Origin of the sequence: Herbidospora cretacea (assembly GCF_001570605.1) — a bacterium.
Lineage (GTDB): Bacteria > Actinomycetota > Actinomycetes > Streptosporangiales > Streptosporangiaceae > Herbidospora > Herbidospora cretacea.
On sequence record NZ_BBXG01000006.1, the window covers coordinates 1 to 57,671 of the forward strand.

Annotated in this window: 46 protein-coding genes (1 of these 46 running past the window's edge); 20 read left to right on the top strand and 26 right to left on the bottom strand. The window is 71.6% G+C overall.

From position 1 onward, the window contains the following. Positions 1-60 precede the first annotated feature (60 nt). Both AW270_RS12740 and AW270_RS12745 read right to left on the bottom strand, forming a co-directional pair. Complete coding sequence (locus tag AW270_RS12740; protein WP_061294249.1) at positions 61-1,617, bottom strand: MFS transporter; 1,557 nt, start codon at positions 1,615-1,617, stop codon at positions 61-63. Positions 1,618-1,704: 87 nt separating this feature from the next. Next, the gene (locus AW270_RS12745; RefSeq protein ID WP_061294252.1) at positions 1,705-4,878 is read right to left on the bottom strand and encodes an ATP-binding protein; all 3,174 of its coding nucleotides are present in this window, start codon (positions 4,876-4,878) and stop codon (positions 1,705-1,707) included. A gap of 40 nt (positions 4,879-4,918) precedes the next feature. On the opposite strand from AW270_RS12745, the gene AW270_RS12750 reads away from it, so the two are divergent. Continuing rightward, on the top strand, positions 4,919-5,431 hold the full coding sequence (locus AW270_RS12750) for a DUF402 domain-containing protein (RefSeq protein ID WP_061294255.1): 513 nt from the start codon (positions 4,919-4,921) through the stop codon (positions 5,429-5,431). Here AW270_RS12750 and AW270_RS12755 read toward each other — a convergent pair whose 3' ends face one another. Genes AW270_RS12755 through AW270_RS12765 form a run of 3 tightly spaced genes read right to left on the bottom strand, consistent with a single transcriptional unit; the run spans position 5,432 to position 8,568 of the window. Next, positions 5,432-6,931 (bottom strand): MFS transporter, encoded by a 1,500-nt coding sequence (locus tag AW270_RS12755; protein ID WP_061294258.1) that lies wholly within the window; start codon positions 6,929-6,931, stop codon positions 5,432-5,434. 42 nt (positions 6,932-6,973) lie between these two features. Next, positions 6,974-8,230, bottom strand: coding sequence for an RNA polymerase sigma factor (locus AW270_RS12760; RefSeq protein ID WP_082801518.1), 1,257 nt, complete (start codon positions 8,228-8,230; stop codon positions 6,974-6,976). Continuing rightward, positions 8,227-8,568 carry a YciI family protein gene (locus AW270_RS12765; RefSeq protein WP_061294260.1) on the bottom strand — a complete coding sequence of 114 codons (342 nt, stop codon included), beginning with the start codon at positions 8,566-8,568 and terminating at the stop codon, positions 8,227-8,229. The genes AW270_RS12760 and AW270_RS12765 overlap by 4 nt, the downstream gene beginning before the upstream one ends. On the opposite strand from AW270_RS12765, the gene AW270_RS12770 reads away from it, so the two are divergent. Then, positions 8,549-10,093, top strand: coding sequence for an aldehyde dehydrogenase (NADP(+)) (locus AW270_RS12770; RefSeq protein WP_082801519.1), 1,545 nt, complete (start codon positions 8,549-8,551; stop codon positions 10,091-10,093). The two genes, AW270_RS12765 and AW270_RS12770, sit on opposite strands and share 20 nt — an antisense overlap. A gap of 42 nt (positions 10,094-10,135) precedes the next feature. On the opposite strand, the gene AW270_RS12775 is transcribed toward AW270_RS12770, so the two are convergent. The 8 genes from AW270_RS12775 to AW270_RS12810 form a co-directional block, all read right to left on the bottom strand. Beyond that, the gene (locus AW270_RS12775) at positions 10,136-11,326 is read right to left on the bottom strand and encodes a pectate lyase family protein (protein ID WP_061294266.1); all 1,191 of its coding nucleotides are present in this window, start codon (positions 11,324-11,326) and stop codon (positions 10,136-10,138) included. A gap of 71 nt (positions 11,327-11,397) precedes the next feature. Continuing rightward, the gene (locus AW270_RS12780) at positions 11,398-12,687 is read right to left on the bottom strand and encodes an ABC transporter substrate-binding protein (RefSeq protein WP_061294269.1); all 1,290 of its coding nucleotides are present in this window, start codon (positions 12,685-12,687) and stop codon (positions 11,398-11,400) included. 5 nt (positions 12,688-12,692) lie between these two features. After that, the gene (locus AW270_RS42110; protein WP_061294271.1) at positions 12,693-14,642 is read right to left on the bottom strand and encodes a DUF6807 family protein; all 1,950 of its coding nucleotides are present in this window, start codon (positions 14,640-14,642) and stop codon (positions 12,693-12,695) included. Next, a complete protein-coding gene (locus AW270_RS12790; RefSeq protein ID WP_061294275.1) occupies positions 14,639-15,694 on the bottom strand; it encodes a mandelate racemase/muconate lactonizing enzyme family protein in 1,056 nt (351 codons plus the stop codon). Before AW270_RS12790 ends, AW270_RS42110 begins: the two co-directional genes overlap by 4 nt. After that, positions 15,691-16,545, bottom strand: coding sequence for a 5-dehydro-4-deoxyglucarate dehydratase (locus AW270_RS12795; protein WP_061294278.1), 855 nt, complete (start codon positions 16,543-16,545; stop codon positions 15,691-15,693). The genes AW270_RS12790 and AW270_RS12795 overlap by 4 nt, the downstream gene beginning before the upstream one ends. A 1-nt stretch (position 16,546) precedes the next feature. Further along, positions 16,547-17,428 (bottom strand): NAD-dependent epimerase/dehydratase family protein, encoded by an 882-nt coding sequence (locus AW270_RS12800; RefSeq protein ID WP_061294281.1) that lies wholly within the window; start codon positions 17,426-17,428, stop codon positions 16,547-16,549. Next, complete coding sequence (locus AW270_RS12805; RefSeq protein ID WP_061294284.1) at positions 17,428-18,237, bottom strand: carbohydrate ABC transporter permease; 810 nt, start codon at positions 18,235-18,237, stop codon at positions 17,428-17,430. Before AW270_RS12805 ends, AW270_RS12800 begins: the two co-directional genes overlap by 1 nt. Then, positions 18,234-19,115 carry a carbohydrate ABC transporter permease gene (locus tag AW270_RS12810; protein ID WP_061294287.1) on the bottom strand — a complete coding sequence of 294 codons (882 nt, stop codon included), beginning with the start codon at positions 19,113-19,115 and terminating at the stop codon, positions 18,234-18,236. Before AW270_RS12810 ends, AW270_RS12805 begins: the two co-directional genes overlap by 4 nt. A gap of 136 nt (positions 19,116-19,251) precedes the next feature. Here AW270_RS12810 and AW270_RS12815 point away from each other — a divergent pair, with 136 nt between their 5' ends. The 3 genes from AW270_RS12815 to AW270_RS12825 are packed head-to-tail and all read left to right on the top strand — an operon-like array spanning position 19,252 to position 21,931. Next, on the top strand, positions 19,252-20,241 hold the full coding sequence (locus AW270_RS12815) for a LacI family DNA-binding transcriptional regulator (RefSeq protein WP_061294290.1): 990 nt from the start codon (positions 19,252-19,254) through the stop codon (positions 20,239-20,241). Continuing rightward, complete coding sequence (locus AW270_RS12820) at positions 20,219-21,154, top strand: aldose epimerase family protein (protein ID WP_061294295.1); 936 nt, start codon at positions 20,219-20,221, stop codon at positions 21,152-21,154. Before AW270_RS12815 ends, AW270_RS12820 begins: the two co-directional genes overlap by 23 nt. A 12-nt stretch (positions 21,155-21,166) precedes the next feature. Beyond that, positions 21,167-21,931 carry an IclR family transcriptional regulator gene (locus AW270_RS12825; protein ID WP_082801520.1) on the top strand — a complete coding sequence of 255 codons (765 nt, stop codon included), beginning with the start codon at positions 21,167-21,169 and terminating at the stop codon, positions 21,929-21,931. A 19-nt stretch (positions 21,932-21,950) separates the two neighbouring features. Here AW270_RS12825 and AW270_RS12830 read toward each other — a convergent pair whose 3' ends face one another. After that, positions 21,951-22,862, bottom strand: a complete 912-nt coding sequence (locus AW270_RS12830; RefSeq protein ID WP_061294300.1) for a sugar kinase — start codon at positions 22,860-22,862, stop codon at positions 21,951-21,953. A gap of 197 nt (positions 22,863-23,059) precedes the next feature. Here AW270_RS12830 and AW270_RS12835 point away from each other — a divergent pair, with 197 nt between their 5' ends. The 7 genes from AW270_RS12835 (at position 23,060) to AW270_RS12865 (ending at position 31,236) form a co-directional block, all read left to right on the top strand. Further along, positions 23,060-24,499, top strand: a complete 1,440-nt coding sequence (locus AW270_RS12835) for a pectate lyase family protein (RefSeq protein WP_245674688.1) — start codon at positions 23,060-23,062, stop codon at positions 24,497-24,499. 248 nt (positions 24,500-24,747) lie between these two features. Continuing rightward, the gene (locus tag AW270_RS12840) at positions 24,748-27,267 is read left to right on the top strand and encodes an FtsK/SpoIIIE family DNA translocase (protein WP_061294814.1); all 2,520 of its coding nucleotides are present in this window, start codon (positions 24,748-24,750) and stop codon (positions 27,265-27,267) included. Between the two features lie 59 nt (positions 27,268-27,326). Further along, positions 27,327-28,061, top strand: a complete 735-nt coding sequence (locus AW270_RS12845) for a helix-turn-helix domain-containing protein (protein ID WP_169807310.1) — start codon at positions 27,327-27,329, stop codon at positions 28,059-28,061. A gap of 26 nt (positions 28,062-28,087) precedes the next feature. Further along, positions 28,088-29,494, top strand: coding sequence for a 30S ribosomal protein S12 methylthiotransferase RimO (rimO, locus tag AW270_RS12850; RefSeq protein WP_061294305.1), 1,407 nt, complete (start codon positions 28,088-28,090; stop codon positions 29,492-29,494). Between the two features lie 29 nt (positions 29,495-29,523). After that, on the top strand, positions 29,524-30,132 hold the full coding sequence (pgsA, locus tag AW270_RS12855) for a CDP-diacylglycerol--glycerol-3-phosphate 3-phosphatidyltransferase (protein WP_061294815.1): 609 nt from the start codon (positions 29,524-29,526) through the stop codon (positions 30,130-30,132). Then, positions 30,129-30,626 (top strand): CinA family protein, encoded by a 498-nt coding sequence (locus tag AW270_RS12860; RefSeq protein ID WP_061294307.1) that lies wholly within the window; start codon positions 30,129-30,131, stop codon positions 30,624-30,626. Before pgsA ends, AW270_RS12860 begins: the two co-directional genes overlap by 4 nt. Positions 30,627-30,879: 253 nt before the next feature. Then, a complete protein-coding gene (locus AW270_RS12865) occupies positions 30,880-31,236 on the top strand; it encodes a helix-turn-helix domain-containing protein (protein ID WP_030450836.1) in 357 nt (118 codons plus the stop codon). Here the strand turns inward: AW270_RS12865 and AW270_RS12870 are convergent. Genes AW270_RS12870 through AW270_RS12880 form a run of 3 tightly spaced genes read right to left on the bottom strand, consistent with a single transcriptional unit; the run spans position 31,233 to position 34,328 of the window. Continuing rightward, a complete protein-coding gene (locus tag AW270_RS12870; protein ID WP_061294309.1) occupies positions 31,233-32,012 on the bottom strand; it encodes a DNA-formamidopyrimidine glycosylase family protein in 780 nt (259 codons plus the stop codon). The genes AW270_RS12865 and AW270_RS12870 overlap by 4 nt on opposite strands. A 45-nt stretch (positions 32,013-32,057) precedes the next feature. Continuing rightward, on the bottom strand, positions 32,058-32,525 hold the full coding sequence (locus tag AW270_RS12875; RefSeq protein WP_061294310.1) for an RrF2 family transcriptional regulator: 468 nt from the start codon (positions 32,523-32,525) through the stop codon (positions 32,058-32,060). A 51-nt stretch (positions 32,526-32,576) separates the two neighbouring features. Then, complete coding sequence (locus tag AW270_RS12880) at positions 32,577-34,328, bottom strand: endonuclease/exonuclease/phosphatase family protein (protein ID WP_063819196.1); 1,752 nt, start codon at positions 34,326-34,328, stop codon at positions 32,577-32,579. Between the two features lie 129 nt (positions 34,329-34,457). Here AW270_RS12880 and AW270_RS12885 point away from each other — a divergent pair, with 129 nt between their 5' ends. Next, positions 34,458-35,636, top strand: coding sequence for an ROK family transcriptional regulator (locus tag AW270_RS12885; RefSeq protein WP_061294314.1), 1,179 nt, complete (start codon positions 34,458-34,460; stop codon positions 35,634-35,636). Between the two features lie 52 nt (positions 35,637-35,688). Here AW270_RS12885 and AW270_RS12890 read toward each other — a convergent pair whose 3' ends face one another. The 4 genes from AW270_RS12890 to AW270_RS12905 form a co-directional block, all read right to left on the bottom strand. After that, positions 35,689-37,143 (bottom strand): glycoside hydrolase family 3 protein, encoded by a 1,455-nt coding sequence (locus tag AW270_RS12890; RefSeq protein ID WP_061294316.1) that lies wholly within the window; start codon positions 37,141-37,143, stop codon positions 35,689-35,691. 147 nt (positions 37,144-37,290) lie between these two features. Then, positions 37,291-38,148 carry a carbohydrate ABC transporter permease gene (locus AW270_RS12895; RefSeq protein WP_061294816.1) on the bottom strand — a complete coding sequence of 286 codons (858 nt, stop codon included), beginning with the start codon at positions 38,146-38,148 and terminating at the stop codon, positions 37,291-37,293. Between the two features lie 56 nt (positions 38,149-38,204). After that, a complete protein-coding gene (locus AW270_RS12900; RefSeq protein WP_061294318.1) occupies positions 38,205-39,230 on the bottom strand; it encodes a carbohydrate ABC transporter permease in 1,026 nt (341 codons plus the stop codon). A gap of 5 nt (positions 39,231-39,235) precedes the next feature. Beyond that, positions 39,236-40,564, bottom strand: coding sequence for an extracellular solute-binding protein (locus tag AW270_RS12905; RefSeq protein WP_061294320.1), 1,329 nt, complete (start codon positions 40,562-40,564; stop codon positions 39,236-39,238). Positions 40,565-40,768: 204 nt separating this feature from the next. Here AW270_RS12905 and AW270_RS12910 point away from each other — a divergent pair, with 204 nt between their 5' ends. Together AW270_RS12910 and AW270_RS12915 are read left to right on the top strand one after the other, a co-directional pair. Then, on the top strand, positions 40,769-41,935 hold the full coding sequence (locus AW270_RS12910) for an ROK family transcriptional regulator (protein ID WP_061294322.1): 1,167 nt from the start codon (positions 40,769-40,771) through the stop codon (positions 41,933-41,935). A 4-nt stretch (positions 41,936-41,939) separates the two neighbouring features. Beyond that, positions 41,940-42,578 carry a M15 family metallopeptidase gene (locus tag AW270_RS12915; RefSeq protein WP_061294324.1) on the top strand — a complete coding sequence of 213 codons (639 nt, stop codon included), beginning with the start codon at positions 41,940-41,942 and terminating at the stop codon, positions 42,576-42,578. Between the two features lie 45 nt (positions 42,579-42,623). Here AW270_RS12915 and AW270_RS12920 read toward each other — a convergent pair whose 3' ends face one another. The 4 genes from AW270_RS12920 to AW270_RS12935 are packed head-to-tail and all read right to left on the bottom strand — an operon-like array spanning position 42,624 to position 50,959. Beyond that, the gene (locus AW270_RS12920) at positions 42,624-44,459 is read right to left on the bottom strand and encodes a N,N-dimethylformamidase beta subunit family domain-containing protein (protein WP_061294326.1); all 1,836 of its coding nucleotides are present in this window, start codon (positions 44,457-44,459) and stop codon (positions 42,624-42,626) included. Continuing rightward, positions 44,456-45,724, bottom strand: coding sequence for a condensation domain-containing protein (locus AW270_RS12925; RefSeq protein ID WP_061294328.1), 1,269 nt, complete (start codon positions 45,722-45,724; stop codon positions 44,456-44,458). The genes AW270_RS12920 and AW270_RS12925 overlap by 4 nt, the downstream gene beginning before the upstream one ends. Then, positions 45,721-45,963, bottom strand: a complete 243-nt coding sequence (locus AW270_RS12930; protein ID WP_061294331.1) for an acyl carrier protein — start codon at positions 45,961-45,963, stop codon at positions 45,721-45,723. The genes AW270_RS12925 and AW270_RS12930 overlap by 4 nt, the downstream gene beginning before the upstream one ends. Further along, on the bottom strand, positions 45,923-50,959 hold the full coding sequence (locus AW270_RS12935) for a non-ribosomal peptide synthetase/MFS transporter (protein WP_061294333.1): 5,037 nt from the start codon (positions 50,957-50,959) through the stop codon (positions 45,923-45,925). Before AW270_RS12935 ends, AW270_RS12930 begins: the two co-directional genes overlap by 41 nt. Before the next feature lie 282 nt (positions 50,960-51,241). Between AW270_RS12935 and AW270_RS12940 the strand changes: the two genes are divergently transcribed. The 5 genes from AW270_RS12940 (at position 51,242) to AW270_RS39850 (ending at position 57,119) form a co-directional block, all read left to right on the top strand. Then, positions 51,242-52,618, top strand: coding sequence for a class I adenylate-forming enzyme family protein (locus tag AW270_RS12940; protein ID WP_061294335.1), 1,377 nt, complete (start codon positions 51,242-51,244; stop codon positions 52,616-52,618). Then, positions 52,615-54,039 carry a condensation domain-containing protein gene (locus AW270_RS12945; protein ID WP_061294337.1) on the top strand — a complete coding sequence of 475 codons (1,425 nt, stop codon included), beginning with the start codon at positions 52,615-52,617 and terminating at the stop codon, positions 54,037-54,039. Before AW270_RS12940 ends, AW270_RS12945 begins: the two co-directional genes overlap by 4 nt. Then, positions 54,036-54,890, top strand: a complete 855-nt coding sequence (locus tag AW270_RS12950; RefSeq protein WP_061294339.1) for a thiamine pyrophosphate-dependent dehydrogenase E1 component subunit alpha — start codon at positions 54,036-54,038, stop codon at positions 54,888-54,890. Before AW270_RS12945 ends, AW270_RS12950 begins: the two co-directional genes overlap by 4 nt. 94 nt (positions 54,891-54,984) lie before the next feature. Further along, positions 54,985-55,962, top strand: coding sequence for an alpha-ketoacid dehydrogenase subunit beta (locus tag AW270_RS39845; protein ID WP_061294342.1), 978 nt, complete (start codon positions 54,985-54,987; stop codon positions 55,960-55,962). Further along, positions 55,959-57,119: a 2-oxo acid dehydrogenase subunit E2 gene (locus tag AW270_RS39850; RefSeq protein ID WP_061294343.1), complete on the top strand. Its 1,161-nt coding sequence runs from the start codon at positions 55,959-55,961 to the stop codon at positions 57,117-57,119. Before AW270_RS39845 ends, AW270_RS39850 begins: the two co-directional genes overlap by 4 nt. A 138-nt stretch (positions 57,120-57,257) precedes the next feature. Here AW270_RS39850 and AW270_RS12965 read toward each other — a convergent pair whose 3' ends face one another. Next, positions 57,258-57,671 carry the final stretch of an ATP-dependent helicase gene (locus AW270_RS12965; RefSeq protein WP_061294817.1) on the bottom strand. It continues 4,206 nt past the right edge of the window, so only the last 414 of its 4,620 coding nucleotides appear in the window; its start codon lies off the right edge, out of view; it ends in the stop codon at positions 57,258-57,260.

Consider the following 57,671-nt stretch of genomic DNA (forward strand, 5'->3'; position numbering starts at 1 on the left):
CCCCCGGCCCCCGCCGCATCCGGCGCCGACCGGCCGCGCCCCATCCCGCCGCGACGACGCTCAGTGGGCGGGTTCCTCGACCTTGCCGGTGTCGTCGAGGATGACCTCGGGGATCTCCTTCGGGGTGCCGCGCAGCGCCCAGAGGCAGGCCGCGGCCAGGACGATCATGGAGACGGCGCCGACGGCGAGGGTCGTGTGCATCGAGTCGACGAAGGTGCGCCGCGCGGCTTCGAGGAGCTGCGTTCCGAGCGTGCCGGGGAGCTGGGACGCCACGTGGACGGCCCCGCCCAGCGACGTGCCCGCCACGTCGGCCGCCTCGGCGGGCACGCCCGGCGGCACGACCAGGTTGCCGGTGTAGAGGCCGCCCAGCACGCTGCCCAGGACGGCGATGCCGAGCGCGCCGCCGACCTCGGTGGCCGTCTCGGAGATGGCGGACGCCGCTCCGGCCCGCTCGCGGGGGACCGAGGCGATGATGGTGTCGTTGGTGACGGCGAAGGTGAAGCCCATGCCCATCCCGGCGACGATCATCGGCAGGAGCATGAAGACGTAGGTGGTGTCGACGTCGATCAGGCCGTAGAGGAAGAAGCCGACCGAGGTCAGGAACAGGCCCAGCGTGACGGTCCTGGCCCGGCCCATGGCCATGATCAGGGTGCCGGCCAGGCCGCCGGCGATCGCGGCGCCGACGCCGCCGGGGAGCCCAGCCAGGCCCGAGATCAGCGGCGACCAGCCCCGGACGAGCTGGAAGTACTGGGCGAAGGCCACCGAGATCGACAGGGTGCCGAAGATGACCGCCACGTTGGCGCCGACGGCGCCGGAGAAGGCCCGGAGCCGGAACAGGCGCACGTCGATCAGGGGCTCGGCGAGCCTGGTCTGACGGCGGACGAAGACGACGAGGGTGATCAGGCCGAGCGCGGCGGAGATCCAGACCACCGGTTCGGCGACGCCGTCGTGGGCGGCGATCTTGAAGGCGTACACGAAGGCGACGACGCCGACGATCGACAGGGGGACGCTGACGACGTCGAGGCGGCCGGGATGGGGGTTGCGGGACTCCGGCAGGACGATCGCGCCGCCGACGACCAGGAGGACCGTGATGGGGACGTTGATCAGGAAGACCGAACCCCACCAGAAGTGGTCGAGCAGCGCGCCGCCGACGACCGGGCCGATGGCGAACCCGAGGGCCGAGACGCTGCTCCAGATGCCGACGGCGGTGGTGCGCTCCTTCGGGTCGGTGAAGACGTTCCGGATGATCGACAGGGTGGACGGCATGATGGTCGCCCCCGCGACGCCCAGCAGGGCGCGGGCGGCGATCAGCAACTCGGGGGTGGGGGCGTAGGCGGTCAGGGCCGACGCGGCGCCGAAGGCGACGGTGCCGATCAGCAGGAGCCTCTTGCGGCCGACGCGGTCGCCGATGTTGCCGAACGTGATCAGCAGACCGGCCAGGGCGAAGCCGTAGACGTCCAGGATCCAGAGCAGTTGGGTCGCGGACGGGGTCATGTCCTCGACCAGCTTGGGAGTGGCCAGGTGGAGGACGGTCACGTCAAGGGCGAGCAGCAGCATCGCGAGGCACGAGATGACCAGCGTGCCCCACTTCTTCCCGGCGGGAGTGGTGGAAGTCATGGCCTCAGCCTTGGGCAGGCCGCTGACCTGCGGCTGACCACGCGCTGACGCCGCTGACGGATCGCTGACGGGACTCTGACGGCCCGATCAGGCCGGTGGGGTGAGCTCCAGGACGACGGGGATGAGACGGTCCCTGGGCATGTCCAGGCCTCTCGCGTGGGCGGTGTCGTAGCCCGCCTCGCCCAGGGCGGCGCGGCAGCGGGAGGCCAGCCGGAGGAAGTCCGGTTCGTCGCTGGGCACGCCCTCGCGCAGGGCCGTGCTGATGCCGAGGAGGGCCGCCGCGCCCGCCGGGTCGCCGCGGAGCAGCACGGCGCCGGCCAGGCCCTCGGTCACGCGGGCGGCGTGGAGGCGGTTGCGCTGGACGTACACCGACGAGAGGGCCTGGCGGTGGTGGTGTTCGGCGCGGTCGGGGTCGCCTTCGGCGTAGGCGGTCCAGCCCAGGGTCAGGTTGGCGGCCACCCGGATCTCGTCGAGGCCGAACCAGTCGCCGCTCTGGGCCAGGTCGGTCAGGACCTGTTCGATCAGCTTCCTGGCCTCGGCGAGGGAGCCGTGGAGGCGGGCCAGGTCGGCCAGGCCGGTGCGGGCGCGGCCGACCAGTTCGAGCGCGCCCGCGTGGCGGGCCAGGTCGGCGGCGCGGGTCAGGTCGGCGTGGACGCGCTCGCGCATGGCGGGGGCCGCCGCGCCTGACCGTTCCGACAGGATGAGGGTGTTCTGGGCCCGGCGGCAGAGCAGCTCGGCGATGTCGACGGTGGTGCCCAGGGTCTGGACGAGTTCCAGGGCCTGGTCGATGAGGTCGAGCGCCTCCTCGCGGCGGCAGGTCCACTCGGCGATGTCGGCCAGGCCGGTGAGGCCCATCGCCATGCCCCAGCGGTCGCCGATCTTGGTGAATCCGGCCAGCGACGGCAGGAGGTGCTCCTCGGCCCGCGCGGGCCTGCCCTCGAACAGGGCCAGCAGGCCCCAGCCGAACTGGGACAGGGCGCGGAGCCACGGATCGAGGTCGTAAGTGGCCTGGACGGCGATCAGCTCGTCGGCCAGGGCCGGGTCGGGCGGGCCGATGGCCTGGGACCAGAGCACCCACAGGAGCGGCTGGCGGTTGGGGGCCCGGAACCGGTTCATCCAGGTCGTGACGCGCTCGATCTGCGGGCGCAGCTCGGGGGTGGGGCCGCCGCCCACGATCACGCTCAGCACGCAGAGCGCGTACTCCTCGGACAGCTCCGGCTCGGGGCCGAGGCGGGCCAGCAGTTCGCGGGCGCAGACGTCGGCCTCGCTGCGCAGGCCGCGCAGCCACCAGAACCCGGTCATGCCGGAGAACAGCAGCAGCGCGTCGCCGGTGCCCGCGTGGCGGAAGGCGGCCAGCAGGTTCTCGTGGTCGGCGTCCAGGCGGCGCAGCCAGTCGAGCTGGTCGCCGGTGCGCAGCCACGGGTCGGCGAGGGTGGCGAAGTCGCGGAAGTAGGCCACGTGGGCCTGGCGCAGGCGCTCCTCCTCGCCCGCCTCGGCGAGCTGCTCGGCGCAGAACGCCCGGATGGTGTCGAGCATCCGGTAGTGGGTGCCGGCGACCTCGACGAGCGACTTGTCGGCCAGCCCCGCGAGCAGGTCGAGGACATCGTGGGCGGGCAGGCCGCAGACCTCCTGCGCCGCTTTCAGCGTCGCGCCGCCGCGGAAGACGGTCAGGCGGCGGGCGAGGGTCCGCTCGTCGTCGTCGAGCAGGTCCCAGCTCCAGGCGATCACGGCGCGCAGGGTGCGGTGTCTCGGTTCGGCGGTACGGCTCCCGCGCGCGAGCACGGCGAACGGGTCGGTCGCGTCGGCGATGTCGGTCACCGGGAGCGTGCGGACCCTGGCCGCGGCGAGCTCGATGGCCAGCGGCAGCCCGTCGAGGGCGCGGCAGATCCGGACCACGGCGTCGAGTTCGCCCGGCTGGGCCGACTCCCAGAATCCCGGTCTCACGGCGGCGGCGCGGTCGGCGAACAGGCGTACGGAAGGGTAGGAGAGGGCGTCGGCGGGGTCGGCGCCCGACGGCGGGAGGGCCAGCGGCGGGATCGGGCGCAGGCGTTCGCCGGTGATGCCGAGGGGCTCGCGGCTGGTGGCCAGGATCCGCAGCCCCGGGCAGGCGGCCAGCAGACGGCCGGCGAAGGCGGCGGCGGCCTCGACGAGGTGTTCGCAGTTGTCCAGCACGACGAGCATCCGGCGGTCGCCGATGCCGGCCACGATCCGGTCGAACGGATCGGTGATCGGCTGCCCGCCCTGCTTGAGCAGGCGGCCCTCCCGGAGCCCGAGCGTGCTGAGAACGGCCTGCGGCACCTCGGCGCCGTCGGCCAGCGGGGACAGCTCGACGAAGTAGACGGGGGCGTCGACGTGGGCGCAGGCCTCGGCGGACAGCCGCGTCTTGCCGGTGCCGCCGGGGCCGGTCAGGGTGACCAGGCGGGTGGTGGAGATCAGCTCCCGGACGGCGGCCAGCTCGGCGTCCCGGCCGACCAGGTCGGTGAGCTGGGTGGGCACGCCGACCCGCTCGGGCCGGTCGGGGGCCGGGTCGTGGACCGCGGGGTGGGGCGGCGCAGGGGCGCTCTCCCCGCGCAGCACCGCCAGGTGGGCGGCGGTCAGCTCGGCCGACGGCCGGGCGCCGAGCTCCTCGTCGAGGAGACGGCGGGCCTCCTCGTAGGCGGCCAGCGCCTCCGCCGGGCGGCCGAGGGCGGCCAGGACCCTGATGTGACGGGCCCGCAGGCCCTCGTTGAGGGGATGGCGGTCGATCATCCCGGGCAGTCCGGGGACCGCGCCGTCGCCGGTCAGGAGCGGGGCGACCGGCCCCTGACCGGCCAGGACCTCGTCGGCCATCGCGAGGAAGGTCGTCAGGTGGAGCTCGGTCAGGCGGGCGGCGGCGGGCGCCAGGGTGGCGGGCAGGCCGTCGAGCGCCGGGCCGCGCCACAGCGACAGCGCCTCGGTGAGGCGGCCCGCGGCGGCCAGGCGCTCGAAGCGGTGGGCGTCGACGTCGGCGGGATCGGCGTCGAGGCGGTAGCCCGCCGGGGTGTGGGTGATGTGGCCGCCCAGCGCGGTCCGCAGGCGGCTGACCTGGGCCTGGAGGGCGTTGGCTGCCCCCGCCGGTGGGGCGGCGCCGTAGAGGACGTCGATCAGGCGGCTGGTGGGGACGACCTGGCCGGCGTCGAGGGCGAGGGCGGCCAGGAGGGTGCGTCCGCGGGGGCCGCCGAGCTCGACGGCGGTGCCGTCGTCGCGGCGCACGTCGAGGGGGCCCAGAATGGCGAAACGCATACCTCCGATTCTGTCCCACCTTCGGTTAAGGTCGGATGACGTGACGGACCTGGCGATCGTTTACCGTAAATACGACGGCTCCCTCCACTGGAACTTCCCCGGTGTCCTCCTCGGCGAGGACGAGCACGGCGTCTGGACCGGCCACCGGAAGGGCATCGTGGGCGTCAAGGGTTACGAACCCAAGTTCGTCTACGAGTTCCCGTTCGTGATGCTGTTCCCCCGCGACGCCTGGTGGGCCGCCTCGTTCAACGCCCACCCCCACGAGACGGCCGTCTACGTCGACGTCACCACGGTCCCCGTCGTCTCCGACACCGAGATCACCATGATCGACCTCGATCTCGACGTGATCCGCAAGACCGACGGGCGGATCTTCCTCGACGACGCCGACGAGTTCGAGGAGCACCGCGAGCTCTACGGCTATCCCCAGGAGGTCATCGAGCAGTCGGTCGGGGCCGCGAAATGGCTGATGGACGCGGTGACCGAGCGGCGGGAGCCGTTCGGGCGCGTCCATCAGGGGTGGCTCGACAAACTGGAGGGCCTCGTCGCGAGCTGATCAGGCCGGGATCAGGTCGGACTCCTCGGCGGCTTCTTCCCGGATGACGGGGACGTCCCGGAACGCCACCCACACCAGCAGGGCGAGCGCGGCGAAGACGACGGTCCCGACCGAGGCCACCACGACCAGGCCCGAGGTGAAGGCCGTCCTGGCCGCCTCCATGAGCTGCTCACCGGCCGTGCCGCCGATCCGCCGGGCGGCGGCCGCCGCCTCGGTGATGCCCTGGCGGGCCGTCTCGTCGGCGCCCGTGAACGACGAGCGGTAGACGTAGGTGGCCAGGCTGCCCAGGGTGGCGATGCCCATCGCGATGCCGAACTCGCCGCCGGTCTCCGACAGGGAGGCCGCCGAACCGGCCTTCTCCGGCGGGGTCGCGGCCATGATCAGGTTCATCGTCAGGGCCATCGTGGGGGCGATGCCGATCCCGGCCAGGGTCAGGCCGGCGACCACGGTCGCCACGCTGGTCTGGGTCTGCACGAACATCCCGGCCGCCGCGACGACCAGCCCGGCGGTCATCAGAAGGGCGGGCTGGATCCTGGCCGCCAGGCGCGGGGCGGTCATCAGGCCGGCGGCCATCGCGACGGCCTGCGGGATCATCCACAGCCCGGCCTCCAGCGGCGAGAGCCCGGCCACGCTCTGCAGGTAGAGGCTGGTGACCAGGGTGATCCCGGCCATCACCACGCCCAGTGCCAGCGAGGTGCCCAGGGCGCTGCTGAACGAGCGGTTCCGGAAGAGGTTCAGGTCGAGCAGCGGGCTGGTGAGGCGGCCCTGACGGCGGACGAAACCGAACCCGGCGAGGAGCCCCGCGGCGATCGCCGCGACGGCGACCAGGCCGGCGGCGCCGCGGGCGATCTCCTTCAGGCCGTAGATGACCGGCAGGATCGCGGCCAGCGACAGGGCGACGCTGGTCAGGTCGAGGCGGCCCGCCTGGGCGTCGCGGTACTCGGGCAGCAGCACCGGGCCGACGACCAGCAGCACGACCATGACCGGCACACCGAGCAGGAAGGCCGAACCCCACCAGAAGTGGTCGAGCAGGGCGCCGCCGACCAGCGGGCCGAGGGTCATGCCGCCCATGAAGCAGGAGAACCAGAGGCCGATCGCCCCGGCCATCTCCTTCGGGTCGCGGAACATGTTCCTGATCAGCGCCAGCGTCGACGGCATCAGCGTCGCCCCGGCCACGCCGAGCAGCGCGCGGGCGGCGATCAGCATCCCGGGGCTGGTCGCGTAGGCGGCCGCCACCGAGCAGACCCCGAAGGCCGCCGCGCCGATCAGCAGGAGCCTGCGGCGGCCGATCCGGTCGCCCAGGGTGCCCATGGTGACCAGGAACCCGGCCAGCATGAACGAGTAGATGTCCAGGATCCACAGCTGCTCGGTGCCGGTGACCCCGAGGTCGCGGCTGAGGTGGGGGAGGGCCAGGTAGAGCACGCTGACGTCCAGGGACAGCAGCAGGGTGGGCAGGGCCAGGACCGTCAGTCCCAGCCATTCGCGGCGCGTTGCCTTCATCGGGAGGTCTCCTTCGTTCGTCTGACCTTCCGACGAGCGGCCTCAGGGCGAATCGACAACTTCGGCGAGACGACTTTCGAGGAATTTCCGCTCCGCCTCGTTGTCGGCCAGCGCGATGGCGGCGCGGTAGGCACCGGCGGCCTCCTCGTGGCGCTTCAGGCGGCGCAGCAGGTCGGCCCGGACCGCCGGGAGGTAGTGGTATCCGGCCAGCCGTTCGTCGGTGGCCAGCAGGTCGACCTCCTCCAGCGCCGCCGCCGGGCCGTCGACCATGGCGACCGCCACCGCGCGGTTGAGGGCCACGACGGGGGAGGGCCAGATCTTCAGCAGGAGGCCGTACAGCGCGACGATCTGTCTCCAGTCGGTCGTGGCGGGGCTGTCGGCGACGGCGTGCAGCGAGGCGATGGCCGCCTGGAGGGCGTAGCGCCCGGCCCGGCCGGTCCGGAACGCGGCCACGGCCAGGTCGCGGCCCTCGGCGATGGCCCGGCGGTCCCAGAGCGAGCGGTCCTGGTCTTCGAGGACCACCAGCCGCCCCCGCGCGTCCGTGCGGGAGGCGCGGCGGGCGTCGGTGAGGAGCAGCAGCGCCAGCAGCCCGCGCACCTCCGGCTCGTCGGGCATGAGGGCCAGCAGCATGCGGGTCAGCGCGACCGCGCGGTCGACCAGGTCGGTGCGGACCAGGCCGGCGCCCGACGGGGCGGTGTGGCCGGTGGTGTAGAGCAGGTGGATGACCGACAGCACCGCGTCGAGGCGTTCGGGCAGGTCGGCGGCTACCGGCACCCGGTAGGGGATCCGGGCGGCGGTGATCTTCTTCTTGGCCCGGGTGATGCGGGCGGCCATGGTCGGCTCGGACACCAGGAAGGCGCGCGCGATGTCGGGTGTGGTCACGCCGCAGACCAGGCGCAGGGTCAGCGCCACCTGCGCCTCGCGGGCGAGCGCCGGGTGGCAGCAGGTGAAGACCAGCCGGAGCCGGTCGTCGGGGATCTCGTCGGGGATGTCGTCGGGGTCGGTCAGGTTCACGTCGGCACCGCCGGGGTCCGGTTCGACGAGCAGGGGCATCTTGGCGCGGAAGACCTTGTCCCTGCGCAGCAGGTCCAGCGCCTTGCGCCGGGCCGTCTGGGTCAGCCAGGCGCCCGGTTTGCGGGGTACGCCGTCGCGGGCCCAGGCGTCCAGGGCGGCGATGTAGGCGTCCTGGACGCACTCCTCGGCGAGGTCGAAGTCGCCGGTGACGCGCGCCGTCGCGGCGAGCACGAAGGCCCACTCGTGACGGTGCGCGTCGGCGACGGCCCGCTCGGTCTCGTTCATCCAGCGGGCGGGGTGAACAGCGGCCGGACCTCGACCCCGCCGTCGATCGTGGCCGGGTTGAGCTTGGCGATGGCGAGGGCGACGTCCAGGTCGGGGGCCTCCAGGACGAAGAACCCGGCGACGACCTCCTTGGCCTCGGTGAACGGGCCGTCGGTGACGACGTCGCCGCGGATCGAGGTGGCGGTGGTGCTGGGCTCCAGGGCGAAGCCGGTGACGATGGTCCCGCCGAGCTCGGCGACCTTCGCGCCGTAACCTTCGAGGAGGGCGAGGTAGTCGGGCGTCAGGTCCATCGGGTCGGCCGGGGCGGGCGAGTGGATGATGACGGCGTACTGGGGCATTTTCCTGCTCCTCGGTTCGGTTGTCGGTGCTTCCGTCTACCCGACGACCAGGGTCCAGCGGAATCGACAACCGGCCGGGAAGATCTATCTAAAAATGTCATATATTACCAAATGGGAGGTCTCGATGATCAATGAAGCTGCCCGCGCCGGAGAGGTCTGGCGCACCCGCCCCGCCGCCGAACGCGCCGAGGTGCTCGACCGCGTCGCCGACGCGCTGCTGATGGCCGAAGAGGAGTTGTGGCCGGTCGCGCGCGAGGAGACGGCACTGCCGGAGGCCCGGCTGCGTGGTGAGATCACCCGTTCGGCGGTCCAGTTCCGGCTGTTCGCCGACGTGCTGCGCGACGGCGGCCACGTCGAGGCGGTCATCGACCACGCCGACGCGTCGGCGGCCCCGCCCAAGCCCGACGTGCGGCGGATGTTCCAGCCGGTGCCGGGCGTGGTCGGGGTGTTCGCGGCCTCCAACTTCCCGTTCGCGTTCTCGGTCGCGGGCGGCGACGTGGCCTCCGCCCTGGCCGCCGGGTGCGCGGTCGTGGTGAAGGCCCACCCGGGACACCCGGTCCTGTCGCGGCGGGTGGCCGAGGTGATCAAGGCCGCGCTGCCCGACCCCGACCTCCTGGGCCTGGTCGAGGGGCTGGAGGCGGGGCGTGAGCTGGTTCAGCATCCGCTCGTCTCCGCCGTGGGGTTCACCGGGTCGCTGCGCGGCGGCAAGGCGATCCAGGCGCTCATCGACGAGCGGCCCGACCCGATCCCGTTCTACGGCGAGCTCGGCAGCGTCAACCCGGTCGTCGTGCTGCCCTCGGCGCTGGCCGACCCGGCGCGGCTCGCCGAGGGGTTCGCCGCCTCCCTCACGCTGGGGGTCGGGCAGTTCTGCACCAATCCCGGGCTGCTGTTCGTGCCCGACGACGCCGAACTGCTCAAGGCCATCACGGCCGCGGTGGCCGCCACGACCGGCGGGGCGATGCTGACGCCCGCGATCCGGGAGGGCTTCGAGACCGGCGCCGCCTCGCTCGACGGGAAGCTGACCGAGCTGGCCCGGGGGCTGGCCGGGCCGATCGAGGGGGCCGTCGCGCCGCGCGTCTACACCGCCGACCTGACCACGTTCTCGATGGGGCTGCCGGAGCTGGCCGAGGAGTGCTTCGGGCCGTCGGCGATCGTGGTGACCTACCAGGAGATCTCCGATCTGCCCGAGGTGCTCCGCAACCTGCCCGGGTCGCTGACCGCGACCGTCCACTCGGCCGACCCGGTCGAGGCGGCGCCGCTGGTGCCCGAGCTGGCGCGGCTGGCCGGGCGCGTGATCTGGAACGGCTGGCCGACCGGCGTCGCGGTGACGTGGGCGATGCACCACGGCGGGCCGTGGCCGGCCAGCACCACCCCGATGCACACGTCGGTGGGCGCGACCGCGATCCGCCGCTGGCAGACCCCGGTCGCCTACCAGGACCTGCCCGACCAGCTGCTCCCGGCCGAGCTGCGGGAGGACAACCCGCTGGGCGTCCCGCGCCGGGTCGACGGGGTCTTCTCCCAGTGAGGAGAGCGACGGCGGCTCCGGGACGCGGAGCCGCCGGTCTCCTCAGCCGATCTCGCCCGCCCCGGCGTGCCGGGACACCTTCTCGTGGACGTCGGCCGCCGGGTCGACCCCCGAGTGGAGGGTGGGGGTCCAGCCCGCGTCGGTGCCGAAGTCGGGGTCGTTGACCGCGTTGTAGGCGGCGATCGGGTCGAAGGGCGTGACCTTGCCGCCCACCCGGAGCAGGTCGCCCCGGGCGGTCAGGGCGGTGCCGCCCCAGTTGTAGAGGATCTTCGCCGGGTCGATGCCCCGGCCCAGGCGGTAGAGGTTGTTCTCGCTGTAGATCTGCGACTGCACGCCGACCCCCAGGGCGTAGACGAAGGCCGCGGGGTCGTACACCTCGTAGTAGTTGTTGTAGACGTGCACCTGGCCGAAGCGCACCCTCGGCAGCCGCTGGAGGGTGTTCTCGAAGTGGTTGTGGTGCACGGTCACCCGGAGCTTGCCCAGGTCCTGGGACGGGTTGTTGGTCGAGCCGATCAGCATCGTCTTGTCGTGGCCGGTGAAGCGGTTCCACGACGCGGTCACGTAGTCGCTGCCGTTGGTGATGTCGAGCTGGCCGTCGTGCACCTGCCAGGGGCGGCCGAAGTAGACCGGCTGCGCGCTGTCGGGGTTGCCGCCGTCGGTGAAGGTGTTGTGGTCGGCCCACACGTGGGTCGAGCCGGTCACCGAGATGTTGTCGTAGAGGGAGTTCCAGTTCCCGGTCGCGCCGTCGAGCGGGTCCCACTGCGGGAAGCAGTCGTGGGCGTCCTCGAAGGTGATGTTGCGGATGATGACGTTGTCGGCCTTGTCGACGTGCAGGTTGACGCCCTTCAGCCGGGCGGTCTTCCCGACGCCGACGATCGTGGTGTTCGAGCCGACCTTGAGCTTGATCCGGGCGGTCTGCCGCGCGGCCGACGCCGCGCGGGCGTCCTCCTGCGGGCCCGCGGGGTCGACGCGGCCCCACGTGGCGGGGTCGTAGGCGGTCAGGTAGGCGTCGAGGGAGTAGCCGCCGGTCACGTACGCCGAGCAGGGCAGGTTGCCGTCGATGGAGCCCGTGACCTTGATGATCTTCGGGCCGGGGGCCTGGAGCGCCGTCACGAGCTGGTCGCGGGTCGCGACCGTGTGCACCGTGCCGCCGGCCCCTCCGGTGGTGCCGGTGCCGTGGGAGGCCCAGCCGTCGGCCGACAGCAGGGTCGCCACCAGGGCGAGAGCGAGCATGCGTGTCTCCTCAGGAGAGCCCGTACGGCTCCCGCCAGGTCAGGGGGCGGGAGACGTACGGGAGTTCGGGGTCAGCCGCCGTTGCGCTGCTTGTACTTGGCCTGCGCCTCGGTCAGCGCGGCCGCCATGCCGTCGAGGAAGTCCTTGGCCGGGAGCTCCCCGAGGAGGACCTTCTGGAAGTTCGGCTCGGCGTCGGTCTTGGTGATGGCGTTGAACTCGGGCAGGTGGTAGGGCATCTGGACCACGGCGGTGGCCGGGTCGTTCAGCACGTCCAGGGCGGCCGAGACGTGCTGCCGTTCCTTGATCCACGGTTCGGAGTTCACCTCGGTGTTGGCCGGCAGCACGCCGGTCTTGTCGGCCCAGTAGCTGTTCATCGCCTTGCTCGCGGCGAACTTCGCGAACGCCAGCGCCGCGTCCTTCTTCTCGCCGCTCGCGAACAGGCCGATCCCGGCGATCGGGTTCGACAGCACCGCGCGCGGCGCGCCGTCGGCCGGGCGGAAGACGGGCAGCGCGGCCACCTTGCCGGCGCCGAGCGTCTTGACGTGGTCGTTGTAGGACCCGAGGTTGTGCTGCATGACCGCGATCGAGCCGCCGTCGAACTGGGCGACCATCTTGGCGTAGTCGTTGGTGGCGTCGGCCTCGGGCGTGGCCGTCTTGAACAGCCCGGCCAGCCTCTCCAGGGCCTTGACGTTGAGCGGGTCGTTCACCGTCGAGACTCCGGCGCCGGTGAACATCTCCTTGATGCCCGACTGGCCGTAGACGACCTCCAGAGCCTGGGCGATCGAGCCCGCGCCGCCGCGGATGGTGAAGCCGTAGCGGTTCTGCCCCTTGTCGGTGAGCGCGGCGACCGCGTCGAAGAACTGGTCCCAGGTCTCCGGCGGGGTGACGCCCTTCTCCTTGAACCAGTCGGTCCGATACCAGAAGACGCCCATGTTGGTGGACATCGGGACCATGTACGTCTTCCCGTCGGGCACCACCGACGTGACCGAGTTCACCACCTGCTCGTTCAGGGGAAGGCCCGTCAGGTCGACCGGGTCGAGCGCCTTCTGGGCGACGAGGTTGGCGAGCATCGCCGTCGACACGCCGCCCACGTCGGGCAGGCCGCCGCCGGCGATGGCGGTGTCGTACTTCTGCTGGACCTGGGCGATGGGGATGCCCACGTACTGGACCTTGATCTTCGGGTTGGCCTTCTGGAACTCGGCGATGATGTGCTGCCACACCGGCGTGCGGGCGGGGCCGCCGTTGTCGTCCCAGAAGGTGATGGTGGTCGTGCCGTCGGCGGCGGGGGCGGACTCGCCGCCGCATCCGGTCAGGGTCAGACCGGCGCCTATCAACAGGGCACACAGCAGGCGTCTGGCCATCGTGTCTACCTTTCTCGTTGGATGTCCCCGATGTCTGCGGCCAGGGCGGCGGCCTCACCGGGGGTGAGACGGCCGTCGGCGATCACGGTGACGACCCGGCGGGTCAGCTCGCGCTCGACGACGAGCGGGGCGTCCCAGGCCAGGGCCGGTCCGGCGCCCGGATATTCGTCCACCCGGACGAACCACGGGTCGTCGTTCTGGATGAAGATCAGTGTCCAGAGGTCGCTGGACAGGGCGAGCCAGGGCGCGCGGCTGCCGTGCGGCTCGTCGCCGAGGGCGGTGAACGCGGTCCGGTCGGCCGACTCGCCGGGGGCCCGCCAGAAGAAGCCGCCGTACCCGGCGCCGGCGCGGCCCTTGGTGGCCGAGCTCTCGATCGTGAGCGGTTCGCCGGTGAGGTTCCGCAGCGTGAACTCCACGTCGAGGGCCCAGCCCCGGCCCAGCGGGCGGGCCTCGACCGTGCGGCGCTCCTCGATCAGGTCGAGGCCGTCGACGCCGGTCCAGCGCAGCGTCTCGGTGAAGCCGCGGTCGTCGCGGCGGGTGAAGGCGACGTGGTTCTGCACGCCGTGGTTGTCCAGCCACGTCGGGCCGGTGTCCCGGACGTAGGTCCGGCCGCCCCAGAAGTTGCGCCCCGAGACGTCGGAGACCGCGATCGAGGCGCCCAGGTGGTGGACGTGGTCGGGCGGGTTGACCTCGGTCACCGTGACCCCGCCGAGCGTCCGCACCGGGTGGAGGTAGGGCCGGGGCGACAGGGTGGTCGCCAGCTCGGGCCGCCAGTTGTACTCGGCGACCGGCCGGCCCGCGACGTCGAGGACCGCCCGCGCGGGCGCCCACGGCACGTCCAGCTCGGAGAACAGCGCCAGGTGCTCGGCGCTGCGCGCGGTCAGGTTGGCGACGCCGGGGATCGTCCGGCGGTCGTCGGCGATCTCCTGGTACTCGTCCGGGATCGGCAGCGGGTCGGGGGCCAGCCGGATCTCCTCCAGCACCCGCATGAACGCGCCCGTCCGCGCCAGCGGCACCAGCAGCGGGACGTCGTCGCGGACGTGGGAGACGAGGTTCTCCAGCAGGTCGGCGCGGGTGTGGGAGGTGGTGGACACGCCGCGCGCCCGGCTCTCCACCCGCACCCTGTCCAGCGTGTACGTCAGCGTGATCCGCCCCTCGGTGCCGTGGAGGGTCACGTAGGGCTCGTGCCTGCGGTCGGCCGTCAGGGTGACCGCTACCGTGATGGGCGGCCCGTCAGCTAATCGGATGCGCAGGCAGGAGGTGTCGTCGGCCTCGATGGGGTTGGCGTGGAAGAGCTCGGCGTCGATCCCGGCCACGTCCTCGGCCAGCCCCTTGCCCGCCACGGCCAGGGCGGTCGCGACGGCGTGCGCGAAGGGGTTGGTGAGCGCGCCGTCCATGACGTCGATCCGCCCGGCTCGGCGTTTGCCCGCCCACGCCGAGCGGGTGAAATAGGCCGAGGGGCGCTCCCAGGCGCCGGCGACGCCGATGCCGCGCACCTCTCCGATGACGCCCTCGGCGACCAGCCGGCGGATCGCGGGGATCGCCGCCGAGCCGAGGCTCTGGAACCCCACCTGGCAGGCCAGGCCGGTGGTCCGGACGGCCGCCTCGATCTCCCGGAACCCGGCCATGGTCGCGGCGGGCGGCTTCTCCAGCAGCACGTGCGACCCCGCCTCCAGCGCCCGGATCGCCAGGTCGCGATGGGTGTGGATGGGGGTGACCAGGATCGTCACCTCGGCGCCGGTCCGTTCGATCAGCTCACCGAGGTCGGCCGACCGCTCGGGGCGGCCGAGCCCGCGCAGCAGGCCGGGATCGATCTCCCGCACGTCGCAGACGCCCGCCAGCCGGACCAGCCCGCCCTCGGACAGCCGCCGCAGGTTCTCCAGGTGCCACCAGCCGTGGCCGTACGCCCCGGCCAGGACGACCGGGACGGTGCGCGTGGTGGTGCCGTTCGTCATCGGCCCTCCAAGGTGGGGAAACGGAGGCCGTGACCCAGGTGGGCGCCCACGCGGACGCCGTCCGGGCCCGGCTCGACCGGCGGCGGCCCGTCGAGGAGGCCGAGCGCGGCCAGGGACGCGTCCTCGACGTCCTCGACCATGCACGGCAGCGGGAGCGCCAGCGCGAGCTGCGCGGACAGGTCCGGCAGCAGATGGGGGTAGGTGGGCACGCCGTGGAGCCGGGCCAGCTCGGCGATCCGCATCAGCGGCGTGATCCCGCCGACCCGCACCACATTCGGCTGGACGACGTCGACGGCGTCCAGCAGGGCCCGGAACTCGTGGATCGTGGCGAGGCTCTCACCCGCGGCGATCGGCACGCCGACCGACTCGCGCAGGCGGCGCAGCCCCGCGATGTCGTCGGCGGGGAGCGGCTCCTCGACCCAGTGCAGGCCGAAGGGCTCCAGCTCCCGGATGGCGGCACGCGCCCGGAACAGGTCCCACCGCTGGTTCGCGTCGACCATCAGCAGGGTGTCCGGCCCGATGACCTCCCGGACCGCGGCCACCCGTTCGACGTCGTCGTCCCGGCCGACCTTCATCTTCACCGCCGGGTAGCCGATCCACCGGCGCGCCTGGTCGGTGAGCTCGCCGAGCGAGTAGTGCCGGTTCACCCCGCTCGCGTAGACCGGGACGGTGTCCCGCCGCCGCCCGAGCGCGTCGGCCAGCCCGAGCCCCAGCTCGTGGGCGCGCAGGTCCCAGAGCGCGATGTCGACGGCCGCCATCGCCATGGTCGTGACGCCGCCGCCCCCGGCCTCGCGCAGATGCCGCCACAGGCGGTCCCAGACCACCTCCGGATGCGGCGGCAGCCCTTTCACGAACGCGGCGATGTCGTGGTCGAGCAGGCCGGTCACCGCCGCCGCCCCGATCGAGGGGGTCCAGGAGAAGCCGGTGCCGGTCCGCCCGTCGTCCAGGACGAGCGTGCAGGCGATCACGTGGTGGTGCGGCACGCCGGGCCCCCACGGCCGGGGCAGGTCCGCCCGCAGCGGGAGCGTGTGCAGGCCCGCGATCCGCGTCATGTCAGATCCAGCCCTGTCTTGACGAGACGGTCGAGCTCGGCCAGGTCGCCGGGGGACAGGTCGGCCAGCGGCGGCCGCACCGGCCCTGCGTCCAGCCCCCGCAGCCGGACCCCGGCCTTGACCAGCGAGACCGCGTATCCGGGCACCTTCGACCTGAGCTCCACCAGCGGCGCGTAGAACTCCCGGAGCAGCCGCTCGTTCCCTCTGCTGTACGCCACCGCGATCTCCGGCGCGAACGCGAACACCGCCGAGCTGTACAGGCCGACCCCGATCGCCCGGTAGGCCGGCATCGTCAGCTCGGCCGTCGGCAGCCCGTTGAAGAAGGTGAAGTCCCGCCCGTCCATCGCCCGCACGATCCGCTGCGTCCGGTCGATGTCGCCGATGCCGTCCTTCAGCCCGATCACCCCGGGGATGTCGGCCAGCGCCACGACCTCCCGCGGTGAGAGGACCAGGTGGTCGCGGGCGTAGAGGATGACCGGCAGCCCCTCGGCCGCGACCGCTGCGACGTAGTCGGCGTACCGGGGGCCCCTGGCGAGGGGCGGCAGCAGGAGCAGTCCGTCGGCGCCGGCCTCCCGGGCGTTCCGGGCGTGCGCGAGGGCGGCTCCGAGCGGCCCGCCCGCCCCGGCGAACACCGGCACCCGCCCCGCCGCCGTCCGCGCGGCGACGGTGACGACCCGGGCGTGCTCCGACTCGGACAGGGAGGTGAACTCGCCGGTCCCGCAGGCGGCGAACACCCCGCCCGGCCCGTGGGCCAGGCCGCGGGACAGGTGCTCGGCCAGCACGTCCTCGGCCACCCGCCCCTCGGAGTCGAAGGGCGTGACGGGGAAGAAGAGAACCCCGCTGAGGTTCATGTCAGATGTCTCCCATCTCGGTGCGCCAGCTGCGTTTGGCCTGCCAGCCGAGCAGCCGCCCGGCCCTGGCGGCGGAGAAGGCGGGGGAGGCGCCCGTCAGGCAGGCCGCGAACGGGGCCGTCGACGGGATCACCTGCGGCAGCAGCTCGGCCAGCGGCTCCCGGGCCAGCGCGTCGGGCGCGCAGGCGAAGAACACCTCGCCGCTGGGCACCTCCTGCATCCGCTCGACGAGAGTCAGCACCAGGTCGGCGGCGTCGCGCGCGTCGACGTAGTTGAACAGCGACACCCCGGCGACGTCCGGCCGGTCGAGCCGCTCCCGGATGGTGTGGCCCGACTGCGTCGGCGCGCCCTCCCACTCCTCGGGGGCGACCACGAAACACGGCCTGATCGCCGCGAAATGCGTGTCCGAGGCGCGGGCGAAGCTCGCCATCACCTGCTCGGCCACCAGCTTCGACAGCGAGTAGGCGTTCCAGGGCGCGGTCGGGTGGTCTTCGTCGATCGGCAGGTAGGCGGGCGTCCAGCCGCCCGGCGCGCCGTAGCCGATGACCGTCGGGCTCGACGCCACCACCACCTTCGGCACCCCGGTCCGCGCCGCCGCCTCGCAGACGTTGAAGGCCAGCTGGGTGTTGACCCGGAAGGTGAGGCCGTCCGTACGCGAGAAGGGCGTCGCGACGGCGGCGAGGTGGACGACGGCGTCTGGCCGGAACCGGGTCATCACCTCGAACGCCTCGCCCAGGTCGGTGAGGTCGGCCGGGAGCCACAGCGCGCGCGCCGGGGTCCCGGCCGCCGTGTCGATCCCGACCACCTCGTGGCCCGCGTCGGCCAGCGCCACCACCACGCTGCGCCCGAACCGCCCGGCGCTACCCGTCACCAGTACTCTCATCAGCCCTTCACCGCCCCCGCCGACAGGCCCTGCACGAGATAGCGCTGGATGACCGCGAAGACGAGCACGACCGGCACCGCCGCGACCACGCCGCCGGCCGCCAGCGCCCCGAAGTCGGCGCTGAACTCGCCGATCGTGAACGCCAGCCCGACCGGCAGGGTGAACTTGTCCTGCTCGTTCACGAACATCAGCGCGAAGAGGAAGTTGTTCCATGAGTGGATGAACGCGAACGACCCGACCGCGACGAGCGCGGGCCGCAGCATCGGCAGCACGACCGCGAAGAAGCCGCGCAGCCGCGAGCAGCCGTCGACCCAGGTCGCCTGTTCGAGCTCGACCGGGATGTTCTTGACGAACCCGCTGATCAGGATGAGCGACAGCGGGAGCTGGAAGACGGTCTCGGCGATCACCAGCGCCCACAGCGAGTTGACCAGGCCGAGCGTGCGGAAGATCTCGAACAGCGGGATCAGCATCATCGCGCCCGGGATGAACTGGGTGCACAGCATGCCGACCAGGAACGCCTGCCGGCCCCGGAAGTCGTAGCGGGCCAGCGCGTAGCCGCCCGCCAGGGCGATCACGGTGGTCGAGATCAGCGAGGCCACACCCACCAGCAGCGAGTTCTGGAAGAAGATCGAGAACCCCATGCCGGTCCAGACGTGCTCGAAGTGGTCGAAGGTGACCGGCCACGGCAGCAGCGAGTCCGAGCCGCGCGGCCGGAACGCGAAGACCACCATCCAGTAGAAGGGAACGAGCGTGAACAGCAGATAGAGGCCCAGCGGCACGTAGATCTGCCAGCGGCTCACCCGGTTCATGAGCGGGCTCCGAACTTGCTCAGCCTCAGGTAGGCGATCGAGAAGAAGGTCAGCACCACGAACGCGGCCGTGGTCAGCGCCGAGCCGTAGCCGAAGTCGTGCGACTGCACGGCCTTGGCGGCCACGTAGAGCGGCAGGGTCGTCGTCTGGTGGGCGGGGCCGCCGCCGGTCAGCGTGTAGAGCAGGTCGACGTTGTTGAACTCCCACACGGCCCGCAGCAGGGTCGACAGGATGATCGCGTCCTTGAGGTGCGGCAGCGTGATGTGCACGAACCTGCGCAGGCGCGAGGCGCCGTCGACCGACGCGGCCTCGTACAGCTCGCCGGAGACCGTCTGCAGGTCGGCGAGCAGCAGGATCGCGAAGAACGGCACCCCGCGCCACAACTCGGCCACCACCGCCGCCGCGAACACGGTCGAGGGGTCGGCCAGCGGCGCGGTGTCGTAGCTGCCGACGCCCAGGTCGGCGAGGTAGCGGAAGATCCCCGTGGAGGGGTTGTAGAGCAGGATCCAGATGCCGGTCGTGAGCACTCCCGACACCGCCCAGGGTGAGAACACGAGCGCCCGGGAGATCGCTCTGCCGATGAACGTCTCATTGACGATCAGGGCCAGCGCCAGCCCGAACAGCAGCTGCAGCACGACCTCGACGACGACCCACTTCACGCTGAAACCGAGGCTCTGCCAGAACAGCGGGTCCTCGAACAGCAGGACGCGGAAGTTCTCCAGGCCGGCGAAGCCGTTGTCCCAGGGCTGGGTGACGTCGTAGTGCTGCAGGCTGTAATAGATCACGCTGCCCATCGGGTAGACGAGGAACCCGAGCATCGCGATCACCGCCGGGGCGATCAGGACATAGGGGGTGCGCGGCGACCGTGCGACACGCATGGCCGTGACTCCTTAGCGAGAGCGGAGGGGTGTCACTGCAACCGGTTGCACGAAACATTCCCTTCACTCCCGAGAAACGTCAAGGGGTCAATTTCTACGGCTTGACACTGATGCAACCGTTTGCATTAATTTCCCCGTGGCAGCGACGATCCGTGATGTGGCGCAGGCGTCCGGGGTACATGTTTCGACCGTCTCGCGCACGTTCTCGGCGCCGCACCTGGTCAATCCCGAGACCAGGACCAGGGTCCTGGCGGCGGCCGAGGACCTCGGCTACCGCCCCAACCGGGCCGCCCGCGCCCTGACCACGGGCCGCACCCACAACCTCGGCCTGATCGTGGCCGACATCGCCAACCCGTTCTTCTCCCACCTGATCAAGGGCGCCCAGGCCCACGCCCGCACCCGCGACTACCACGTGTTCGTCGCCGACACCGACGAGGACCCGTCGGTCGAGGAGGAGCTCATCCAGACGCTGGCCAAACAGGTCGACGGCGTCCTGCTCTGCTCCCCGCGCCTGTCCAACCGGGTGATCGAGAAGCTGCACGAGGACGTGCCGTTCGTCGTGGTCAACCGGCGGATGAAGGGGATGTCCAACGTCCTGATGGACGTCGGCAGCGGCGCCCGCGAGGCCATCGCCCACCTGGTGTCGCTCGGCCACCGCCGGATCGCGCTGCTGGCCGGGCCCGCCGGGTCGTGGACGTCCAAGGAGATCACCGAGGCGGCCCGCTCAGTGCCCGGCATCGACCTGACGGTCCTGGGCCCCAACTCCCCGACCGAACACGGCGGCCTGGCCCTGGCGCGGCCGGTCGCCTCGTCCGGCGTGACCGGCGTGCTCGCCTACAACGACCTGATGGCGATCGGCCTGGTCGAGGGCCTGACCTCGCTCGGCGTCGACGTGCCCGGCCACGTCAGCGTGGTCGGCATAGACGACATCGTCGCCGGACGGGTGAGCCGCCCCAAGCTGACCACGGTCGCCATGCCCGCCGAGGCGGCCGGCCGCACCGCCGTCGACCTGCTCCTCCAGCTCGTCGGCGCGCCGGTCACCCCGGCGCTCGCCACCCTGGCCACCAACCTGATCATCCGCGACTCGACGGGACCGGTGAGAGATGCGCTTCGGGGAGACCCCTGAGGGCGAGAAGGTCGAACGGCACGTCCTGACCGGCGGCGGCCTCACCGCCGCGGTCCTCACCTACGGCTGCGTGATCCAGTCGCTGGAGGTCGACGGCGTCGACGTGGTGCTGGGCTGCGCCACCCTCGGCGACTACCTGACCCGCAGCCGCTACTTCGGCGCAGTGGTCGGCCGCTACGGCAACCGCATCGGCGGCGGCCGCTTCACCCTCGACGGCACCACCTACGAACTCGCCCGCAACAACGGCACGGCCGCGCTGCACGGCGGGGTGCGCGGCTTCGACAAACGCGTCTGGGCCGCCGACGTCTCACCCGGCTCGATCACCCTGCGCTACGTCAGCCCCGACGGCGAGGAGGGCTACCCGGGCACGCTGTCGGTCGCGGTCACCTACACCCTGGCCGACCGCGCGCTCCGGATCGACTACGCCGCCACCACCGACGCCCCCACCGTGCTCAACCTGACCAACCACAGCTACTTCAACCTGGCCGGCGGCGGCGACGTGCTGGGCCACGTGGTGACGATCGACGCCGACGCGTACACCCCCGTCGACGAGCACAAGATCCCCACCGGCGAGCTCGCCCCGGTGGAGGGCACCCCGTTCGACTTCCGGCGTCCGGTCGCGGTCGGCGCCCGCCTCGGCGGCGCGTACGACCACAACTACGCGCTGAACCCCGGCGGCCGGATGCGGGTCGAGTGTGGCGACCGGGCGATGGAGGTGACCACCGACCAGCCCGGAGTGCAGTTCTACGCCGGCGGGATGCTGTCGCCCGCGCTCACCCCCTACGGCCCGCACGCCGGCCTGTGCCTGGAGACCCAGCACTTCCCCGACTCTCCGAACCGGCCGGGTTTCCCGCCGGTCGTGCTGCGCCCGGGGGAGGAGTTCAGGTCAACGACCGCCTACCGGTTCCACTAGTAGGCTCATGGGGTGGTCAGGGAAGGCAGTTCCATAGACAAGGCGCTCGCCGTGCTCGAGGCGATCGCGGAGCACCACCGGATCACCGACATCGCCGCCGCGACCGGCATCTCCAAGTCGACCGTCCACCGCATCCTCCAGTCACTCGTCGACTGGGACTTCGCCCGCACCGACGGCAACGGCGGCTACGAGCCCGGCCCGCGCATCCTGACCCTCGCCGGCCGGGTGATGACCCGCTTCGACCCGGCCCGCCAGGCGGCGGGCGCGCTGCGCGTCCTCCACGACCGCACGGGCTTCACCACCCACTTCGCCATCCGCAGCGGCGACGAGGCCGTCTACATCGAGAAGCTGGAGGGCCGCCGCCCCTACCAGATGCCGTCGCGGGTGGGCATGAGCCTGCGCCTCCACACCACCGCCATCGGCAAGGCGCTGCTGGCGCAGCTCGACGACGACGAGGTCCGCGCCATCTGCTCCCGCACGCCCCTGGTGGGCCTGACCCCCAACACCATCACCACGGTGGAGTCGCTGTTCGACCACCTGGTGCAGGTCCGGGCGCAGGGCTACGCGATCGACGACGAGGAGAACGTGCCGGGAATCCGGTGCGTGGGCGCGGCGGTGTTCGACCACACGGGCCAGGTCCTCGGGGGCATCTCGATCTCGACGCTCGCGATGGACATGGAACGTGACGTGCTCAGAGACCTGGCCCCCGAGATCGTCTCGGCGGCCCGCGAGGTCTCCCTCGCCCTCGGCGCCCCGACCACGCTGACCCTGCGCTGATCCCTCCGCCGGCCGGCCCTCAGGACAGCAGGCTCTCGATCTCGGCGCTGCCCGCCACGCGTCCCGTCCCTCCCTGGCCCGCCAGCGACACCGACGCCGCCGCCGCGCCCGCGCGCACCGCCTCCCGCAGCGACTCCCCGCGCGCCAGCCAGGCGGCCAGCGCCCCGGTGAAGTTGTCACCGGCCCCCGTCTGGTCGACGATCTCCGGTGCGGGCACGGCCGGGATCTCCTGTACGCCCTCCGCCGTCCCCAGCAGCACCCCGCCGGGCCCGAGGGTGACCGCGACCGCGCCCGCCCCGAGGCCGAGGCAGCGGGTGATGGTCTCGCGGGGATCGGTCGTGCCGAGCAGGGCCGAGCTGTCGCCGGGGGAGGAGATCTTGACCAGGGAGGCCCGGGGCGCTATCTCCGTGAGCATCTCGGCCGCCGCCTCTGGGCTCGTGAGCCGGGGGCGGTAGTTGGGGTCGTAGACGACGTGGCCAGTGGCCGACTTGGCCGCGTGGCGGACGGCCTCCGCGCAGTCTCCCGACAGGGCGGCGGTGATCCCGCTCAGGACCAGCACGCGCGCGTCGGCGGCCGGGGAGGCCAGCACGTCCTGGAAGGTCAGCCGGGAGGCGGCGCTGCCCCGCCGCATGTAGGCGAAGGCCCGCTCGCCGCTCGGGTCGGCCCCCACCGCGTAGGCCCCGGTCGGGCCGTCACCGGGGTGCATCCAGGCCGTCTCGACGCCCCTGGCGCCGGCGAAGCGGATCAGGCGCTCGCCGAACTCGTCGGCGCCGACCCGGGTGACCAGGGCCGTTCTCGCGCCCGCGCCCGCCGCGGCGACCGAGACGTTGAGGGCGTCACCCGAGAACGAGAGGCGGAAGGTGTCCGCGTCGGTGAGCGGACGCTCCGCCGAGAACTCGACCAGGGGCTCACCGACGACCACGACGTCCACTGCTCACCCAGTCTCGTAGAGGGATCTACAAATCCATTACATGAAACATGGAATCAAGTCATGAAACAAGATCAACTGTAAGTTTCATGCTCCATCTCGCGTCGGCCCATTTCGGGGAGATCGCCAACCAGGCGGCGTTCCGCTACATGGAACGCGCGCTTATGTTGTGCTCCCACCTTGAGAGAGGAGCATCACTCGTGTCCAGACTGAGTGTCAGAGGGCGGATCCTCGCCGCCTTCGGCGCCGCCGTCCTGGCCGCCGCCGGCGTGGTCGTCCCCATGGCCACCGGCGCCCAGGCCGCCCCCGGCGCGGGGACCTACTCCGTCGTCAACCGGGGCAGCAACCTCTGCCTCGACGTGCTGAACGTCAGCACGGCCGACGGAGCCGGCCTCATCCAGTACGCCTGCACGGGCGGCGCCAACCAGCGCTTCACCCTGACCGCCCAGGGCTCGGGCTACCGCATCACCGCCGGGCACAGCGGCAAGTGCCTGGGCGTCCAGGACAGCAGCAGTTCGGCGGGCAAGGCGATCGTCCAGCAGACCTGCAACGGGTCGGCGTCGCAGACCTGGACGTTCTCCGACGCCTCCAACGGCACCCGGATCGTCAACGGCAACGGCGCCAAGTGCGTCAACACCCGCGACAACTCGACCGCCTCGCTGGCCGTGATCCAGCAGAACTCCTGCGACAACACGATCACCAAGCACTGGACGTTCACCCCGGCCGGCGGGCCCCAGCCCACTCCCACGCCGACGCCCACGACGACCCCGACCGTCGGCCCGCCCCCCGGCGGACTGGTCGGCTGGGCCACCCAGGGCGGCGGCACCACCGGCGGCGGCAGCGCCCCGGCGACCACGGTGACCAGCTCCTCGGCCCTGAGCAGCGCGGTCTCCGGCTCCAACGCGGCGGTGGTCCGGGTCTCCGGGACGATCTCGTGCTCCGGCATGATCTCGGTCGGCTCGAACAAGTCGATCATCGGCAACTCGGGCGCGGTGATCCAGGGCTGCGGCCTGAACGTCTCCAACGCCACCAACGTGATCATCCGCAACCTGACGTTCCGGAACTGGAACGACGACGGCATCAACGTCCAGTACTCCACCCGGGTCTGGATCGACCACAACACGCTGTCCAACGGCTACGACGGCGCGATCGACATCAAGCGGGCCAGCGACTACGTGACCGTGTCGTGGAACCGCATCTACGACCACGACAAGTCGATGCTGCTCGGCCACGACGACGGCAACGGCTCCGAGGACCGCGGCCACCTGCGGGTGACCTACCACCACAACTGGTTCGACGGCACCGGCCAGCGCCACCCGCGCGTCCGGTTCGGCAACCCGGTCCACGTCTACAACAACTACTACGGCGGCGTGAGCAGCTACGGCGTGGCCTCCACCGAGGGCGCGGGCGTGCTCGTCGAGGGCAACTACTTCGAGAACACCGAAGACCCCTACCACCTGGGCGAGGGCGACTCCGGCCCCGGCACCCTGGTGGCCCGCGACAACCACTTCGTCAACTCCGGCACGGGCCAGGCCGGCGGCAGCGTCAACTCCATCCCCTACTCCTACTCCGTCGAGACCGCCTCCAACGTCAAGTCGTCGGTCACCGCCGGCGCGGGCGCGGGCCGCATCTCCGTCTAGACCCGTCACCCGGTCCCCTGACCTGACCGGGCGGCACAAGCAAGGAAGGCGCCGGCCCCCACGGGGGCCGGCGTCTTCTTGTGTACGACTGTGACACCGCCACGTGGTCAGACGGCCCGAGATCGCGCGAAGCCGTAACGGAAAAGGCCTTTCGGCCGACGACGGCGAGAGGGCCGGTGCGGCGCGGTCCGCCCGACACGCGTGGGAAATCCCGGGCAATGTCGCGGTTGCGCAATACCGTGACCATCATGGCCACCCGTGCGTCCTCCGGTGGGAAGCGGCCGACGTCTCGGCAGACGCCTCGTCCCGCCCCCCGCCCGACCGTCAAGAAGAAGGCGCCACCGCCCCGCCGGAGACCGGCGCCGCCCAAGCGGCCGATCGGCACCGGGAACGATCCGCTCTCCTGGGTCTTCCTGATGATCGGCAAGCTCGTCGTGGGCATCTGGACGCTGGTCGCGAACGCCATCGGCGGCGCGGCGCGGGCCGTCGGCAACGGCGCCCGCGAACTCGACCCCGCCCACCGGCGCGACGGCCTCGGGCTGGCCGTGCTGGCGGCGGCGATCGTGCTGGCCGCGATGACCTGGCGGACGACCAAGGGGTCGGTGGCCACGGTGGTCGACGCGATCGTGCGCGGCACGGTCGGGTCGCTGTTCTGGTCGGTGCCGCTGCTGCTCGGGATGATCGCCTGGCGGCTGCTGCGCCACCCCGACCAGAACGCCGAGACGGGCCGCATGCTGATCGGCTGGACCGCCCTGGCGGCCGGCATCCTCGGCATCGTGCACGTCGCCCACGGCACCCCCTATCCGGCGGGCACCGCCAACGACGGCATCGACAAGGTGTCGGCGGCCGGGGGCATGCTCGGGTTCATCGTCTCGGCCCCGCCCGACAGCATCCTGCCGGCGTTCGTGACGATCCCGCTGCTGCTGATGCTGGCCGGGTTCGGCGTGCTGGTGGTCACCGCCACGCCGATCCACCGGGTGCCCGAGCGGCTGGGCGAGATCAAGGTGCTGCTGTTCCAGAAGCCCTTCGAGGGCGGCGCGGACAAGAAGCCCAGGAAGAAGCCGCCGCGCCCGGCGCCGGGCGAGCACGTCAAGCCCTACGACACGCCGATCCTGCGCGAACCGCCGAAGGACCACTCGCCGGAGATCGTGCCCGGTCTCCTCGACGACGAGCCGCTGCCGCCGCCGGCGCCGGTCGACGAGCCGCCGGTCCCGCAGCAGACGCTCGCGCCCGAGCCGACCCCCGCGCCGCGCAAGGTCGAGCAGCTCATGCTGTCGCCGCAGGCCGGTCCCTACACGCTCCCCGACGCCCAGATGCTCCGTCCGGGCAGCGCGCCGAAGGCGGAGACCAAGGCCAACAAGATCGTGGTGAACGCGCTGACCAGCGTGCTGGAGCAGTTCGCCATCGACGCCCAGGTGACCGGCTTCACCCGGGGCCCGACCGTGACCCGCTACGAGATCGAGCTCGGCCCGTCGGTCAAGGTCGAGAAGGTCACCGCGCTCACCAAGAACATCGCGTACGCGGTCAAGTCGGCCGACGTCCGGATCCTGTCCCCGATCCCCGGCAAGTCGGCGATCGGGGTGGAGATCCCCAACGTCGACAAGGACCTGGTGTCGCTGGGCGACGTGCTGCGCTCCCAGGTGGCCCAGGCCGACGAGCACCCGATGATCGTCGGCCTCGGCAAGGACGTCGAGGGCCGCACCATCGTCGCCAACCTGGCCAAGATGCCGCACATCCTGATCGCCGGAGCCACCGGCGCGGGCAAGTCGACCTGCATCAACGGCCTGATCACCTCGGTGCTCATGCGCGCCACGCCCGACGAGGTCAGGATGGTCCTGGTCGACCCCAAGCGGGTCGAGCTCAGCGCCTACGAGGGCATTCCCCACCTCATCACGCCCATCATCACCAACCCGAAGAAGGCCGCCGAGGCCCTCGACTGGGTCGTGGGGGAGATGGACCGCCGCTACGACGACCTGGCCGCCAGCGGCTTCCGGCACGTCGACGACTTCAACAAGGCCGTCCGCGCCGGGGCGCTGACCGCCCCGCCCGGCAGCGAGCGGGTCTACCAGCCCTATCCCTACCTGCTGGTGATCGTCGACGAGCTGGCCGACCTCATGATGGTCGCCCCGCGCGACGTCGAGGACTCGATCGTCCGCATCACCCAGCTCGCCCGCGCGGCCGGCATCCACCTCGTGATCGCCACCCAGCGGCCCTCGGTCGACGTCGTGACCGGTCTGATCAAGGCCAACGTGCCGTCTCGGCTGGCGTTCGCCACCTCCTCGCTGGCCGACTCGCGGGTCATCCTCGACCAGCCGGGCGCGGAGAAGCTGGTGGGCCAGGGCGACTCGCTGTTCCTGCCGATGGGCGCCAGCAAGCCGATGCGGCTGCAGAACGCCTTCGTGTCGGAGCAGGAGATCGCCGAGGTCGTCGGCCACTGCAAGGCCCAGATGCAGGTCGAGTACCGCCCCGACGTGGCCCCGGCCACGGCGGCGAAGAAGGAGGTCGACGAGGAGATCGGCGACGACCTCGACCTGCTGATTCAGGCCGCCGAGCTGATCGTGACGACTCAGTTCGGCTCGACGTCGATGCTCCAGCGCAAACTGCGGGTCGGCTTCGCCAAGGCGGGCCGCCTCATGGACCTGCTCGAATCGCGCAACGTCGTCGGCCCGAGCGAGGGCTCCAAGGCCCGTGAGGTGATGGTGAAGCCGGACGAACTCGCCGGGCTTCTCGCGGATCTCCGTGGAGGTGGCCCCGACGCCACATCATAGTGTTGTTACTGATTGAATGTGACTCACTACACAGCGTCGGGATGGGCGGGGGGCCGCAGATGTCCATCGGTGGAACGATCTCGGAGGCGCGGGCGCAGAGAGGGCTGACCGTAGCCGACCTGAGCCAGCGCACCCGGATCCGCGAGGCGATCATCGCCGCGATCGAAGGTGACGACTTCTCCGCCTGCAACGGAGACTTCTACGCCCGTGGCCACCTGCGGGCACTGGCCCGCGAGCTGGGCCTGGAGGGCGACGCCCTGGTCCGCGAGTACGACGCCCTGACGGGCGGTCCACGCCCCGGCGTGGGCGCGATGTACCCGATCGACAAGGGCATCAAGCTGCGCGAACGGCGGGCGCCCAACTGGACGCTCGCGATGGCGGTCGCGCTCGCCATCGTGGCCGTGTTCGGCATCGGCCGGATCATGGGCAGCGCGATCAAGTCGCCCGAGCAGCAGGCGGTCAAGGTCAAGTCGGCTCCGGCGGCGGCCAAGGCGGCGCCTCCGGCGGCGGCCCCGGCCGCCCCGGTCAAGGCGACCCACGTGACCGTGAAGATCAAGGCGCTGAGCGAGGCGTGGATCCAGGTCCGCGACGCCAAGAACAAGCGCGTCTTCATGGGGGTGATCCCGACCGGGAACACCCGCAGCTTCCGGATCAAGGACAAGGTGAAGCTGACCTTCGGCAACGCCGGGTCGGTGCAGCTCAACGTCAACGGCCAGGACCTGGGCAGCCCGGGCCGCGCCGGGGAGACCGTCCGCAAAACCTACGGGCTCGACGTCCCGAGTCCACGGCAGTAGCGGATCCCCGATACCGTAGCTTCATCATGTCTGCACGCCGAACCGTTTCTATGATCACGCTGGGCTGCGCCCGCAACGAGGTCGACTCCGAGGAGCTCGCCGCGCGCCTGGAGGCCTCGGGCTGGGCGCTGGGCGACGATGACCCTGACGTGATCGTGGTCAACACCTGCGGCTTCATCGAGTCGGCGAAGAAGGACTCGATCGACACCATGCTCGCGGCGGCCGACTCGGGCGCCAAGGTCGTCGCCGCCGGGTGCATGGCCGAGCGCTACGGCGCCGAGCTGGCCGGGGCGCTGCCCGAAGCCGCGGCGGTGCTGTCGTTCGACGACTACACCGACATCGGCGCCCGCCTCGACGACGTGCTCGAAGGGCGGGCGCTGACCCCCCACACGCCGCGCGACCGGCGGGCGCTGCTGCCCATCACCCCGGTCGAGCGCCACGCCGCGCCCGTCTCCGTCCCCGGCCACGGCGACCTGCCGACCGGGCTCGCGCCCGCCTCCGGCCCGCGCACGCTGCGCCGGCGGCTGACCGGTGGCCCGGTCGCCTCGCTGAAGCTCGCCTCCGGCTGCGACCGGCGCTGCACGTTCTGCGCCATCCCGGCCTTCCGCGGCGCCTACGTCTCGCGCCGCCCCGAGGACCTGCTCGCCGAGGCCGTCTGGCTGGCCGGTCAGGGCGTGCGGGAGCTCGTCCTGGTCAGCGAGAACTCCACGTCCTACGGCAAGGACCTGGGCGATCTGCGGGCGCTGGAGAAGCTGCTGCCGCAGCTCGCCGCCGTCGACGGCATCGACCGGGTCCGCGTCAGCTACCTCCAGCCGGCCGAGCTGCGGCCCGGCCTGCTCGACGTCATCGCCGGGACCGAGGGCGTCGCGCCCTACTTCGACCTGTCGTTCCAGCACGCCAGCAACCCCGTCCTGCGGCGCATGCGGCGCTTCGGCGACCCCGGCCAGTTCCTCGGGCTGCTGGAGCAGATCCGCGAGCGGGCCCCCGAGGCGGGTGTGCGCTCCAACTTCATCGTCGGCTTCCCGGGCGAGACCGAGGAGCAGTTCGGCGAGCTGGTCGCCTTCCTCGAAGAGGCCCGTCTCGACGTCATCGGCGTGTTCGGCTACTCCGACGAAGACGGCACCGAGGCCGCCGGGTTCGAGGGCAAGCTCGACCAAGACGTGGTCGACGAGCGGGTCGCGGCCCTGAGCGAGCTGGCCGAGGAGCTCACCAGCCAGCGCGCCGAGGAGCGCATCGGCACCGAGCTGTCGGTCCTCGTCGAAGACGACCTGGGCGACGGCGGCTACGAGGGCCGCGCCGCCCACCAGGGTCCCGAGGTCGACGGATCGGTCACCGTCCAGGGCATCGGGCTGGTTCCAGGGCAGATCGTCCGCGCCGTCGCGGTCGACTCGGAAGGGGTTGACCTGATCGCGAGGATCAAGGCCACGACGTGAGCCAGAGCAACGACCCGCAGCCGTCGGTCATGGCCGACGGCGCCCCGGAGAGACTGGTCGTCACCGATCCCGTCGATCCGGCCACGCCCCCCGTGAGCGCCTGGAACATCGCCAACGCCCTCACGGTCGCGCGCCTGCTGGTCGTGCCCGCTTTCATCGTGTTCCTGTTCATCGAGGGCACCGGCTGGCGGCTGGCCGCTCTCGGCGTCTTCATGTTCGCCTCGATCACCGACCAGCTCGACGGCTTCCTGGCCCGCAAATACGGCCTGATCACCGACTTCGGCAAGATGGCCGACCCGATCGCCGACAAGGCCCTCATCGGGTCGGCGCTGGTCTGCCTGTCGATCCTGGGTGAGATCCCGTGGTGGGCGACCGTCGTGATCATCGCCAGGGAACTGGGCGTGACGCTGCTGCGGTTCGCGGTGATCCGCTTCGGCGTCATCCCCGCCAGCACCGGCGGCAAGATCAAGACGGTGCTGCAGATCTTCGCGATCGGCTTCTTCCTCGTGCCGGGGCTCCCCGCCGTCATCAGCTGGGCCACCATGGGCACGGCGATCCTCGTGACGGTGGCCACCGGCGTCGACTACGTTGTGCGAGCGGTGCGCCTGCGGCAGGTGGCCCGGAGGGAACAAGTGTGACCGAAGCCACGGCAGCGAAGATCATCTCGCTCCTCGCGGAGCGAGGTGAGACGTTCGCCGTGGCCGAATCCCTGACCGGCGGGCTCATCGGGGCCACCGTGACGGGGGTGGCCGGGTCGTCGGCCGCGTTCGTCGGCGGGGTGATCAGCTACGCCACCGATCTGAAGGCGAGACTGCTCGGCGTCCCCGAAGACCTGCTGGCCGCCGAGGGCGCCGTCCACCCTGACGTGGCCGCCGCGATGGCCACCGGTGTGCGCGAGGTCACCGGCGCGACGTGGGCGGTCGCCGTCACCGGCGTGGCCGGCCCCGAACCCCAGGACGGGAAGCCCGTCGGCACCGTCTTCTGCGGCGTGAGCGGGCCCGGTGGCAGCTTGAAAGTCGTTGACCTGCGATTGACCGGAGATCGTCACTCCATACGTATCCATACGTGTGAGATGGCTTTGGATCTACTTCTAGGTGTGCTACTGACCAATTCGGGGGAACATTCGGGGTGATTACCGTGTTACGTCCCCAGCGAACATGCTCACCATGGTCTGCCGTGGTGTCGCTTGATACAGGTACGGTGGAGCTGTGAGTGAGGTCCGTGAGCCATCGGCGAGGAGTAAGTCCACCGCGCGCCCGGCGCAGGGGCCGAGCGACCCAATGATGACGGCGAGGAGTATGTACGAAGGGCGTGGAAAGAACGGGCGATATGAACCGAAAGCGCGGAGCGTCGTGACGACTCCCGCGCCGGGAAGGGAGCGACAGATGGTCCTGCTGCGTCAGCTTCTCGGCGACGTCCTGCGGCGGCTACGCGTGCGGCAGAGCCGCACGCTGCGCGAGGTCTCCACGCTGGCCCGGGTTTCCCTCGGCTACTTGTCCGAGGTGGAGCGCGGTCAGAAGGAGGCGTCGTCCGAGCTGCTCGCCTCGATCTGTGGTGCTCTTGGGGTGCCGCTGTCGCAGGTGCTGCGGGAAGTCTCCGACCAGTTCGCTCTCGCTGAGCTTCAGCACGCGCCGGTTCTGGCCGACGTGCCCGAGCGTGAGCGCCTGCCCATCACGGAGACCGTGCCCTCGGGTCCGGAGTTCGACGGTTTCCCCGAAGTCAAGGACATGGTGGCCGCCTAGCCCCGCTGGCAGCGCGGGCACCAGTAGATCAGCCGCTGCTGCGGTTGTGATCCCATCTCTTCACGCTCGATGATCGTTCCGCAGACACGGCAGGGCTGGTGTGCTCTGCCGTAGACGAACAGCCCACGACCCGGCCTCGGGTCGCCGGTCGTGACCGGTCCATGTTCGTCCTTGCCCGCGTCGAGCAGGCGGTGGGCCGTTTCGGCCAGCCCCGCCAGATCCGCCACGTCCCCGGTGCGCCGCCACGGCGAGACCCGGGCGACGAAGAGCGTCTCCGCACGCCATATCGTGCCGATCCCCGCGAGATTGCGCTGGTCGAGCAGTGCCTCCCCGATCGTGCGGCCAGGTTCGCGCCGCAGGTTCGCGACCGCCGTCTCGGTGTTCCAGTCGGGGCCGAGCAGGTCGGGGCCGAGATGGCCGACGACCTCGTCCTCCCTGGACGTCGGGAGCAGCTCGACCACCCCGAGCTTGACGCCCACGGCCTGCCAAACGGTGTTGGCCAGCACGACCCTGACGACGTCGCCGCGCCTGAGGGGGGCGCCCGCCTTGGAGATCCGCCAGCGGCCCTCCATCCGGAGGTGGGTGTGCAGGGTCGCGCCGCCCTCGAACCGGGTGAGCAGGTTCTTCCCCCGGGACACCGTGGTCAGCACCCGGCGTCCGCGCAGGTCGGCGGTGGCGAACCGGGGCACCCGGAAGTCGGAGCGGGTCAGCTCCCGATCGTCGAGCGCTTCGCGCAACCGGACGGCCGCGCGCCAGACGGCGTCGCCTTCGGGCATCAGAGCTCCCGGGCGTCGGGCTGCCGGGGCATGGTGGCTCCGGCGTCAGACCGGGGCGTTGGGGGAGTCCCAGGCTGATGGGTCGTCGGACAGGTCGGTCACCCGCTTGGGGAGGTCGCCGGTGGCGATCTGGTCGAGGGTGACCTCTTCGAGGATGGCCCGTTCGCTGGCCCGCAGGGCGATCCAGACCTGCTGGAGCGACTGGGCCGCGCCGGTGTAGCCGACGTGTTCGGGCCGTTCGCCGCGGACGTTGGCCAGCGGGCCGTCGACCGCCCTGATCACGTCGGCCAGGGAGATCTGGCTGGCCGGACGGGCCAGCACATAGCCGCCCTCGGGGCCGCGCTGGCCGCGGACCAGGCCGGCCCGGCGCATCTGGAGGAGGATGTTCTCCAGGTATTTGGGCGGCATCTCCTGACCCTTGGCGAGCTCACCCACCGTGGTCGGGCCGTCGCCGGACGCGGCCAGCTCTGCCGCCGCCCGCAGGGCGTAGTCGACACGCGCAGAAAGTCGCATGTAAACGATTATCCCGCCTGGTTGGGACTGGTTGACCGGGGTCCCCCGGGTTCACCCCACCCGGATCCGCATCACGACTGGCAGATGATCGGAGAACGGCACCCGGGGAACCTCGGCGGAGACGGCCGTGAGGCCTTCGGTGAGCAGGACGTGGTCGATTCTCTTGACCGGATCGTCGGCGGGAGAGGTCGGCGGGTCGCCGAGGTCCTTCAGCGGGTCGGTCAGGCCGATCTCGGCGAGCAGGCGCTGGAAGGCGGGGTCGCCGGGGGTGAGGTTGAGGTCGCCCGCCACCAGCGCCGGGGCGGGGGGCATGACGCCGTGCAGGGTGGCGCTCTGGAGTTCCGGCTCCTGGAGGTGGGTGTTGACGATGCCGACCGGCGCGCCGCCGACCTCGACCACCACGGTCTGGGCCTGCGCTCCGGTCGGATATCCCTCGGTGACCAGGGGCGCCGACTGGATGTTCCTGATCGGGAGGTTGGTCAGCACGGCGTCGCCCCAGAGCTCGTCGGCGGCCGGGGCGAAGTGGAAGTGCATGCCCAGGCGGGTGGCGATGCGGTCGAGGTCGTCGTGGCCGCCGTTGAGGAACCAGCCGCGGTCGACCTCGCTGAGCAGGACGACGTCGGGCTTCTTCGACGCGGCCCAGTCGGCGATCTCGTCGAGGTCGAGGGTGCCGGAGGTCCCGAAGCCCATCCTGATGTTGTACGCGATCAGCGTGAACTCGTCGCGGTCGACGGCCACGCCCGGCCCCTCGGTGGCCCTCGGCTGGGGGAGGGCCCACAGGGCCAGCACCGCCAGCCCGGCGGCCACGGCGGGCAGGACCTGAGGCAGGTCGGGCAGCCGCACGGCGGTCGCGGCGACCACGAGGCCCAGCGCCAGCGGGACGTAGGCGTTGTCGAAGCCGAGGACCAGGTCGTAGGCGGCGTAGTAGACGAACGTGCCGACGAAGAACACGATCATCCCGGCCAGGAGCGCGCCGCCCGGACGGCGTCCCGGCGGGCCGTCTCCCGCCACGCGCAGGCACCAGCCGAGGCCCAGCGCGAAGATCGGCAGGGTGGCGGCCCGGAGGTGGCCGTCGTCGTGGGCGATCCAGACGCCGACGATCATCAGGATCGGCGCGAGCTGGGCCGGATGGCCCGCCGTCCCGGCCAGGGCCAACACGGCCAGGGCGGCCAGCAGCGCCAGCGTCGGCCAGAGGCGGTCACCGGGAGTGGTGCCCTGGCCGATCAGCGCCGAGGGGCCCAGGTACATGCCGGCCAGCAGGATCGCGGGGCCGAGGGCGAACCACAGCCGTGCCGGGGCGGGGTCGGCGGCGGCCGTCACGCCCAGGACCGCCCAGGCGAACGCCACGGCGACCAACACCGTTGGGATCCATGGCAGCAGGCCGTCCCGCCACACCAGGTCGAGATGCCCGATGGACAGGTGGAGGGCCTGGGAGAGCGCCAGTCCGAGGGGGAGGGCCGGGCGGGCGTGGGGCCGGGCCACGAGCCTGGCGGCGCCGTACAGGAAGACGATGCCGGCGGTGACGCTCACGGCGCTCACATAGAGCTGCGGGAGACCTCCGTCGGTGGCCTGGAGCGCCAGGCGGCCGAGGGCCAATACTCCGGCGCCGCCCAACAGGGCCCATTTCGCGGGAATGAGCAGCGCGGCCAGCGGCAGGACGAACCAGAGCGCCGCGAAGAGGCCCAGCTGCTCCGGCGGGGTGTCGCCGGCCTGGCCGTAGATCGTGATCAGGGAGGGGAACAGGACGCGGACGGCGTCCATGAACAGGAGCAGACCCAGGGTCACTGCCGCTACAGGACGCATGGAAATGATCCTTTCGTCCCGGTGGGAGCGGTATCAAGGGTCGATTTCCGGGAGCCCGTATAGTCGCTAAGCTGGCCGGAAAAGTTTGTTGACAGTTTTCGCGCGGGGGCGACCATCGAAAGCAGGAACATGGAGCGACGTCCTGGCGTGCCCAGGCTGCTCCGGGAGATCAACGACCGGGCCGCCCTCGATTTACTGCTGTCGTCCGGGCCGCTCACGCGCGGCCAGATCGGCGACCTGACCGGACTGTCGAAGGTGACCGCGTCGCAGACGCTGTCGCGCCTTGAGGAGCGGGGGCTCGTCGAGGTCGTGGGCGAGCAGGCCGGGAACCGGGGGCCCAACGCGGCCCTCTACGGCGTGATCGCGTCGTGCGCCTACGTGGCGGGGCTCGACGTCGGGCCTGAGCACGTGACGGCGGCCATCGCCGACATCAAGGGCGACGTGGTCGCCGAGGTCACCGCCTCGCCCAACGGCACCGACGACCCCGTCTCGGTGGTCCACAACGCGGTCGTGAAGGCCTGCCGGTCGGCCAAGGTCGCGCTGTCGCGCCTGAAGGGCGTCGTGATCGGCACGCCCGGTGTGGTCGATCCGCGCACGGGCGACGTGCAGTTCTCGTTCGACCTGCCCCACTGGCACGAGGGCATCCACGAGGCGCTGGCGCGCGATCTGAAGCGGACCGTGCGGATCGAGAACGACGTGAACCTCGCCGCCATCGCGGAACGGTCGAAGGGGGCGGCCAAGCAGGCCGACGACTTCGTGCTGCTCTGGGTCGGTCGTGGCATCGGCCTGGCCGTCGTGCTCGGCGGCCGTCTGCATCGCGGGCGGTCGGGCAGCGCGGGGGAGATCGGCTATCTGCCGGTGCCCGGGGTGCCGCTGGCGGAGGACGTCCGGTCGGAGCCGGGGCGGCTGCCCTCGCTCGCGGGTGGTCTCCAGTCGCTGGTGAGCTCCGTGGCGGTGCTCGACCTGGCGCGCGACCTCGGCTTCGAGGGCGCGACGGCGGCCGAGTGCGTGACCGCCGCCGTCGACGCGGGCGACCAGGGCGACCGGCTGCTCGACGAGATCGCCTCCCGGCTGGCGCTGGGCGTGGCGTCGGTGTGCGTGGTCCTCGACCCGGGGCTGATCGTGCTGGCCGGAGAGGTCGGCCTGGCCGGGGGAGTGTCCCTGACCGGCCGGGTCGAACAGGCGGTGGCCCGCATCTGCCCGATCAGGCCGCAGGTCGTCACCTCGGCCGTGCCCGGCAACCCGGTCCTGCGCGGCGCGGTGCTCGCCGCCCTCGACCAGGCCCGCGAGGAGATCTTCGCGCCGTGAGGCCCCGCCGCCCCGGCACGGGGCCGGGGCGGGGACGCCTGCCCGGAAGGTCTCAGGCGGTGAGGAGTTCCACCGCCGCCTGAGCGTTGGCTCGGGCCGCGCCGTAGGTCGCGATGTAGACGCCGTGTTCCGGACGCCAGATCGGCAGGCCCATCTCCATGACCACGCCGTCGGGGCGGGCCGCGACCAGCTCGGTGACCAGGGTCCGGCTCGCCGGATAGCGGTGGGCGTCCTTGACGACCACGACCAGGGACCTGCCCCGCGCCCGTGCGAGCAGGTCGCCGGCCTGGGCGTCCTCCGGCTTGACCCGGACGATCTCGGCCTGTGGCAGCCACGGGGCCACACCCCACGGCACGTCGCCGACGGCGATCGTCGGCGGGGTGTCGACCTCGACCACGAACGGGTCCTCCAGCGGGACGGTCGTGCCGCTGAGCCGGACCGCGCGGCGGGCGGCCTGCAGGCCGATCACGGTGTCCTCGGCGTGCTGGCTCCGCGTCTGGCGGGCCCAGTCGCGCAGGCTCTGGGCGCGGGCGACGGCCTCCTCCAGGCGCCCGGCGCTCAGTTCGCCCGTCCGGACGGCCGTGACGATCGCGTCGATGACGGCCGAGGTCTCCTCGTACGTGGGGATCGAGCCCATGCACAGCAGGTCGGCGCCCGCCTTGAGCGACAGCACCGCGCCGCCGCCGAGGCCCACGCTCTTGGTGATGGCGTGCATGTCGAGGGCGTCGGTGACGACCACGCCGTCGTAGCCCAGCTCGCCGCGCAGCAGGGTGGTGAGCGCCCGCGGGCTGAGCGTGGCCGGGGTGTCGCCGGTCAGCGCCGGGACGGCCACGTGGGCGGTCATGATCGACCGGGTGCCCGCCTCGATCGCGGCGCGGAAGGGGGCCAGCTCACGCTCGCGCAGGAGGTCCAGGGAGGCGTCCACGACCGGGACGGACAGGTGGGAGTCCTCGGTGGTCGCGCCGTGGCCGGGGAAGTGCTTGACGCAGGCGGCCACGCCGAGCGACTGGAGGCCGCGCACGGCGGCGACCGTGTGGCGGGAGACCAGCGCGGGGTCGGAGCCGAAGGAGCGGGTGCCGATGACCGGGTTGTCGTCGGCGGTGTTCACGTCGGCCGACGGGGCCATGTCGAGGTTCACCCCGGCCCGCACCAGGTCGCCGGCGATCGAGCGGTAGACCCGCTCGGTCAGGTCGACGTCGTCGACCGCGCCCAGCGCCGCGTTGCCCGGGTATTCGCTGCCCACGTGGTAGGCCAGCCGGGTGACGTCGCCGCCCTCCTCGTCGAGCGAGATCACGGGGTCGCCGGCGCTCGTCAGGACCGACGTGAGAGCGGCCACCTGGCCGGGGCTCCCGACGTTGAAACCGAAGAGGCAGACGCCGCCGAGACCCTCGGACAGGCCGTCCAGCACCCAGTCGGGCGCGGTCAGGCCTCGGAAGGTCACGAGCAGCGTGCCGGCCGCGAGACGGCGCAGCCCCCGATCGCTGTGGCTCGCGGGTACTCCAGGCATGGGAACTCATGACTCCGATCATGGACATGGGTAGGCACGGCCCCCGGGGATGCCCGGGGCCGTACCTGCTCAGGGAAGCGAGACGCGGACGGCCGAAGACCGGCCGTGGCTCGCGCTGGGAATCTGCCTCGAAGACAGGTCGGGCGGTCAGCCCTTGACGGCGCCCGCGACGAGGCCGGAGACCATGCGTCGCTGCACCAGCAGGAAGAACACGACGACGGGGATCGTCATCAGGGTCGAACTCGCCATGATGGCGCCCCAGTCGGTGCCCCGCTGCCCGAAGAAGAACTGCAACGCGACGGGCATCGTGTAGCCCGACGAGTCGCTCATGATGATCAGCGCGAAGATCAATTCGTTCCACGCGGTGATGAACGAGAAGATGCTGGTCGCCACCAGGCCTGGGGCGACGAGCGGGAAGAGCACCTTCCAGAACGCGGTCATCCGGCTCGCGCCGTCGATCCACGCCGCCTCTTCCAGTGACTTCGGCACGGACGCGACGAAGGTGCGCAGCATCCAGATGCCGAACGGGAGAGTCAGGCCGACGTTGATCACGATGAGGCCGAGCAACTGGTCGTACAGACCCAGTCTCTTGACGCTCAGGAACAGCGGGATCAGCAGCGCCTCGGCCGGGATCATCTGCACGACCAGCAGCGCGATCAGGAAGGAGGTGCGGCCCTTGAACCGGAAACGGGCCACCGCGGTGGCGGCCAGCAGCGAGAAGACCGCGCCCACCGCGACCGTGCCGAGGGCGACGATCGCGCTGTTGCGCAGGTAGAGCCAGATGGAGTTGCCCGCCACGCCCTCGCTGAGCACCCGGTCGAGGTGCTCGAAGGTGAAGCTCGTCGGGAACGGGATGAACTCCGTGGTGAAGATCTGGTCGTTGGTCTTGAACGCCGTCGAGACCATCCAGTACACGGGGAACATCGCCACGACGAACACCATCACCGCGACCGAGTTCAGGGCTATCCGGCGGCCCTTGGCGCGATATTTCGCGACTTTCCGCATGCGGTTGAGCTGGTCCTGCCGTGGGCGGTCCACGTTCTTGTACGCCGGCACAGTGGTCACTGCACATCCTCCGACTTCACCATCTGGCGGATGTAGAACGACGTGACGACCAGCAGGATGATCGTGAGGATCACCGCGATGGCCGCGCCGGAGCCCATTTTCGGCGGGCTGCGGAACGCCTCCGCGTAGGAGAACATCGACAGGTTGAAGGCCTCACGGTTGGTGGGGCCGTTCATCAGGGTGTAGAGCTGCGGGAAGACCTTGAAGTCCCAGATGATCGACAGGATCGTCAGGACCGCGAAGACGGGCTTCAGCAGCGGGAACGTGATCTTCCAGAAGGTCCGCCACGAGCCCGATCCGTCGACCCGGGCCGCCTCGTAGAGCTCCCCGGGGATGCCCTTCAGGCCGGCCAGCACCGAGACGGCAACGAACGGGAACGACGACCAGAGGACCGTCACGACCAGGATCAGCAGGATCGAGAACGCCTCGTTGGTCCACGGCTGACCAGTCCAGTCGGCCCGCCCGAACAGGGCGTTGGACAGGAAGTCGGGCAGCAGATTGAGCGCCCAGTTGATGATTCCGGCCTCGGCGTCGAACAGCCAGCGCCAGATGACGCCCTGCGCGACCGGGGGAACCGCCCACGCGAACATGATTCCGATGATCAGGAACGTGGACATCCGCTTGCTGAGCTGGTTGAGCAGCACGCCGACGGCGGTTCCGACGATCAGCGTTAGGCTGACGGTCACGGCGGCGAACCCGAGGGTGTTGCGGAGTGACGACCAGAAGATGTCGTTCTCGAAGACCTTGGTGTAGTTCTCCCAGCCCAGCCATTCGGCCGGACGCGGGTTGACGTCCCGGATCTGCGGGATCCCGACCTTCTGGAAGGAGATCACGAAGGCCTGGAACATCGGGTAGAGCAGGAGCGCGCCGATCACCAGGATGCCCGGGACCAGCAGCACGTAGGGGATGTACTTCGGGTTGAGGCCCGAGGCCTTCTTCGGCGGACGGTGCGAGCGGCGGGGGCGCCCGGCCGGGGCGGAGGCGCTGCCTCCACCCCGGCGGGCGATCGACGTGTCGGTCATCGTCGCTACTGGTTCAGGATCTCTTCGAGTTCCTTGTTGGCCGCCGCGAGCGCCTCATCGGCAGAGGACTTGCCCTCGATGACCGAGCGGGCCGCGTTCTGCAGCACCGCCTTGGTCTCGCCCGCCTCGGTCCAGTTCGGGTCGGCCGGGAAGCTGCGGGCCTTGGCGAACGCCGCCGCGAACGGGGCCTGGACCGGGTCGCTGGAGAGCGAGGCCAGGGTGTCGGGGTAGACCGGGAGCAGGCCGCCGTCCTTGGCGTAGCGGTCGGCCCACTGCTTGCTCGTGGCGAGCTTGATGTACTCCTGCGAGAGCTCGGCGTTCTTGGTGGTGCCCCAGACGGCGATGTCGTTGCCGCCGAAGAACGCGGGGGCCTCGCCGCCGGTCTTGGCCGGGAGCGGGAAGAAGGCGAGCTGGTCGGCCTTCACCTTGCCCTTGGAGTCGGTCTCGATGCCCGGGATGTCCCACGACGCGGTCAGGTACATGCCGACCTTGTCGTTGGCGAAGCGGGTGCGGATGTCCACGGTGTTCTGGGTCAGCCGCGACTTGCCGGACAGGCCGCCGGTCACCAGGCCGGTGTAGGTCTCGAAGCCGGCCTTGAAGGTCGGGTCGGTGAGCTTGCCCACCCACTTGTCGCCTTCCTTGGCGGCGTAGTCGCCGCCCTCGGACCAGGCCATCGCGCCGAGGAGGTGGTTGGCGTCGGATCCGCCGTTGAAGGCGAAGCCGTCGACGTCCTTGCCCTTCTCCTCCTGGATCTTCTTGCCGGCGGCGAGGACCTCGTCCCACGTCTTCGGCACGTCGATCTTCAGCTCGTCGAACCAGTCCTTGCGGTAGAGGACCGCGCGGGTGCCGGCGCCCCACGGCACGGCGTAGACCTCGCCGTCGATGGTCTCCAGGCCGAACAGGTTCTTGGGGATCTGCGCCTGGTCACCGGCGGAGGTGAGCGGGGTGATCGGGGACAGCGCCTCCTGGCTGACCCACAGCGGCACCTGGTCGTTGCCGATCTCGGTGACGTCGGGGCCCGCGCCACCCGCGGCGGCGGCGGTGAACTTGTCGTTCACCTGCGGCCACGGGATCCACTCCAGCTTGACGGTGGCGCCCGTCTGCTTCTGGAACTCGGCGTTCAGGTCGTCCATGTAGGCCTGGGCCGGCGGGTTCGAGTCGCCGAGACGCCACATGGTCAGCGTCTGGCCGGCGAACTTCGGTCCGGAGGCGGCAGGGGCCGAGGCGGCGGCGGAGGGCTGTGACTCGGTGGTCTCGCCACCACCGCAAGCGGCGACACCCAGGGCCAGGGCGGCCACAGTGGCGGTGACGCCGGCGATCTTCACGATCTTCACTAGGGGGGTTCTCCCTTCCCGGCTTCGCGTCGAGGCAAGTTGGAGGTGTCGGCTGGCCGCGCACCCGGGGTTTGCTGACGGTCGGCGTTTGTGGCACCTCAGAGGCTTGATCGCTTGCCTATGGGGTGACTGCCGTTAAACTAACAAGAAACTTTCTTAAAAAAAACCCCGCGTTAGCGGATCGTGACGAGAAGGGAGGCAGCGGTGTCCCGACGTCCCGGCACGCCCCGGCTGCTCCGGCAGATCAACGACAGATCGGCCCTGGAGCTCCTTCTCCTGCAGGGCCCGCTCACCCGGGCTGAGCTGGGCGAACTCACCGGTCTGAGCAAGGTCACCAGCGGTCAGCTGCTGGCCCGGCTGGAGGACCGGGGCCTGGTCACCACGGCCGGCGAACGGGCCGGCGGGCGCGGCCCGAACGCCGCGCTCTACGCCGTCAACCCCCGGTCGGCGTACGTCGCCGGCCTGGAGGTCTCGCCCGACAGCGTCACCGCCGGGGTCGCCGACATCACCGGCCGGCTGATCGCCGAGGTGACCGTCGACCCGTCCGAGGCGCGCGATCCGGTCAAGCTCGTCCACAACGCGCTCCTGCGCGCCTGCGAGAGCGCCGGCATCGGCCTCGACCAGCTCATGGGCCTGGTCATCGGGACGCGCGGCGTGGTCGACCCCCGCAGCGGGGACGTGCGCTACTCCTTCGACCTCCCGGCGTGGCACTTCGGCGTGCTGGCCGAGCTCCGGGCCGACCTGGGCCGGGCCGTGCGGATAGAGAACGACGTCAACCTCGCCGCCCTGGCCGAGCAGGCCCACGGAGCCGCGCGCGGGCTCGACGACTTCGTCATCATGTGGGCCGGGATAGGGCAGGGCCTCGGCGTCATGCTCGGCGGCCGCCTCCACCGGGGCATCACCGGCGGCGCGGGCGAGATCGGCTGGCTTCCCGTGCCGGGGGAGCCGCTTCCCTCCGACGTACGCGATCCGCAGTCCGGCTCCTTCCAGCGCCTGGTCGGCGGCGACGCGGTCCACGGCATGGCGCTGGCCCACGGCGTGCACCCCCAGGAGGCGCCCGTGGCCGACCTGGTCGCCAGGGCCGTCGCCGAGGGGAACGGGCGCTTCCTCGACGAGCTCGCCGGGCGGCTGGCCGTCGGCGTCGCGGCCGTCGCCGTGGTGCTCGACCCCGGTCTCATCGTGCTGAGCGGCGACGTCGGGCGGGCCGGGGGGCCGGAGCTCGCCGCCCGGGTCGAGGACGAGGTGGCGCGGGTCTGCCCGAGCCGCCCCAGGGTCGCGGTGACCGAGGTCGCGGGGAACCCGGTGCTCCAGGGAGCCCTGGTGGCCGCCCTGGAGGAGGCGAGGGAACAGGTCTTCTCGGATACGGTCTGACATCATGGGCGAAGTCATTCTGATCTCCGACCACCGGGTGACCTCCATCCCGGTGACCGATTGCCTGGAGCCGCTCGTCGATGTGCGGGCTTTCCTGCGCGTTGACGAACGGCTGGCCGACCCCGCCGGGGCCTTCGCCCATCTGCGGGCCGGGATGGCCGAACGGCTGCGGCGGGTGGTGCTGCCGCTCGGCGTCCACCTCCTGGTCGTCGAGGGCTACCGGCCGGTGTCGCTCCAGCGGAAGTGGTTCGAGGACTACCGCGAGACGCTGCGGGCGACATTTCCGGAAATGTCGTCGGATGAGCTGCACGTGGCGGCGAGCCGGTTCGTCTCGCCGGTCGAAGTGGCCCCCCACACGGCCGGGGCCGCCGTCGACCTGACGCTGTGCGACGACGACGGCGTGGAACTCGACATGGGCACCGAGGTCAACGCGACCCCGGAACAGAGCGACGGGAACTGCTACACCGCCTCCACCGGCATCTCGGCGGAGGCCACGCAGAACCGGAAGGTGCTGGTGACGGCGCTGGAGGGCGTCGGGCTGGTCAACTATCCGACGGAATGGTGGCACTGGTCCTACGGCGACCGTTACTGGGCCATGGCCCGGGGCCACGACTCGGCCGTCTACGGACCGGTCGAACTCTGACCACCGGCCGCGCTCCGGACACGGTGACTCGGGCAGGCCGGCGTCTCAGAGCGTTCTCGCTCTGGGGGATTCCCGCCGGCGGAGCGGTGCGCCCGGGGCGGTGGCGACGAGGTGGCCCGCGTGGGCGGTGAAGGTGGTGGTCCCCTCCGGCAGGTCGCCCGCCGGGTGCCACTCGCCGGTGGCGGCAGGGCGGCGGGTGACCAGGGTTCCGCTGCTGGTCAGGGCGTAGAGGCGGCCGTTCATGCCGCTCATGGCGACCGCGTCGCACTCCCCCCGGTCGAGCCACTCCTCGCCGGTGAAGGGCATCGCCCACAGGCGGCCCTCCGACGTCGCCGCCCAGAAGGTGCAGTCGGCGACGGCGAAGGCCACGGTGCCCGCCGGGCAGGTCGCCTCGTCGGTCCAGGGGGCCGGGATCTCGACGGCCGCCCTCGACCTCAGGATGCCGTCGGGGGTCACGCCGTACAGCAGGACGCCGCGGGTCCCGGCCGCCTCGCGCGGGGTGTCCAGGCACATCACGTCACCGGCCCAGCCGATGGGACGCCAGGGCAGGTTCTGGGCGCACAGTTCGCGGCTCATCAGGGCGCCGCCTGCGCTGACGCCGTAGAGGACGCGGGCGTCGGCGGCCAGGGCGCGGACGTCGGCCGGATCGCCGATCACGTCCCAGCCGTCGTACGGGGAGCTGAGGCGGGTCAGGACGTTGCGGGTGATCCGGTCGACCACCGGGTCGTGGAGGGTGTTGCCCCAGTTGACCGTCGCGGCGTTGAAGACGGTGCCCCGGCCCGAGGTGAAGACGCCCATGGTGGCCCAGCCGCCCTGGCCGCCCGATCGCCAGTGGCGCAGGTCGGCGGTGGCCAGGACGGTGAACGACGACGGGGTGCCGTCGCGTGAGGTCACCCTCGGGACGCCGCCCACCTCGACGAACTCGGCCGCGTCGGTCTCGTAGCCGAGGGCGCCCTGGGCGAACTTGTCGCCCTCGGTCAGGCCGGTGCCCTCGAAGACCCAGTGGCCGGCGAAGCGGGTGACGTACGACTCCTCGTTCATGAGGGGCATCGACGGGCCCCAGGTTCCCGCGCCCGCCCGGAAGCTGACGCCCGTCAGCGAGTTCTCGGGGCGGCCGACGCTCGACCACTCGGCGGTGACCAGCGCCGGGTCGTCGACGGGGTCGGTGAAGGGGTCGCGGTGGCAGACCAGGGTGCGGCCCTCCAGCCGCGCCTGCCACCAGGCGGTGTTCCCGGCGAAGATCGCCATGTTGCCGCCGCGCCGGACGAACTCCTCGCACGCGTCGCGCATCTCGCGGGTCCAGTATTCGTCGTGGCCGTTGACGACCAGGAGCCGGTAGCCGTCGAGCAGCTCCCCGGACAGGTCGAGGCCGTCGCAGAAGTCGGCGTCGTAGCCCGCCGGGCGGAGCCAGCGCAGGAAGCCGTCCTCCCACCGCTCGGGCGAGGGGCCGCCGCCCGGACGGTCGAAAGTCACCTCGGTCGCGCGATCCGGGTCCTCGGTCCAGTAGAGGCCCTCGCCCGGGACGCCCGCGCGGTTGTAGGCCTGCCAGGTCCCGAACGGGATGGAGACCAGGATGTCCTTCTTCGGCCCGGACGGGGTCACGACGAAGTAGACCTCGTCGTCGCCCGAGACGTTGGTGCCCGGCAGCTCACCGGTCGCCCGGGGCACCTCCGAGGCCGGGGCGTCGGTGAAGTGGGCGCGGTAGAGCGAGCTCGGCCAGTCGCCGGGGATGTCCAGGGTCCACCGGGGGCCGTGCGCGCGGGTGGTCAGCACGTGGGCGCCGGTGGTGGCGTCGTGGACGTGGACGCCGCTGTCGCCGCCCAGATGGAAGGTCAGCGGGCGGCCCTGGGGGCACGACGTCGCGGCGGCGTAGGCGATCACCGCAGGGCCGCCTCGACGAGCATCGTCTCCAGGCCGTGCAGGAAGCGCTCCATGTCGGCCCTGGACAGCCAGCGGGTGTCGGCGGTCACCGAGACGTCCATGGTGCCGCTCAGGTGGACGCAGAACCGGCAGTTGAGCTGGTCCTGCGACATCGGCCAGCTGAGCGCGCTCTCGCCGAGGGCCCGGCGGATCAGCGTCTCGTCGCGGTAGACGGGGTTGTCGGCGAAGCGCATGTCGTTGAAGCAGCACCACGGGTGGACGTCCGTCCCGCGCTCGGCCGCGACCCGCCGCAGGGCCGCCGACCGGTCGGCGGGGTCGTGGTAGGCGCTCCGGTAGGCCCGCAGCGCCGCCGCCCCGGCCAGACTCAGCAGCTCCTCGAACCGGACCTTCTCCACGTCGAGCACGAACAGCCCCTCCTGCGACATCGTGGTCACCGCGGTGCGGGTGTCGGCCCGGAACCGGTTGCCGACGATCGGCAGCATCGCCACGGTGTCGTGCCCGGTCATCTCCGAGACCAGCGCGGTCACCGCCGTCAGCAGGACGGTCGAGGTGCTCGTGCCGTGGCGGACCGCGATCCGCTGCGCGGCCAGGTCGACGGCGGGGGACCGCAGCGACGCCCGCCAGATCGGCGGCGTCTCCCCAGCTCCGGACGGCACGTGGAACATGGTCGGCGGGATGCGCCGGTGGGCCTGCTCCCAGTAGGCCGCGGCCTCGGCGGCCACCCGGCGGCCCGCCTCCGACCCCTGCCAGCGGGCGATGTCCATCGGCTGCGGCGGCCTGGCCGCGGGCGCGCCGCCGCGCAGCAGCAGCAGCCGCAGGTCGCGGATGGCCTGCTCGGCGCCCAGGCCGTCGGCCGCCAGGTGGCAGAACACCAGGACCAGATGGGTGACCTCACCGGCCTCCGACAGCACCAGCCCGGCGCGCAGCGGCCACTCGGTCTCGTAGTCGAACGGCTCGGCCGCCATCGCGGCCAGCAGCGTGTCGGGGTCGTCCCCGGTCCGGACGCTCAGCTCGCCGCCCGCCTTGAGCAACTGGCCCCCGTCGCGCACGAGCGTGCGCAGCGACTCGTGCCGTTCGGCCAGGCGGCCCAGCGCCCACAGGGCCGACGACACCGACGCCGGGCGCGCGCCCAGCGGCAGCACCCGGCCGAAGTTGAAGTAGTGGTCGTCCGGCCGGGTCCGCTCGATCGCCTCCCAGATCGCGCGCTGGCCCCAGGTGAACGGAGCCGTTCCGGTGCGCCCGCCGGAGAAGACGGCCCGGGTCATGCCGGTGACCGGGCGGCCTCGACCCAGGCGGCCAGCCCGTCGACGCTGTCGAGGAACGTGACGTCGCCGCTCAGGTCGACCTCGACGCCGTATTCGCGTTCGACGGCGTCGATGAGCCGCATCTGCGCCAGCGAGGTCACGCCGAGATAGGCCAGCGGCACGGTCGCCGCCAGCACGTCGGCCGGGGTGAGCTCGCCGTCACACGACTCCGACACCAGTTCGGCCAGTCTTTCCTTCATTGCGCACCTTCCGTTCCAGCCCGACCAGGTCGTCGGGGGTGGCGTCGGGGACCGCGTCGTCGAAACGGGCCAGCCTCCTCGTGAGCAGCGCGCCCACGACGACCAGCAGGATGAACCCGGCGAAGACGGCGTACATCAGGGAGACGTCACCGAGCAGCCCGGTGCCCACGGGAGCGATGATCCCGACGCCGATGGGGATGGTCGACCAGGCGACCATCTGGTTGAGCGCGAACACCCGGCCGTGGAACCGCTGCGGGACCTTGACCTGGATGATCGTGGTGTAGACGCCGTTGACCAGGGCGAGCCCGAAGCTGACGCCGAACGCGCCGGCCCCGATGAGGGTCAGGTCGTCGCGCAGCGCCACGACGCCGCACGACACCGCGATGATCAACGTGAGGAGCAGCATGCCGCGCATGCGGCGTCTCGACGGGCCGCCCCACAGGCCCATCGTGAGCCCGCCCGCGACCGCGCCGGACCCCGCCACCAGGGCGATCACCCCGGCGTCCTGGACGGTCCCGAACTCCAGCACGAGGGGTGAGTACATCATGAAGACCGGCGACAGGCCGAGCGACAGCAGCGCGAAGAACAGGACCATGGCCCGGAAGTAGGGGTTGCCGAAGGAGATCTTGAACCCTTCGGCGATCTCCCGCCCGACGCTCTCCCTGCGGCGCAGCGCCAGCGCGGCCGGGAACGCCACCAGGGCCAGCACGACGATCGTGAGGACGTGGCCGACGACGTCCAGGAGCAGGATGCCGCCCAGCCCCCAGACCGACAGCAGGCCGACCGCCGCGAGCGGGGCGATGAACTGGGCCATGCCGAGCGCCATCTGGGCGATGCCGTTGGCGTGGCCGAGATACCGCTTCGGCACGAGCTGCGGCACCGCCGCCGTGAAGGCCAGCCGTTGCGTGGTCAGCGCGACCGACAGCAGCGGAAGCAGCAGGTAGAGCGTCCAGACGTGCAGGTTGCCGGTCCAGACGAGCACCCCGGTCACCGCCTGGACGGCCAGCGCCGCCGCGTTGCCGCCGATCATCACGCCGCGCTTGGACGACCGGTCGACCAGCGCCCCGGCGAGCGGGGCGGCCAGCACGCCGGGGATGACGGCCAGGACCTGGAGGATGGCGAGCTGGGCCAGCGACTGGTGCTGGAGGTAGACCCACAGCGGCAGTGCGAACTCGGTCAGCGTCGACCCGGCCAGGCAGACCATCTGCCCGAAGGCGATCAGCAGGAACCTGGTCACCGAGGGGGCCGGGCCGGGGCGCGAGACGAGGTCAGGGTCGCTCGCGCCCTCGGCGACCGGCGTGGTCACGATCCGGGCCAGTTCTTCCGGGCGATATTTCAGGAAATAGTGACCCGCCTCGTCGATCACGACCAGCCGGGTCCGCTCGGTGATGAAGCCCCACTCCGCGAAGCGCTCCTCGTAGTAGTCGGTCGCGGGGTCGTACTCGCCGACGACCGAGACGATCGGGGCCCTCAGCTTCGGGGCCCCGCTGTCGATGAGGGCGGTGAAGTAGTCCTCGGCGGCGCGGGCGTCGTGGCGCATGTTCCTGATGACGAACGCCTTCTGGGCGTCGTCCAGGTCCGACAGGTCGGCGCCGAGCGCGGTGAGCCAGTTGAGCTGGCCCTTGTCGCTGCGGAACCGCTCCAGCCTGGCCAGCTTGGCCCAGCGTCCGAGCACGCCCTTGGTGGGGCGGGCGAACGGGAAGATCCCGCCGAGGTAGACGGTGTCGATCGCGCGTCCGGCCGCCTCCAGGCGGCGGGCGATCTCGACGGTGAGCGCGCCGCCGACGCCGCAGTGGCCGTAGAGGGTGATCGGCGCCTCGATGCGGAGGATCTCCTCGACGCACCGCTGGGCCACCACCTCCAGCGGCTGCGACTCCTCGGACAGGCCGAGGTCGTGGCCCGGAACGGCGACCGACCAGAGCTCCCACCCGGCCGGCAGCGCGTCGGCCAGTGGCTGGTAGACGACCGCGCTGCCGCCGCCGTAGGGCAGGCAGACCAGGGCCTTGGCGCCCTGCGAGGTGAGGCGGTAGAGGAGCGGCCTCGGGCCGCCCGCCGACCGGGCGACGGCGGCGAGGGCACGGACCGTCGGGTGCTGGAACAGGTCCATCAGCGCGATCGGCGCCGAACCCTCCGGCAGGGTCCTGCGCAGCTTCGCGACCACCCGGGTCGCCAGCAGGGAGTGGCCGCCGAGGTCGAAGAAGTCGTCCAGGACGCCCACCCGCCGGATCCCCAGCACCTCGCACCAGGCGGCGGCGATGGCCTCCTCGACGGCGTCGGCGGGGGGTTCGAACGGGACGTCCTGGTCGGGGCGGGCGTCCTGCGGGGCGGGGAGCGCGGCGCGGTCGACCTTGCCGTGGCCCTTGAGCGGGAGCTCGTCGAGGAACACCCAGCGGGTCGGGACCATGTACTCCGGGAGCCGGTCGGACAGGGAGGTCCGCAGGTCACCGATCGAGGGGCGGGGATCGGCGACGACGTAGCCGACGAGGTCGCCGTCCCGGGCGTCGGTGACGGCGTGGGAGACGCCGGGCAGGGTGCGCAGCGCCTCGTCGATCTCGCCGAGCTCGACCCGGTAGCCGCGGATCTTGACCTGGAGGTCGCGGCGGCCCAGGAACTCCAGGTCGCCGGTGGGGAGCCAGCGGGCCAGGTCGCCGGAGCGGTAGAGGCGGCCGTACAGGGGATGGTCGACGAACTTCTCGGCGGTGAGGCCGGGGCGGCCGAGGTATTCGCGGGCCAGCCGGCCGCCGATGCACAGCTCACCCGCCACGCCCGCCGGGACCGGGGCGAGGTGCCGGTCCAGCACGTACAGGCGCGCGTGGCCCAGCGGCTTCCCGATCGGGGTGATCGGACCCGTGGGGGTCACGTCGGGGGAGACGCGGTGGGTCGAGACGCCCACGATGGCCTCGGTGGGGCCGTAGTGGTTGACGACGGGGACCCGGCGCGCCAGGTCGCGGGCGAAGTCCCAGCTCGACCCCTCGCCGCCGAAGATGAGCAGCTTCCTCGGCAGGAGGGCGCCGACGTCGTCGATGTCGGCGGCCAGCGCGCCCAGGTGGGAGGGGGTGAGCTTGACGTAGTCGATGCCGCGCATGTGCCCGGCCAGCTCGGGGCCGGAGATGCGGGCGGGCAGCAGGTGCAGCGTCCCGCCGGTGCTCAGGCACAGGTAGAGGACCGTGATGCCGAAGTCGAAGGCGAGCGACTGGAGGAGGGCGTACTCCGCCTCGTCCTCGACCGCGAAGCGCTGACGCGCGTCGGCGAGGTAGCGGAGGATCTCCCCGTTCTGGACGGCCACGCCCTTGGGCCTGCCGGTCGAGCCGGAGGTGTAGATGACGTAGGCGAGGTCGTCCGGGCCGCCGAGGGGGTCCAGGTCGTCGGCCTCCGCGTCGTCGATCTCGGTGAGCAGCACCGCCGCGCCGGAGTCCTCGACCATGAAGGCGCGGCGTTCCTCCGGATACTCGGGGTCGATCGGCACGTAGGCCCCGCCCGCCTTCAGCACCGCGAGCAGCGCGACGGCGAGGTCGATCGACTGGTCCATGCAGACCGCGACCCGCACCCCCGGCCCGACGCCCCGCTCGCGCAGCCTCCGCGCGGTGCCCGCGACCCTCCGGTGCAGTCTCCGGTACGAGATCGCGTCGTCGCCGTGCCGGATCGCGACCCGGTCGGGGGAGCGGTGGGAGATGACCTCGGCCAGGGTCTCGTGCGCGGGCGTGACCGGCTCGTCCGGCGCGGTGGACCACCGGTCGAGAAGAGCGGTCTCGGCGGGGGAGACCAGGTTCAGCCGGGAGACCGGCTGCTCCGGGTCGGCCACGATCGAGCGGAGCAGCGTCTCGAAGTTGGCCGCGAACCGCTCGACCGTCTCGGGGCGGAACAGGTCGGCCGAATGGACGAAGAAGGCGTCCAGGCCCTCGTCGGCCGGGGCGATCTCCAGGGACAGGTCGAACTTGGCCTGGTGGAAGTCCGGGTCGACCGGCTCGGCGACGAGTCCGGGCAGGTGGAAGCGGGTGCCCGCCTCGCTGCGCAGGCTGAACTGCGTCTGGAAGACGGGGGTGCGGCCGAGGTCGCGGGCCACGCCGAGGTCCTGCACGATCCGGTCGAACGGGGTGTCGGCGTGGGTGAACGCGTCGATCGCGGTCCTGCGGGTGCGCTTCAGCAGATCCCGGAAGGTCGGATCTCCGGCGAGGTCGGCGCGGAGGACGACCGTGTTGAGGAAGAACCCGATGAGCTTCTCGGTGTCCTCGTCCGGCCGGGCCGCGACGGGGGTGCCGACCGCGAAGTCGACGGCGCCGGTGTAGCGGTGGAGCTGGGTCTGGAAGGCGGCCATGAGCAGCATGAACAGGGTGACGCGCTCCTTGCGGGCGAGCGCGCTGACCTGGTCGGTGAGCTCTTTGGGCAGCCTCCGGGCGACGACCGCGCCGTTGGAGGTGCGGACGCGGGGCCGGGGCAGGTCGGCCGGCAGGTCGAGCACCGGCACCCGGTCGAGCCGGTCGCGCCAGAAGGAGGTGTCGACGGGCTGTTCGCGCTGCCTGCGGGCGTGGTCGCCGTACTGCGCGGGCAGGTCGGGCAGGTCGCCGCCGGCGTAGAGCGTGGCGATCTCCTCGTACAGGAGCCCGAGGGACCAGCCGTCGCCGGCGATGTGGTGCAGCACGACGACGAGCGTCTGGTCGTCGGTGAGGTAGGCCCTGACGACCGGCCCGTTCGCGAGGTCGAAGGGCCGGTTGGTGAGGTCGGCGAGCGGCACGCCGGAGACGCGTTCGAGCGGGAGCGCGCGGTCCTCGACCACCGCGACGGGGCTGCCGTCGACGGCCGGGTAACGCGTCCGCAGCACCTCGTGCCGCCGCATCACCGTGGTCAGCGCCCGCTCCAGTGCGGCCACGTCGAGATCCCCGACGAGCCGTTCGGTCACACAGATGTTGTACGACGCGTCATCGGGGTTGAGCTCGTGCAGGAACCAGAGCCGTTCCTGTCCGAGCGAGAGTGGGTTGGCCGGTGTAACGGCGAGCATCTTCCCTCAAGAGATCGGACGACTGCAGCACAAAGAGGCCAAACGCCTCAGCCAGGGAAGCTAACTGGAAAGGTTCTTTGCAATTAGCGGACGGCGTCAGTCTGGCACGCCCCGTCTCCGCTCACAAGACCGAAACCGGCTTGGCCTATTGGTCTGGCAGAGCTGGGCACCCCTTGTGACGAGCATCGGGACCATGCCAGACTGGCCATGGGTCTAATTGGAAAGAATGTTTTCAGTAAAACCGTGCTCGGGCAATATTCATCCGATCTTTGAGGAAGTCCTATGACGCTCTCGGATCTGCTGGCGGCCCGCGCCGCCGCCGAACCTGACGGCGTCGCCATGATCGTCCACGGGGTGGGGGAACTGACCTACTCCGGCTGGGACGCGCGCGCCGGCGCCATGGCGAACATCCTGATCAACGAAGGCGTCCGGCCGGGCGAGCCGGTGGGGCTGGTGTTCCCGCACGCCGCCTGGCTGGACTACGCGGTGGCGTTCATGGGCGTGCTCCGGGCGGGGGCCGTGGCCGTGCCGATGTCCGACCGGACGCCCGAGGGAGAGATCCGACTTCTGGCGGAACGTGCCGGAATTGCCCGGATTCTCCGGAACGTTCCCACGGGCCCCGCCGAACCCGCCGAACCCGTGAAAGTTTCATCCTCGGACCCCGCCCAGATTCTTTTCACCTCGGGGACCACGGGCGTCGCCAAGGGGGTCATGGCCACCCACGGCAACCTCGCCTTCGGGCTGCACCGCGACCCGCGCCGCAGGGCGTTCCGGCACTCCACCCACCTCGCGCACGCGTTCCCCATCGGGACCAACGCCGGTCAGATGATGCTGGTGAACGCGATCGCCGCCCACCCCACGGTGGTGACGACGCCCATGTTCACCACCGCCCGGTTCGCGAATCTTGTCGCGAAATATCAGGCCGGCACGGTATTCCTGGTGCCCGCCATGGCCATCGAACTTCTCTCGGCGGGGGTCGACCCGCTCGACAGCGTGCTGCTGCTGGGATCGGCCGCCGCGCCGCTGCCGGCCGCCGTGGCGGCGAAGCTCACCGAGCTGTTCCCGGCGGCGATGATCACGAACTACTACACCTCGACCGAGGCCGCTCCCGCTCAGACGATCATGGTGTTCGACCCCGAGCGCCCGGGATCGGTGGGCCGCGCGGCGGCCGGCGGGCAGGTCCGGGTCACCTCCGGCGACGGGACCCCGGCCGCCACCGGCGAGATCGGCGAGGTGTGGATGCGCTCGTCCGCCGCGCCCCGCGCCTATCTCGGCGACCCCGACTCCGACACCTTCCGGAACGGGTGGGTGCGGATGGGGGACCTGGGCTACCTCGACGACGACGGCTACCTGTTCCTGGTCGACCGGACCGGCGACGTCATCAAGTCCGGAGCCCACAAGGTCTCGACGCTGAAGATCGAGGAGGCGCTGCACGCGCATCCGCTGGTCAAGGAGGCCGCCGCCTACGGGGTGCCCCATCCGGTGCTCGGGAAGGCGGTGGCGGTGGCCCTGGTCGTCCAGGAGGAGATCCCGCTCCCCGACCTCCGGTCTTTCCTGAGCGAGCGGCTGGCCCCGCACGAACTGCCCGCGAAGGTGACCACGATGGACGCGCTGCCGCGCAACCGGGGCGGCAAGGTCGACAAGCGGGCCCTGTCATGACCCCTGCCCCGACGGAGGCGTCGTTCGCGCAGACCGGGATGTGGATCACCGAGCGGATGGGACGGGCCCGCACGGCCTACCACATGCCGCTGGTGATCCGTTTCGACGGGCCGCTGGACGTGTGCGCCCTGCACGCCGCGTGCGATGCGGTCGTCCGGCGGCACGCCGTGCTCTCCACGGCCGTCGCCGAGGACGACGGGCTGCCGGTGATGGTGCCGGGGATGCGGCCGGAGGTCCGGCTGACCACCGCCACCGACCTCGCCGCCATCGTCCGGGAGGAGACCCTCGCGCCCTTCGACGTCGAGAAGGGGCCGCTCGCCCGGTTCGTCGTGGTCAAGCTCGACCCCGGGCGGCACGCCCTGGTGTTCGTCGCCCACCACCTGGTGTTCGACGGCGAGTCGAAGGACATCCTGGTCAGGGACCTGGCCGACTTCTACAACGGCGAGTCGCACCCCCGGCTGGGGATGTCCTACGCGAGCTTCGCCGAGGGGGAGCGGGAGCGCGTCAGGCGCGACCTCGCCGAGGCCAAGGCCTACTGGTCGTCACGGCCGGTGGGGGAGACGACGCTGCCCGGTCTCAAGGCGGCCGGTCTGGGCGCGGCCGAGGGCGCGGTGCGCACCTTCCCCGCCCGGATGCCCGAGGTGCCGGGCGTCTCCCGTTTCGAGCTGTTCCTGGCGTCGGTGCACACCCTGCTGCACCGCTACGGCAACCCCGATCCGACCGTCGCCGTCGACCTGTCCACCCGCGTCCCGGACGTCCGGGACAACATCGGCCTGTTCGTCAACGAACTCCCCGTCTCCGTCCGCGTCGAGGGCACCGTGGCCGACGTCGCCCGGACCCTGCACCGCGACCTGCGCGAGATGTACCGCTTCCGGCATGTCCCCTATGCCCGTGCGGTCCGGGGGGTGCGGCCGCGCACCGCGCTGGCGCAGGTCTCCGTCAGCTACCGCAAACGCCGCCCCGACCCCGTCTTCACCGGCGTCGAGGCCACCGTCGACTGGGCCGTCTTCAACCATTCCGTACGCAGCGTCCTGCACCTCCAGGCCGTCGACCACCCCGACGGCCTTTTCGTGATCATGCAATACGGCGCCGGCTCCGGCACGGAGTCCGACGTCGCCCGGATAGCGGAGGACCTTCTCACCATCATGAACAACCCCGACATCCCTGTGGACGGCACCCCGCAGGCGGCCGGCCTGGACGACGCCATCCGCGAGATCTGGCAGGAAGTCCTGGGCATCGACGAGATCGGCGACGACGAGGACCTGTTCGACCTCGGCGGGCACTCGCTGACCATCACCCAGATCATCGCCCGCATGCGCAAGCGCCTCGGCGTCGAGGTCCCCCTCGACGTCTTCTTCGACACCCCGACGATCGCGGGCGTCGTCCAGGCGATCCGCGAGGCGGAACCGGCCGTCAGGTGACCACCACCGACCTCGACCGGTTACTGCTCATCCGCCACTTCGAACGCGCCCTGCTCGACCTGTTCGCGAAGGGCGAGCTCAACGGCACGACCCACACGTGCCTGGGCCAGGAGATCGTGCCCGTGGCGGTGTCGGGCCTGCTCGGCCCGGACGACCGCGTCTTCAGCAACCACCGGGGTCACGGCCACTACCTGGCCCGGTTCGACGACCCCGCCGGCCTGCTGGCGGAGATCATGGGCCGCGAGGGGGCGGTCTGCGGCGGGGTCGGCGGCAGCCAGCACATCCTGCGGGACGGGTACGTGTCGACCGGCGTCCAGGGCGAGAGCCTGCCCGTGGCCGCCGGCGCGGCCCTGCACCTTCGCGGTTCGGGGGCGCTGGCCTGCGCCTACATCGGCGACGGGACCTGGGGGGAGGGCGCGGTCTACGAGTCGCTGAACCTGGCGGCGCTGTGGGGGCTGCCGCTGCTGGTCGTGGTGGAGCACAACGGCATCGCGCAGACGACGCCGACCGAGCTCGCCATGTCCGGAGACATCGCGGCACGGTGCGCGGCCTTCGGGGTCCGGCACGTCGCCCTGCCCGCCGACGACGTCGGAGCGGTCCGGGCCGTCCTGGAACCGCTGGTCTCTTCGGTACGCACCGGCTCGCCCCTCGTGGTGGAGTTCGCGGTCAACCGGCTGGGGCCGCACAGCAAGGGTGACGACACGCGGTCAGGCGTCGACGAGCTCCGCGACTGGTATCGCGACATGTCGGGCGACACGGGCTTCGCGGAGGCCGACGCCCGCGCCCACGACCTGGTCGACTCGGTGGTACGCGAGGTGAAGGCCCGCCCTGCCTCCCGGTGGGACCGATGAACCGCCGGCTTTCGTCGCCCTGGTGGCAGGGTGTGCGGAGCCGTACCGAAAAAGGGCTTTTCCGCTCTGACCCGCACCTGACGAGGCGGCCCGCATGCGCGTAGTAGAGAACCTCAACCGGGCCCTCCACGAGGTGCTCGCCGCCGACCCGAAGGCCCGCCTTCTCGGCGAGGACCTGCTCGATCCCTACGGCGGCGCGTTCAAGGCCACCCGAGGCCTGTCGACCGCGTTCCCCGGGCAGGTCCTCACCACACCCATCAGCGAGAACGCCATCACCGGCGTCGGCGCGGGCCTGGCGCTGTGCGGCGAGACAGCGATCGTCGAGATCATGTTCAGCGACTTCGTCACGCTGGCGTTCGACCAGATCGTCAACTTCGCCGCCAAGTCCGTCTCCATGTACGGCACCCGCGTCCCGATGCGCCTCATCGTCCGCCTGCCCACCGGCGGCGGCCGGGGCTACGGCCCCACCCACAGCCAGAGCCTGCAGAAACACTTCATCGGCGTGCCCGGCCTCGACGTCTACGAGATGTCGCCCCTGCACGACAACCGCGCCGTCCTCGCCGCCATGATCGCCTCGCAGCGGCCCTGCGTCTTCTTCGAGGACAAGGTCCTCTACACCAAGCGCATGCACCAGGTGGACGACCCCTTCACCTGGGACCTCACCGACGGCCTGGCCCGCGTCCACGTCGACGCGCCCCCCGACTGCGTGATCATCGCCCCCGGCGGGGTCACCCACCGGGCCGTCGCCGCGATGCGCCGCCTCCTGATCGAGCAGGAGATCATCTGCACCCTGCTCGTCCCCTCCCGCCTCCACCCCCTCGACGTGACCTCCCTCGTCGCCGCCGCCCGCGGCGCGAAGTCGGTCGTCGTCGCCGAGGAGAGCACCGCCGGCGGCACCTGGGGCGCCGAGGTGGCCCACCGGCTCCACCAGGAGCTGTGGGGCGTCCTGCGCAACCCGGTCGCGCTGGCCCATTCGGCCGACAGCGTCATCCCCACGGCCTCCCACCTCGAACGTGCCGTGCTGCTGACCGAGACCACCATCCACGACACGGTCCTGGAGTCCCTCAAGTGAAGGTCCCCAAGCTCAACAACAACGACGACAGCTATGTCCTGGTGGAATGGCTGGTCGCCACCGGGACCGAGGTCAAGGAGGGCGACCCGATCGCCGTCCTGGAGACCTCGAAGTCGGCCGAGGAGGTGACCGCCGACGCGTCCGGAGTCCTGCTCCAGGAGGTCGCCCTGATGGCCGACTGCGCCCCCGGGGACCTGCTGGCCACCATCGGCTCCGTGGTCGAGGTCCCCCCGGCGGACGACCGGACCTACTCCGAGACCCTGGCCTCCGCGCTGGCCCACTCGCCGGAAACGGGCGCCTTCGCCACCGGAGCCCTCTCGGCCGCCGGAGTGACCCCCGCCAAACGCCCCGGCCCCGTGATCACCGCTCCCGCCCGCGCCGCCATGGACGAACTCGGCGTGACCGAGGACCAGGTCGCCGCCCTGGGCATCCCCGTGATCCGCCGGACCGACGTGGCCCAGCTCGCCGCCGCCAACGCCGCCCCCACCGAGCCGCTGTCCAAGGTCCAGCAGGCCGTCGGCCGCGCCGTCGCGCTCTCCCACTCCACGATCCCCGCCGCGTACGCCGTCCTCGACATGCCCCTGGACGAGGAACTCGCCGCCACCCGCCGCCTGACGAAGCAGGTCCGCCGCCCGGTCGGCCTGCCCGAACTCTTCGTCATGGCCGTCGCGAGACTCCACGCGGAGTTCCCGCTGTTCTTCGCCACCCTCAGCGACGACCGGACCAAGGCCGTCCTCTCCGACCGCCCCAACGTCGGCGTGACCTTCGACACCGGCGACGGCCTGTACGTCCCGGTCGTCCACGACGCCGCCGCGAAGTCGCTCCAGGAGGTGGCGACGAAACTGATGGAATACCGCGTGGCCGCGATGAAGGGCGACTTCAAGGCGACCGACCTGGCCGACGCGAACATCGCCGTCACCCTCCACCACGACGGCGGCATCAGCCTGGCGATCCCCTTCATCTTCCCCGGCACCGCCTGCGCCCTCGCCGTCACCGCCCCCCAGGAGACCCTCTACCTGGACGGCACCGAGGTGAAGGCCCGGCAGGTCTCCCACATAGGCCTCGCCTACGACCACCGCCTCATCAACGGCCGCGACGCGGCCCGCTTCCTCGCCGCCCTCCAACGGGAGACCAGAGCCCTGGCGACCACGGACTGACGGTCACCCCGCCGCGCACCTCGCGCGACGTCGTCGAGCATCTCGGAGAGCGTTCAGCGCTGCTCGGCGAGATGCTTGACGGAGTACTTGAGCCCACCGAGACTGTCGCTGATCAGCGCTGCCCTTCCCCGTCGGTCCTCACCCCCGGATGCGAAGGCCTCGTGGGGTCGGATGGAAGCCGGCGGCCTCCAGGGCCGCGCCCAGCGGGGAGTCGTTGATGGCGGTCCCGTCGGCCCGTTCCACGGTCAACCGCCCCAGAGCTCCGTCGCGTACGGCTCCCGCCAGCGCCTCCACCGCCACGCTCAGGTGGTCGTCCTCGCCGAAGGACAGCAAGGTCTTCCCGCCCCGTTCGACATAGAGGACCAGCTTTCCGGCCACGGTCACCACCAGCGCGCCGGCCTTGCGCCCCGGCCGATGCCCGGCGTCGCCGCCCCGGTCGGGCCACGGCAGCGCCGCGCCGAACGGGTTGGCCGGGTCGGCGGCGGCCATCACGGTCGCCTTGGGCAGCTCCCGCTCGACGCCCTGGGGACGCCAGGCCGTCCACGGATCGAC

Coding starts and splice junctions, on each gene's coding strand:
- AW270_RS12740 (WP_061294249.1), bottom strand. CDS start 1,617: ATGACTTCCACCACTCCCGCCGGGAAGAAGTGGGGCACGCTGGTCATC.
- AW270_RS12745 (WP_061294252.1), bottom strand. CDS start 4,878: ATGCGTTTCGCCATTCTGGGCCCCCTCGACGTGCGCCGCGACGACGGC.
- AW270_RS12755 (WP_061294258.1), bottom strand. CDS start 6,931: ATGAAGGCAACGCGCCGCGAATGGCTGGGACTGACGGTCCTGGCCCTG.
- AW270_RS12760 (WP_082801518.1), bottom strand. CDS start 8,230: ATGAACGAGACCGAGCGGGCCGTCGCCGACGCGCACCGTCACGAGTGG.
- AW270_RS12770 (WP_082801519.1), top strand. CDS start 8,549: ATGACGGCGTACTGGGGCATTTTCCTGCTCCTCGGTTCGGTTGTCGGT.
- AW270_RS12765 (WP_061294260.1), bottom strand. CDS start 8,568: ATGCCCCAGTACGCCGTCATCATCCACTCGCCCGCCCCGGCCGACCCG.
- AW270_RS12775 (WP_061294266.1), bottom strand. CDS start 11,326: ATGCTCGCTCTCGCCCTGGTGGCGACCCTGCTGTCGGCCGACGGCTGG.
- AW270_RS12780 (WP_061294269.1), bottom strand. CDS start 12,687: ATGGCCAGACGCCTGCTGTGTGCCCTGTTGATAGGCGCCGGTCTGACC.
- AW270_RS42110 (WP_061294271.1), bottom strand. CDS start 14,642: ATGACGAACGGCACCACCACGCGCACCGTCCCGGTCGTCCTGGCCGGG.
- AW270_RS12790 (WP_061294275.1), bottom strand. CDS start 15,694: ATGACGCGGATCGCGGGCCTGCACACGCTCCCGCTGCGGGCGGACCTG.
- AW270_RS12795 (WP_061294278.1), bottom strand. CDS start 16,545: ATGAACCTCAGCGGGGTTCTCTTCTTCCCCGTCACGCCCTTCGACTCC.
- AW270_RS12800 (WP_061294281.1), bottom strand. CDS start 17,428: ATGAGAGTACTGGTGACGGGTAGCGCCGGGCGGTTCGGGCGCAGCGTG.
- AW270_RS12805 (WP_061294284.1), bottom strand. CDS start 18,237: ATGAACCGGGTGAGCCGCTGGCAGATCTACGTGCCGCTGGGCCTCTAT.
- AW270_RS12810 (WP_061294287.1), bottom strand. CDS start 19,115: ATGCGTGTCGCACGGTCGCCGCGCACCCCCTATGTCCTGATCGCCCCG.
- AW270_RS12820 (WP_061294295.1), top strand. CDS start 20,219: ATGCGCTTCGGGGAGACCCCTGAGGGCGAGAAGGTCGAACGGCACGTC.
- AW270_RS12840 (WP_061294814.1), top strand. CDS start 24,748: ATGGCCACCCGTGCGTCCTCCGGTGGGAAGCGGCCGACGTCTCGGCAG.
- AW270_RS12845 (WP_169807310.1), top strand. CDS start 27,327: ATGTCCATCGGTGGAACGATCTCGGAGGCGCGGGCGCAGAGAGGGCTG.
- rimO (WP_061294305.1), top strand. CDS start 28,088: ATGTCTGCACGCCGAACCGTTTCTATGATCACGCTGGGCTGCGCCCGC.
- pgsA (WP_061294815.1), top strand. CDS start 29,524: ATGGCCGACGGCGCCCCGGAGAGACTGGTCGTCACCGATCCCGTCGAT.
- AW270_RS12865 (WP_030450836.1), top strand. CDS start 30,880: ATGGTCCTGCTGCGTCAGCTTCTCGGCGACGTCCTGCGGCGGCTACGC.
- AW270_RS12870 (WP_061294309.1), bottom strand. CDS start 32,012: ATGCCCGAAGGCGACGCCGTCTGGCGCGCGGCCGTCCGGTTGCGCGAA.
- AW270_RS12875 (WP_061294310.1), bottom strand. CDS start 32,525: ATGCGACTTTCTGCGCGTGTCGACTACGCCCTGCGGGCGGCGGCAGAG.
- AW270_RS12880 (WP_063819196.1), bottom strand. CDS start 34,328: ATGCGTCCTGTAGCGGCAGTGACCCTGGGTCTGCTCCTGTTCATGGAC.
- AW270_RS12885 (WP_061294314.1), top strand. CDS start 34,458: ATGGAGCGACGTCCTGGCGTGCCCAGGCTGCTCCGGGAGATCAACGAC.
- AW270_RS12890 (WP_061294316.1), bottom strand. CDS start 37,143: ATGCCTGGAGTACCCGCGAGCCACAGCGATCGGGGGCTGCGCCGTCTC.
- AW270_RS12895 (WP_061294816.1), bottom strand. CDS start 38,148: ATGCGGAAAGTCGCGAAATATCGCGCCAAGGGCCGCCGGATAGCCCTG.
- AW270_RS12900 (WP_061294318.1), bottom strand. CDS start 39,230: ATGACCGACACGTCGATCGCCCGCCGGGGTGGAGGCAGCGCCTCCGCC.
- AW270_RS12915 (WP_061294324.1), top strand. CDS start 41,940: ATGGGCGAAGTCATTCTGATCTCCGACCACCGGGTGACCTCCATCCCG.
- AW270_RS12925 (WP_061294328.1), bottom strand. CDS start 45,724: ATGACCCGGGCCGTCTTCTCCGGCGGGCGCACCGGAACGGCTCCGTTC.
- AW270_RS12930 (WP_061294331.1), bottom strand. CDS start 45,963: ATGAAGGAAAGACTGGCCGAACTGGTGTCGGAGTCGTGTGACGGCGAG.
- AW270_RS12935 (WP_061294333.1), bottom strand. CDS start 50,959: ATGCTCGCCGTTACACCGGCCAACCCACTCTCGCTCGGACAGGAACGG.
- AW270_RS12940 (WP_061294335.1), top strand. CDS start 51,242: ATGACGCTCTCGGATCTGCTGGCGGCCCGCGCCGCCGCCGAACCTGAC.
- AW270_RS12945 (WP_061294337.1), top strand. CDS start 52,615: ATGACCCCTGCCCCGACGGAGGCGTCGTTCGCGCAGACCGGGATGTGG.
- AW270_RS39845 (WP_061294342.1), top strand. CDS start 54,985: ATGCGCGTAGTAGAGAACCTCAACCGGGCCCTCCACGAGGTGCTCGCC.